Origin of the sequence: Salegentibacter echinorum, from assembly GCF_900129445.1 — a bacterium.
Taxonomy (GTDB): domain Bacteria; phylum Bacteroidota; class Bacteroidia; order Flavobacteriales; family Flavobacteriaceae; genus Salegentibacter; species Salegentibacter echinorum.
The window spans coordinates 115,344-173,014 of record NZ_FQVT01000004.1 but is presented as its reverse complement, the minus strand read 5'-3'; the positions used below and the strand labels follow the sequence as shown (position 1 = coordinate 173,014).

Annotated in this window: 38 protein-coding genes, 1 tRNA gene and 1 pseudogene (2 of these 40 cut by a window edge); 8 read left to right on the top strand and 32 right to left on the bottom strand. The window is 37.6% G+C overall.

Annotated features, from left to right (window positions below; translation table 11 throughout):
- The 17 genes from fucP to BUA71_RS08520 form a co-directional block, all read right to left on the bottom strand.
- Positions 1–834, bottom strand: the 5' portion of a protein-coding gene (gene fucP, locus BUA71_RS08600) for an L-fucose:H+ symporter permease (protein WP_072878692.1). The gene continues 501 nt to the left of window position 1, outside the view; only the first 834 of its 1,335 coding nucleotides appear in the window; its start codon is at positions 832–834; its stop codon lies beyond the left edge, outside the window.
- 65 nt (positions 835–899) lie between these two features.
- Positions 900–1,691, bottom strand: coding sequence for an SDR family oxidoreductase (locus BUA71_RS08595; RefSeq protein WP_072878677.1), 792 nt, complete (start codon positions 1,689–1,691; stop codon positions 900–902).
- 778 nt (positions 1,692–2,469) lie between these two features.
- Positions 2,470–3,282, bottom strand: a complete 813-nt coding sequence (locus BUA71_RS08590) for a 3-keto-disaccharide hydrolase (protein WP_072878675.1) — start codon at positions 3,280–3,282, stop codon at positions 2,470–2,472.
- Between the two features lie 118 nt (positions 3,283–3,400).
- Positions 3,401–4,045, bottom strand: a complete 645-nt coding sequence (locus BUA71_RS08585; RefSeq protein WP_072878673.1) for a gluconate 2-dehydrogenase subunit 3 family protein — start codon at positions 4,043–4,045, stop codon at positions 3,401–3,403.
- Positions 4,046–4,055: 10 nt separating this feature from the next.
- Positions 4,056–5,759, bottom strand: coding sequence for a GMC oxidoreductase (locus BUA71_RS08580; RefSeq protein WP_072878671.1), 1,704 nt, complete (start codon positions 5,757–5,759; stop codon positions 4,056–4,058).
- 35 nt (positions 5,760–5,794) lie between these two features.
- Positions 5,795–6,850, bottom strand: coding sequence for a sugar phosphate isomerase/epimerase family protein (locus BUA71_RS08575; RefSeq protein ID WP_072878669.1), 1,056 nt, complete (start codon positions 6,848–6,850; stop codon positions 5,795–5,797).
- A gap of 28 nt (positions 6,851–6,878) precedes the next feature.
- Positions 6,879–8,018: a Gfo/Idh/MocA family protein gene (locus tag BUA71_RS08570; protein WP_072879091.1), complete on the bottom strand. Its 1,140-nt coding sequence runs from the start codon at positions 8,016–8,018 to the stop codon at positions 6,879–6,881.
- 24 nt (positions 8,019–8,042) lie between these two features.
- Positions 8,043–9,278: a nucleoside permease gene (locus BUA71_RS08565; RefSeq protein ID WP_072878667.1), complete on the bottom strand. Its 1,236-nt coding sequence runs from the start codon at positions 9,276–9,278 to the stop codon at positions 8,043–8,045.
- A 12-nt stretch (positions 9,279–9,290) separates the two neighbouring features.
- Entirely contained in the window at positions 9,291–10,283 is a 993-nt protein-coding gene (locus tag BUA71_RS08560; RefSeq protein ID WP_072878665.1) for a sugar phosphate isomerase/epimerase family protein, read from the bottom strand.
- Between the two features lie 112 nt (positions 10,284–10,395).
- The gene (locus BUA71_RS08555; RefSeq protein WP_072878663.1) at positions 10,396–11,739 is read right to left on the bottom strand and encodes a Gfo/Idh/MocA family protein; all 1,344 of its coding nucleotides are present in this window, start codon (positions 11,737–11,739) and stop codon (positions 10,396–10,398) included.
- A gap of 16 nt (positions 11,740–11,755) precedes the next feature.
- Positions 11,756–12,739 (bottom strand): formylglycine-generating enzyme family protein, encoded by a 984-nt coding sequence (locus BUA71_RS08550; protein ID WP_072878661.1) that lies wholly within the window; start codon positions 12,737–12,739, stop codon positions 11,756–11,758.
- Between the two features lie 30 nt (positions 12,740–12,769).
- Positions 12,770–13,453, bottom strand: a complete 684-nt coding sequence (locus BUA71_RS08545; RefSeq protein WP_072878659.1) for a 3-keto-disaccharide hydrolase — start codon at positions 13,451–13,453, stop codon at positions 12,770–12,772.
- 143 nt (positions 13,454–13,596) lie between these two features.
- Complete coding sequence (locus BUA71_RS08540) at positions 13,597–15,120, bottom strand: RagB/SusD family nutrient uptake outer membrane protein (RefSeq protein WP_072878657.1); 1,524 nt, start codon at positions 15,118–15,120, stop codon at positions 13,597–13,599.
- 26 nt (positions 15,121–15,146) lie between these two features.
- Complete coding sequence (locus tag BUA71_RS08535) at positions 15,147–18,533, bottom strand: TonB-dependent receptor (protein WP_083572062.1); 3,387 nt, start codon at positions 18,531–18,533, stop codon at positions 15,147–15,149.
- A gap of 150 nt (positions 18,534–18,683) precedes the next feature.
- Positions 18,684–19,904, bottom strand: coding sequence for a FecR family protein (locus BUA71_RS08530; RefSeq protein WP_072878655.1), 1,221 nt, complete (start codon positions 19,902–19,904; stop codon positions 18,684–18,686).
- 104 nt (positions 19,905–20,008) lie between these two features.
- Positions 20,009–20,593: an RNA polymerase sigma factor gene (locus BUA71_RS08525; protein ID WP_072878653.1), complete on the bottom strand. Its 585-nt coding sequence runs from the start codon at positions 20,591–20,593 to the stop codon at positions 20,009–20,011.
- A gap of 532 nt (positions 20,594–21,125) precedes the next feature.
- Complete coding sequence (locus BUA71_RS08520) at positions 21,126–23,492, bottom strand: glycoside hydrolase family 95 protein (RefSeq protein WP_072878652.1); 2,367 nt, start codon at positions 23,490–23,492, stop codon at positions 21,126–21,128.
- A gap of 987 nt (positions 23,493–24,479) precedes the next feature.
- On the opposite strand from BUA71_RS08520, the pseudogene BUA71_RS17995 reads away from it, so the two are divergent.
- Both BUA71_RS17995 and BUA71_RS17990 read left to right on the top strand, forming a co-directional pair.
- Positions 24,480–25,525, top strand: a pseudogene (locus tag BUA71_RS17995) (alpha-L-fucosidase); the annotation flags it as partial.
- Between the two features lie 9 nt (positions 25,526–25,534).
- Complete coding sequence (locus BUA71_RS17990; RefSeq protein ID WP_394333530.1) at positions 25,535–25,969, top strand: alpha-L-fucosidase C-terminal domain-containing protein; 435 nt, start codon at positions 25,535–25,537, stop codon at positions 25,967–25,969.
- A gap of 349 nt (positions 25,970–26,318) precedes the next feature.
- Here BUA71_RS17990 and BUA71_RS08505 read toward each other — a convergent pair.
- Both BUA71_RS08505 and BUA71_RS08500 read right to left on the bottom strand, forming a co-directional pair.
- Positions 26,319–26,392: transfer RNA gene (locus BUA71_RS08505), tRNA-Arg, on the bottom strand.
- 62 nt (positions 26,393–26,454) lie between these two features.
- Positions 26,455–26,904 (bottom strand): GatB/YqeY domain-containing protein, encoded by a 450-nt coding sequence (locus tag BUA71_RS08500; protein ID WP_072878648.1) that lies wholly within the window; start codon positions 26,902–26,904, stop codon positions 26,455–26,457.
- A 131-nt stretch (positions 26,905–27,035) separates the two neighbouring features.
- Between BUA71_RS08500 and BUA71_RS08495 the strand changes: the two genes are divergently transcribed.
- Positions 27,036–27,935, top strand: coding sequence for an alpha/beta hydrolase (locus BUA71_RS08495; RefSeq protein WP_072878646.1), 900 nt, complete (start codon positions 27,036–27,038; stop codon positions 27,933–27,935).
- A gap of 387 nt (positions 27,936–28,322) precedes the next feature.
- On the opposite strand, the gene bglX is transcribed toward BUA71_RS08495, so the two are convergent.
- The 9 genes from bglX to BUA71_RS08450 form a co-directional block, all read right to left on the bottom strand.
- Positions 28,323–30,596, bottom strand: coding sequence for a beta-glucosidase BglX (gene bglX / locus BUA71_RS08490; RefSeq protein ID WP_072878644.1), 2,274 nt, complete (start codon positions 30,594–30,596; stop codon positions 28,323–28,325).
- A 30-nt stretch (positions 30,597–30,626) separates the two neighbouring features.
- The gene (locus tag BUA71_RS08485) at positions 30,627–32,441 is read right to left on the bottom strand and encodes a family 43 glycosylhydrolase (protein WP_072878642.1); all 1,815 of its coding nucleotides are present in this window, start codon (positions 32,439–32,441) and stop codon (positions 30,627–30,629) included.
- A gap of 41 nt (positions 32,442–32,482) precedes the next feature.
- On the bottom strand, positions 32,483–33,259 hold the full coding sequence (locus BUA71_RS08480; protein ID WP_083572069.1) for a carboxylesterase family protein: 777 nt from the start codon (positions 33,257–33,259) through the stop codon (positions 32,483–32,485).
- An 80-nt stretch (positions 33,260–33,339) separates the two neighbouring features.
- On the bottom strand, positions 33,340–34,713 hold the full coding sequence (locus BUA71_RS08475; RefSeq protein ID WP_072878640.1) for a glucoamylase family protein: 1,374 nt from the start codon (positions 34,711–34,713) through the stop codon (positions 33,340–33,342).
- Between the two features lie 84 nt (positions 34,714–34,797).
- Positions 34,798–36,276, bottom strand: coding sequence for a RagB/SusD family nutrient uptake outer membrane protein (locus tag BUA71_RS08470; RefSeq protein ID WP_072878637.1), 1,479 nt, complete (start codon positions 36,274–36,276; stop codon positions 34,798–34,800).
- Positions 36,277–36,288: 12 nt separating this feature from the next.
- Positions 36,289–39,297 carry a SusC/RagA family TonB-linked outer membrane protein gene (locus tag BUA71_RS08465; protein WP_083572061.1) on the bottom strand — a complete coding sequence of 1,003 codons (3,009 nt, stop codon included), beginning with the start codon at positions 39,295–39,297 and terminating at the stop codon, positions 36,289–36,291.
- Between the two features lie 841 nt (positions 39,298–40,138).
- On the bottom strand, positions 40,139–41,602 hold the full coding sequence (locus BUA71_RS08460; RefSeq protein ID WP_072878635.1) for a RagB/SusD family nutrient uptake outer membrane protein: 1,464 nt from the start codon (positions 41,600–41,602) through the stop codon (positions 40,139–40,141).
- 10 nt (positions 41,603–41,612) lie between these two features.
- Positions 41,613–44,732, bottom strand: coding sequence for a SusC/RagA family TonB-linked outer membrane protein (locus BUA71_RS08455; protein WP_072878633.1), 3,120 nt, complete (start codon positions 44,730–44,732; stop codon positions 41,613–41,615).
- Between the two features lie 223 nt (positions 44,733–44,955).
- Entirely contained in the window at positions 44,956–47,694 is a 2,739-nt protein-coding gene (locus BUA71_RS08450) for a helix-turn-helix and ligand-binding sensor domain-containing protein (RefSeq protein WP_072878631.1), read from the bottom strand.
- A gap of 137 nt (positions 47,695–47,831) precedes the next feature.
- On the opposite strand from BUA71_RS08450, the gene BUA71_RS08445 reads away from it, so the two are divergent.
- From BUA71_RS08445 to BUA71_RS08425, 5 genes are all read left to right on the top strand, one after another.
- Positions 47,832–49,499, top strand: a complete 1,668-nt coding sequence (locus BUA71_RS08445) for a sulfatase family protein (RefSeq protein ID WP_245812558.1) — start codon at positions 47,832–47,834, stop codon at positions 49,497–49,499.
- Positions 49,500–49,967: 468 nt separating this feature from the next.
- Positions 49,968–51,227 (top strand): putative DNA modification/repair radical SAM protein, encoded by a 1,260-nt coding sequence (locus BUA71_RS08440; protein WP_072879071.1) that lies wholly within the window; start codon positions 49,968–49,970, stop codon positions 51,225–51,227.
- A complete protein-coding gene (locus BUA71_RS08435) occupies positions 51,228–52,007 on the top strand; it encodes a TIGR03915 family putative DNA repair protein (RefSeq protein WP_072878627.1) in 780 nt (259 codons plus the stop codon). It begins immediately after the preceding gene.
- A 45-nt stretch (positions 52,008–52,052) separates the two neighbouring features.
- Positions 52,053–52,256 (top strand): hypothetical protein, encoded by a 204-nt coding sequence (locus tag BUA71_RS08430; protein ID WP_072878625.1) that lies wholly within the window; start codon positions 52,053–52,055, stop codon positions 52,254–52,256.
- A gap of 69 nt (positions 52,257–52,325) precedes the next feature.
- On the top strand, positions 52,326–52,568 hold the full coding sequence (locus tag BUA71_RS08425) for a hypothetical protein (protein WP_072878623.1): 243 nt from the start codon (positions 52,326–52,328) through the stop codon (positions 52,566–52,568).
- Between the two features lie 127 nt (positions 52,569–52,695).
- On the opposite strand, the gene BUA71_RS08420 is transcribed toward BUA71_RS08425, so the two are convergent.
- The 4 genes from BUA71_RS08420 to aroA form a co-directional block, all read right to left on the bottom strand.
- Positions 52,696–53,673 (bottom strand): polyprenyl synthetase family protein, encoded by a 978-nt coding sequence (locus tag BUA71_RS08420; RefSeq protein WP_072878621.1) that lies wholly within the window; start codon positions 53,671–53,673, stop codon positions 52,696–52,698.
- 100 nt (positions 53,674–53,773) lie between these two features.
- Positions 53,774–54,817: a dual-specificity RNA methyltransferase RlmN gene (gene rlmN, locus BUA71_RS08415; protein ID WP_072878619.1), complete on the bottom strand. Its 1,044-nt coding sequence runs from the start codon at positions 54,815–54,817 to the stop codon at positions 53,774–53,776.
- 469 nt (positions 54,818–55,286) lie between these two features.
- A complete protein-coding gene (queA, locus tag BUA71_RS08410; RefSeq protein WP_072879069.1) occupies positions 55,287–56,336 on the bottom strand; it encodes a tRNA preQ1(34) S-adenosylmethionine ribosyltransferase-isomerase QueA in 1,050 nt (349 codons plus the stop codon).
- Between the two features lie 383 nt (positions 56,337–56,719).
- Positions 56,720–57,671, bottom strand: the 3' portion of a protein-coding gene (gene aroA, locus BUA71_RS08405) for a 3-phosphoshikimate 1-carboxyvinyltransferase (RefSeq protein ID WP_072878617.1). It continues 278 nt past the right edge of the window; 952 of the gene's 1,230 nt are visible here — the last part of the coding sequence; its start codon lies off the right edge, out of view — the gene reads right to left on this strand; it ends in the stop codon at positions 56,720–56,722.

Genomic DNA, 57,671 nt, shown 5'->3' with positions numbered 1-57,671 from the left:
CAGATTTAAATTATCTACATACTGAAATATAAACGTCCAGCACATAATTTGTGCTCCTACATAAAAAACCTGGGTTAAAACACCTTTTAAATAAATTTTATTTCGAAGCAATTTCAATAGGGCTTCTTTTGAGGATATTTTCACCTCTCTATTAAATACCGGGAATTTCGTAAGGACAATAATTAGTAATATCACCAATACCAAAACCCCCAAAGCAATATAAGGGTAACTAATTATGTCCAGATCATTTTCCCGTATCATCGTTTTTTGGGAAGCATTTAAAGCTTCATAAGCATCTACTGTATATTTATCGGACTTAAGTGATTGAATCACAAAAACCTGTGCCACTAACATGCCTAATAAAGAACCTACGGGATTAAAAGACTGGGCCAAATTAAGACGTTGTGTGGCCGTTTTTTTGTCACCTAAAGCTAATACATAGGGATTTGAAGTTGTTTCCAGAAACGCCAACCCGAATGTGAGAATATAAAGAGAAACTAAAAAATAAGCAAACTCCTGATAAGCGGCCGCAGGATAAAATAGGAATGCTCCTATCGCATAAAGCACTAGTCCAAGCATAATTCCCTTTTTATAGCTAAACTTTCGAATAAATAAAGCAGCAGGAATAGCCATAGTAGCATACCCGCCGTAAAAAGCCAGTTGCACAAGGGCAGCTTCAAAATTAGAAAGTTCTGGCATTACCTTCTTAAAAGCGGAGACCATAGGATTGGTCAAATCGTTAGCAACGCCCCATAGAAAAAACAAGGAAGTAATGATTATAAATGGGAAAAGCATTTTTTTTGGAACAACTGGTGTTCTATTGGCTTGTTTCATACATTTATTTTTAGGTATAGCAATCTTTGAGGAATAAAATTATAATTAGGACGATTTTCCGGAAATTATTCAGTCAATAATGAACGGTCTAAGTGCACATACCCTCCATCAACGAAAATAAACTGACCGGTGGTATGGGAAGATTTTTCTGAGATAGTGAACAGGCAAGTGTCTGCAATTTCTTTAGGTTTAGTCATTCTTTTTCCCAGGGGGATTTTGCTTTCTATGGCTTTCTTTTTCTCATCCCCGTCTTTTAATGTATCCAACCAATTTTGATAGGCCGGGGTCCAACTTTCAGCAACAACAATCGCATTGCAACGTATTTCATTTTTGATTAAATCGACCGCCCATTCCCGGGTAAGTCCTAAAACGCCACCTTTGGAAGCCGCATAACCGGAAGTACCACCCTGCCCGGTTAAGGCCACTTTCGAACCAATATTTAAAATATTTCCTTTAGTTTTCTTAAGAAGCGGCAAAGCATACTTGGTCATGGCAAAACAGCTAATTAGATTTAGTTTTAAGGAAGAAATAAAATCTTCTATAGAACTATCTAAGCCCGCTCCATCATTCACACCAACGTTATTAATAAGCACATCTATACGACCGTATTTTCTTTCTATGGTTTCCACAGCCTTTTTTATCTGTTCGTGATTTGCCAAATCGGTTTTAATAAATATACTGTCGATACCTCTTTCTTTTAACTGATTGGCATAACCTATACCACGATCGTTCCGATCTACAAGTACCGGAACGGCACCTTCATTAGCCAGGGATTCTACAATGGTTTCACCTATACTTCCTTTTATTCCGGCTGCCCCGGTTACCACCACTATTTTATCTTTTAATCTTAAATTCATTCTTGTTTTTTATAATACTTTTCCATTATTTTTATTCAGAAATCTTTTGAAGCTATAAGATAACGAAGTGCTCTATTTTAATTTTGTAAAAGTTACCACTACTACAACGATTTCTTATTCTCGGGTAATGAACTCGTTTAAACCATCGTCATTGGCTAAAAAATTGCTAATTTTCACTTCAAAGCGAAAAGTTTAAATGAGTTCAATTTATAAACTAAATAGTTGTAAAGGAAAATCTTTATAAATCTATGAAAGTTTATACGGCCAAACTATATCTATTTTCTTCCAAAAGAAACTTTAATTTTAACCAATAGTGATACTTTTTTTGCATCTGTGGTACATTTAAAGCAATAGCACCTATATTGTTCATTAAGGTTAGTTTTCTAATGCTAAAGACTATCCAAAACATAAAATAGCATAGGAATTTAGCACCCCATCTCTGTAAGACTTAAAATCTAAAGAATCTTATATCAAGCGATTTTTAAAAATGTTGTGAAGTAGTAAAAATTTGTGGTTTTGACAACTTATATCACCTTAACAATGTAACTACATCAACAGATAAGGTAGCACTCTTTAAACAATTAAATCCCCCTACAAAACTACATCGTAGATGGGGATTTAACTATTACGCTTTCTTATTTAATATAGTGTAGTGCTATAAATTGTAATCAACAACCTCGACCCAGGGGGCTATGAGGTATGCTACCGAAAAAAAATCTTTTATTTCCAGGCAAGCCACCGGGGGAATTAAACCTTTGGTTATCGCCCCGCGATTAAATCAATTTTTCTCATTAAGCAACTTATCCACTTGAGCTTGTAATGCTTTGGGATCATCTGCATATTTTTCAAGATCAACTATTTCTACTTTTCTAAAATCTGTAGGATGACTTTCACTTTGTAAGGAAATAGTTCCCCCCGTTAACAATGTCTCATCATCCTTTTGTGGTTTATTATAACGAAGCACTTCCTCTCCGTTTACATAATGTACAATTAGCGAATCCCGCACTGCCAATACGTCCACACGTACCCATTGATCCCCGGGAAAAGTTTTAGAATTTGAATTTGTGCAATGAGTAGTTATAAGTTTCCCATCCTTAACGAACTGGGTGCCGGGAGTACATACATTGGCATTTGATCGTTCCTCTTTTCCATTTCCCCCCAACAATTGCACTTCGATGGAATTGGGAAAGTCCTGGTCTTTCTCCATAGTTTCAGGTTTCTGGCCGTGAATCATAATTCCATTATTACGGTAGGCCCACCCCGGACCATTTTTCACCTGATCTCCTACAAATCGATATTCTACCCCTAATAAATAGGTAGAAAAAGGTTTTTTATAGAATAGATGTCCATACTTTTCTTCAAATCCGTTTTCGTATTGATCATATCTTATTTGTAAAAGACCATCATTTACCCTAAAAGTATTTCCAAAATTATCTCCGAGTTCATGTTTTCTTATTTTTATTTGCCAATCATCCAGATTTTCACCGTTAAACAATGGTTCCCATTGGTTGGAAGATTTAGAAGAACAGCCTAAAAAAATAAAAGAAGTAAAAATTATTAGGATAACAGAAAATGGTATTCTTTTTTTCATAATAGTAACATAAGGTTTAAGTCATAAAGATTTCATAGTATAAAAAACTTCATAAAACAGCTTTAAATAATCGAATTGAAAAGATTCAACTAATGATTATGTGATGTTTTAGTTAGTCTTACAGGGACATCGCTTTCCCACCGCCAAGATCATCAATTGAACCACAAGGGATATACTCTCCCGGAATGGGATCATACCACATTACGTTTTCGCCAATTTCTTCACTTGTTTTATATGCCCATATCGCCAAACCGCGTACTTCTTGCAGGTAGGCCAGTGAACCGGCATCGGGATCTATTTCTATTCCGGGGTCTTTGTCCTGTGGATCCTGGGTTTCGGTGTTTCGCTTCACAATCTTTTCTTTTTCTGCCGGCGTTGCTTTTAAGTATTTACCAACAATTTGCTCATATTCTTCAGCAGTTCCCTCTGCCTCTTCTTTGTTGAATTCATTTTTAAAAGCCCGGGAAAAAGCATTGGCAGATTCATTGAAATTCTGCTTTCTATCTTCAGAAACAATTTCATTCATATAAGAATCAATAAATTCGGCTATATTCAAATCTTCAGCCCCCGGGGTATCGGTTTTTGGAAGGATAACTTCCAGGATTTGTTTTAAAGCAAAACCATTGGAAGCACTTAAAAAAACCGGCTTCCATGTATGTTGCGCATCACTCTTACAGCTTTGTAATAAATTTAAAGTTGTGGGGCCTATAATTATAGCGCCTGCCCCAAGTCCTAAATTCCTTAATGCCTGTCTTCTATTCATTATCTGATTTTTAAGCGTTAGATTTTTTAAAGTTTTTTGCCGCATGATCTGCTGCCCTGGCCGTCATAGCCATATAGGTTAAAGATGGGTTTTGACATCCTGCAGAGGTCATAAAAGAACCGTCGGTTACATAAACATTTGGCACTGTATGTACCTGGTTATTCCCGTTTAAAACTGAGGTTTTTGGGTCTCTACCCATTCTTGCAGTTCCCATTTCATGAATTCCAAGCCCCGGTGCGCCTATATTATCGTAGCCTTGCACATCTCTAAATCCTCCTTTTTCTAACATATCAACAGCCTGTTCGATCATATCTTTTCGCATCTTAAGTTCGTTCTCTTTAAACTCGGCATTAAAGGTAACCGTGGGTAATCCCCATTCATCTTTTTTATCCTGATCCAGGTACATTTTATTTTCATGGTAAGGTAAGGTCTCTCCAAAGCCCATTAAGCCCATAGTCCAACCGCCAGGTTTCACTATGGCTTCTTTGAGTTCTTTTCCATAAGAAGCCTCAGCAATTGCTTCGGTCCAATTTCCTCTTCCGGCACCTCCCTGGTAACCATAACCTCTTATAAAATCCCGGTTCTCATTGTTCTTTAAATTTCTAAAGCGTGGTAAATAAATTCCATTGGGCCTTCTTCCTTTATAATATTTATCTTCAAAACCGTCATATTTGGCTGATGCTCCTGCCCTAAAATGATGATCCATAAGGTTATGTCCCAATTCCCCACTATCATTTCCTAAACCATTCTCAAACCTGTCAGATTTAGATTGCATCAAAATACTGGTAGAGGCCACAGTTGAAGCACATAGGAAAATCACATTCGCTTTATAAACTATCTCTTCTTTGGTTTCTGCATCGATTACCTTAACCCCGGTAGCACGTTTTTTATCAGCATCATATACAACTTCACTAACTATTGAGTTGGGTCTCAAGGTCATATTTCCCGTTTTTTCTGCTGCCGGCAAAGTAGAAGAGTTACTGCTAAAATAACCTCCGTAGGGACATCCTCTAATACAACGATTTCGATACTGGCAATTAGAACGACCTTCGAATTCTTTATTTCCGGTAATATGGGCTACACGGCCTATAGTTAATAACCGGCCATCATCAAAATTCTCTGCTATTTTACTCTTAAGATGATCTTCTACACAGTTAAGTTGCATTTGTGGAAGAAACTTTCCATCTGGTAACTGGCTTAATCCTAGTTTTTCCCCGCTTACGCCAATAAAAGATTCTACATAATCATACCAGGGAGCAATATCTTTATAGCGAATGGGCCAATCTACCCCATAGCCGTCCTTTTTGTTTGCAGTAAAATCCAGGTCACTTAGCCGGTAAGTTTGTCTTCCCCACATAAGCGATCTACCACCCACGTGATAGCCACGCATCCAATCGAATCTCTTTTCCTCATTATAAGGATGTTTTATATCATCTACAAACCAGTGAGCACTAGCTTTATTAATAGTATAACCTGTTCGAGATTGCTTTTTTTGTCTTGCTCTCTCTTCTGGAGTAAGTTGTCCCTTAAATTTATAATCCCAGGGATCATCATTCATCGTAGGATAGTCTTCAATATGTTTTACCATACGACCTCTTTCTAATACCAGGGTTTTAAATCCTTTCTCTGTTAACTCTTTTGCAGCCCAACCGCCGCTAATTCCCGTACCTACAACTATGGCATCATAGATCTCACTTTCATAAAAATTACTCACGTTCTTATATTTTTTTTAATAAACTCGATTTCTATTTAATTAATTCCTAAAATTCGTTTTAATTTTTGTTCGTCAATTTCACTTCCGGCAAAATCATCAAATTTTTTCTCGGTGGCTTCAATAATATGGTTTTGAATAAACGATGCACCTTCCCGTGCTCCTTGTTCAGGAGATTTTATACAACATTCCCATTCTAATACTGCCCACACATCACAGCCATATTCTGTTAATTTAGAAAAGATCGTTTTAAAATCTACCTGGCCATCTCCTGGATGCCTATAACGGCCTGCCCTATCTATCCAATCGCCATAGCCGCCAAAAGATCCTTTTTTCCCGGTGGGGTTAAATTCGGCATCTTTTACGTGAAACATTTTTATAAACTCGTGGTAATGATCTATGTAAGAGATATAATCCAGCTGTTGCAATACAAAGTGGCTGGGATCATACAAAAGATTTACGCGTTTATGGTTATTGGTCGCGGCAAGAAAACGCTCAAAAGTAACGCCGTCGTGTAAATCTTCCCCGGGATGTACTTCATAACAAACATCTACCCCCTGTTCATCAAATTCATTTAAAATAGGTAGCCAGCGCTTGGCCAACTCTTGAAACCCCATTTCTACTAAGCCTTCCGGTCTCTGGGGCCAGGGATGCGCAGTATGCCAAAGTAGGGAACCGCTAAAAGTACCATGAACATCCAGGTCAAAATGCCGACTGGCTTTTGCCGCACTTTTAAGTTGCTCTACCGCCCATTTTGTTCGGGCTTTGGGATTACCTTTCACTTCATCTGGCGCAAAATTATCAAACATAGTGTCGTATGCAGAATGCACAGCAACCAATTGTCCCTGCAAATGAGTACAAAGCTCGGTAACTTCTAAACCATAAGAGGCTACTTTTCCTTTTATTTCATCGCAATAATCTTTGCTTTCTCCGGCCTTTGTTAAATCGATTAAAGCCGATTCCCAGGTTGGGATTTGTATTCCTTTATACCCCAAATCTGCCGTCCATTTGCACAAACCGTCCAGGCTATTGAACGGGGCTTTGTTATCCATAAATTGAGCTAAATAAACCGCGGGTCCTTTTATCGTTTTCATTTTATATATATTTTTTACTCGCCAATCTTTACTTATCCATTGCTACCCAAACATTTCCTTTGGCGTGAGAATCTACCACTTTTTCAATAAAGTTCATGCCGCGAACGCCATCTTTTATACCGGGAAATTCCCCGGGATGGTATTGCTCTCCTTTTATAGCTTTAGCTACGCCTTTGTAAATATTCCCCATAGCATCGAAGATGCCTTCAGGGTGGCCGGGAGGTAATTTTGTTCCGTCTAAAGAAAATGCCGAATTATATGGATGCCCGGGTTTTAAAACTTTCATAGGCTGCCCATCTTCCAGCTTATACAGGTAATTTGGGTTTTCCTGTTCCCACTTCAATCCTGCTTTCTTTCCGTAGATCTTTACCGTAAAATTGTTTTCCTCTCCTGTAGCGATTTGACTTGTCCTTATCACACCTTTAACATATTCTGAAAAACGGAGTAAAACGGTACCGTCCACATCCATTTTATTATCGGAATATACATAATTGAGATCGGCCAGCAGTTTTTCCACCTGAAGTCCCGATACATACTCAACCATATCTAAAGCGTGGGTACCAATATCGCCCATACAACAACTAATACCCCCTTTTTCGGGATCTAACCGCCATATACTATTTCTTTGCTCCTCATCGTGAATTATAGGATTGATCCATCCCTGGTAATATTGTACATCTATCTTTTGAATTTCCCCAAGCTCGCCTGCCGCAATCATCTCTTTCATCTGCCGAATCATGGGATAACCCGTGTAAGTGTAGGTGACAGCAAAAATAGTCTTTGCTTTGTTTAGCGTGTCTTCCAAAATCTTCGCCTCCTTGTATGAAGTGGTCATTGGTTTTTCACAAATCACATGGAAACCATTTTCCAGAAGCTTTTTTGCCATGGGAAAATGCAGAAAATTTGGCGTAAGAATAGAAACGACCTCAATGCGATCTTCAGCAGGAAGTTTTGTTTCTTCTTCAATGAGGTGATCCAGGTCTTTATAGATTTTATCCCTGTTGATCCCTATTTCTTCGGAAAATTTTTCACTTTCTTCCAATGCAGGATTAAAAACACCGCCCACTACTTCAAATTTATCGAACATGGAAGAAGCTACGCGATGCAGGATGCCTATAAGGGAGTCCCCACCGCCGCCAAGAATTCCTAACTTTATTTTTTTACTCATAATTTTTTCAATCTTTTTATTCAATTATATTTCTATATCCTTTTTTGCTATTTTTTCATTTTTGAAGAAGATAGCAAATAGGATCATCACTACAAAAGCAAAACCTGCGGGAACGATCCATATTTGTTCCCAATCGTGAGTCCCATCGGCATTTAAATACATATCGCTCACCTGGCCGGCTACCCAAAACCCAATAAGCATTCCCAGACCGTAAGTAGCCAGGGTAATTAATCCCTGGGCTGCACTTTTAATTTTTGGACCGGCCTTGGAATCGGTATAGATTTGCCCGGAAACAAAGAAAAAGTCATAACAAATACCGTGTAATGCAATTCCTATAATTAGCATAAAAGCAAGTTCCCCGGTATCGCCATAAGCAAAAAGCAGGTACCGCACGGTCCATGCCAACATCCCCGCAAGAATAGTAATTTTAAATCCGAATTTCTTAAAAAAATAAGGAATAAGCAATAAAAACAATGCTTCGGAAACCTGGCCTATAGACATTTTTGCCGTAGGATCTTCCATCCCAATTTCCGATAAAAACGGATTGGCGTTTTGGTAATAAAATGCCAGCGGAATGGAAATTAGGATGGAAGAAATAAAAAATATCAGGAAATTTTTTCCTTTTAGTAAACCAATAGCTTCCAGACCTAGAATATCAGAAATGGAAACTTTTTCCCCTTTACTGCTCGGCGGGGTTTTAGGCAAGGTAAAACTAAAAATTCCTAATAATGCGGAACCAGTTGCGGCCATTAAGAAAGTATATTTAAGCATCCCATCTGCCCTTCCTTCCGCCGAATCCCAGGAAAACACATAACTTATCACTAAACCTGAAACGATCCAGCCTATAGTTCCAAATACCCTTATGCTGGAGAATTGTTTAGAAGGTTCTGTCATTTGGTAAAATGAAATGGAATTCACTAAAGCCAGGGTTGGCATATATAAAATCATATAGCCTAAAACGAAGGGGTAGAAATTGGTAAAATCTGGAGATTGGTACATCATATACAGTAAACCTGCGCCAAGTAAATGAAGTACCCCAAGAATACGCTCGGCATTAAAAAAACGATCGGCAATGAGGCCAATAATAAAGGGGGCTATAATTGCACCCCAGGATTGGGTGGAAAATGCCATTCCTGTTTCTGCACCAGTGGCATTTAGGTTCTGTCCTAAAAAAGTCCCTAAGGTAACGAACCATCCGCCCCAAATAAAGAATTCGAGAAACATCATGGCCGAAAGTTGAAATCTGGTTAGACCTTTCATGTGCTGTAGGTGTTATTTTTGGTTTAGTTCGCTACCAACCTCCTGTAAAAGTTTTTTAGTAGCCATAATACCTTCTTTTGGCGAAAGCTTTTGGCCTTCATATTCTACACCTACAAAGCCGGTGTAACCCGCATCTTTTACAATTTGCATAATGCGTTTATAATCTAAGTCGGTTTCCTGCCCCTTAGCATCAAAATCGTAGGATTTTGCACTAACCGCCTTGGCATAAGGCATCATTTCTTCAATTCCCTGGTATGTTGGGTATTCTTCTGCACATCCATCTTTTGTTCTTTCTATACAGAAATTACCAAAATCGGGTAGCGTACCGCAATTGTCCATATTTACTTCTTTAATTACTTCCACCAAAAGTTTGGCATTTGAGGAGAAGTGACCGTGATTTTCTACCAGGACATTGATATTCTTTTCTTTAGCATACTCACTTAGCATTTTAAGTCCCGAAACTGCAGATTTTTTCCATGCTTCCGGTTCTTTAGCACCAAATAGATTTACCCGAATGGTATGAGCTCCTAAAAATTGAGCTGCATCTACCCATTTCTTATGGTTTTCTACCGCTTGTTTACGTGTTTCTTTATCGGTGGAAGCCAATTCACCTTCACCATCTACCATAATCAAAACATTTTCAACCCCAAATTCTTCACTTTTAGCTTTTAAGGTATCTAATGTTTTTTGCATAGCTTTTTCAGGGTCTTCAGCATTTTTTATTTTTTCCGCATAAAAACCGCTAACATATTCGATCCCTTCAAACCCCATCTCGTTTGCTTTTTCAGCAAAATCCATAGGATCTATTTCGCCGGCGAAAATAGGTTTGTGCAAAGACCATTGTGCTAATGAGATTTTAAAAAAAGGTTCGGCTTGTTCTTCGGTTTTAGCGGTGAGGTTTTTATCATTCTTGTTTTTGTCCTCTTGATTTTTGCAAGAAAACACGCCCAGACTTAGAGTAGATAAAAATAAAAAGACTAGGAATCGAACTGGTTTACGTCTCATAAAATATTGAATTAGGTTGATTTAACTGTTGTTTTTAGAATTGTACAATATACATTATTGTACTAAGACTTGTTTATTAAGTACATTAAAAATACACTCGAGGTTTTTATGCTTAAAAAACCTTTGTTTTACCCGGTGTTGGAATAGGATATAACCCATCTTTTCCCGGTATCGTAGGCGGAGTGGAATCCCAGGTCACCTCTTTAGACATTAAGACTTTTTCTGACTTCAATGCTTCATCCCAATTAATTACCTGGCCGGAGTACGTTGCCATTCTTCCCATAATTGCAGTCATTGTACTTTTAGCTCCATTTTCGGCATCACTAATAACCTCTTTATTTCTTATAGATGCAAAAAGTTTATCGTGTTCTACCTGATAAGGATTGGGATCCCGTTGGCTTCTATATTTAAAAATATTATTCCCTTCAAGATCTGTAATACTTGCTGCTCCTGCATCATTCATATCTATAGTGCCTTTGCTTCCCTGGAAAGCTTCTCCTACTTTAGACCAAGTTCCTGGTTGGTGGCGACATTGACTGGAGATCACAGCGCCCCCGGGATATTTAAATTCTACAGCATGGTGGTCAAATATCTCGCCGTGCTCCGGCCCTGTTCTTACCAGGCGTCCGCCCATACCTTGGGCAGAAACCGGATATTCCCCAATAAACCAGTTGGCCACATCTATATTATGTATATGCTGTTCCAGGATATGATCGCCACAAAGCCAATTGAAGTAATACCAGTTTCGCATTTGGTACTCCATTTCACTCTGTCCTGCTTCCCTGGGGTTCACCCAAACCCCGCCACTATTCCAGTAAACCTGTCCCGAGAGGATTCTGCCGGCTTCATTTTGTTTTACCTTCTCTGCAATTGCCCGGTAATTATTTTGATAACGACGTTGAAGACCAACTACCACGTTTAGCTTGTTCTCTTTGGCAACTTTAGCCATTTCCAATACTTTCCTTATTCCCGGCACATCGGTAGCAACGGGTTTTTCCATAAATACATGCTTCCCGGCATTTACGGCATATTCAAAATGATAAGGACGAAAGCCCGGCGGTGTGGTAAGAATAACCACATCTGCCTGATCGATTGCTTTTTTATAAGCATCAAAACCTACATATCGGTGTTTTTCCTGAACGTTTACCTTTTTGCTTCCTTCAAATTCCTTTTGAAGATTTTGAAGGCTGCTGTTTAACCGATCTTCAAATGCATCGGCCATAGCGACTAATTGAACATTTTCATCGGCTTTTAATGCCTGGTTCGCTGCTCCCGAACCTCTACCACCACAGCCTACCACCGCAAGCTTTAAAGTTTTATCATTAAAAACATTGGTCATAGCGCTCATCTCCATCCCCGGTAACATCATCCCCGCAGCAACAAGACTGGTGTTCTTAACAAAATTTCTTCTTGAAGATTGTAAAATAGGTTTTTGGTCCTTTTTAGAATTATTCATCATTTATTTTTTCAGGTTATGGGGCTTTCGAACCCCAGTATTTTTTATAATCAGATTCTTTCGGCGGAGTTATTACTCTTACGATTCTAAAGCCCACAAAAGGAGCATCGGTATTCCACCATTTACTCTTAGGGAATTGTGGGTCCCGCATTTTCCAGTTTTCCGTAGAACCTAAACGAGCGGCACTCCTAAGATACCGGGCATCATCATAATAGGAGCCACCCCTTACAGATCGTGGGTATTCCTTTACCGGAAATACCACTGGATTGTTGCTTATTGCTTTTCTAGTTTTATAGGTTTGCGGCAGGTATTGGTCCAGGGTCCATTCCGCTACATTTCCATACATATCATAAAGTCCCCAGGGATTCGGTTTTTTTTGCCCTACCTTATGGTAAGTGTCCTCACTGTTCTCGTAATACCAGGCATATTCCCCCAGCATCTCCTCATCGTCCCCAAAATGAAAAGCGGCAGTAGTGCCCGCCCGTGCGGCATATTCCCATTCGGCTTCTGTAGGCAATCGATAAAAATGTCCTGTCTTAGCTGATAACCATTCACAGAATTTAGAAGCGGCATGATGGGTGACATTGGCAACCGGCAAACCTTCACCGGTCCCCATACCTAAACTCATATCTACATAAGGAATGGTGGCCCCGGAAACTGCATCTATCTCAACCTCAACCTGGGAAGATTTAGTGGTATTCTCTACAGTATCTATAGCTCGATTCAGGAACAAATTATACAAATCCCAGGTGATTTCATATTTTGACATTAAGAAAGCATCAATTGTCACTTTATGTGAAGGTGCTTCATCTTTATTGTGATATGTTTCATCGTTCGGACTTCCCATTGTAAAAGTGCCTTTGGGAATGGATACCATTTCAATGATTAAATCTGATCCTGCTATTTCCTGGGTGTAATCCTCAATTCCCACCTCCTGTGTAAAAGCTACCGGCGCCTGCAAAAGAAACAGCAAAATAAATAAGTTTGATGTAATTCTCATTATTTGAATATTAAAACTTTAGAATTTGGATTATAAGGGAGTAATTTCTATTTTTTTAAATTCCACTTCTGCACCTTCCGCCTGAAGGGCAATATGACCTTTTTTGGCGGTAGCATTAAAACCTTTATTTACCAATTCCCCATTCACCCACACTTTAATAGTGTCCGCCAGACATTCAATTACCATAGTGTTCCACTGCCCAAGTGGGTTTTCAGAGTCATCGGTAAGATTCTTTATTCTTCGTTCTTTACCTTCGGTTGCGCCCCAATCTTTCCTGGGACCACGTCGTTCTTCCATATTAGGAACTTCAATATCTTCTACGATGCACCAAAAGTCTCCTGCATTGTTATGTTCCATTTGTACCTCAATAGATTTTGGAAACATATTGTACAAGGCTCTTGGAGTGGATGCATGTACCAGAACGCCACAATTGCCCGGCGCCCCAGAGAACCGGTATTCAACCTCTAGCTTATAATCCTGGTAAATACTGTCGGTAATTAGATGACCCCTGGGATCGCCCAGGCTTACCAGCATTTGATCGCGAACTATAAAAGGATTTTTTGTTTGTGGGTTGCTATCCATTTCAGGAACATCAACATGCCATCCCGTAAGATCCTTTCCGTTGAACAGGCTGTAAGGGGTCTTCTTTATATCCTGGGCTTTGCAAGATGAAAGGGTAATGAGGAAAATAAAAAGAGCAATAAATGTTTTCATTTAGATTTAATTGTTGTTTCGCTACCTATATCAGCACCATAATAATTAAAATACACTTTCAAAATCAAATTAATCAGACTTTAGTAAACTTTGTACAAGTAACGATAGCTATGTAGCACTCTAATTCTTTTTTAATTAAAATACTACCAGTTAGGGTTTTGTTCAATATTTGGATTAGTGTTTAATTCATTTTGTGGTATTGGAAAATACTCGTGTTTAGATAGGTTAAAGTATTCTCGTCCAACTTTATCGCTATCTTGTATCTCTTCTTCTAAAAGTCCCCAACGTTTTAGATCATAAAATCTTAGACCTTCCCTGAAAAATTCAATCATTCTTTGATGTCTTACTTCTTCCATAAGAGACTCTTGATTTAAGCCAGTTTTTAGATCAGTTAAATTGGCCCTATTTCTGATTCTATTAATTAATGGATAAGCTTCCAGCGTTTTTCCTTGCATAATTAGGGATTCGGCATACATTAAAAGTATATCTGCATAACGTAAAGCTTTTTCATTAATCTCAGATATCCAAATACCTTCATTATCATCATTATAATTTTGGTATTTTTTTATGAGGGAATTAAATCCAAATTGTAATTCAAATTCAGAGAATGGTTTATTGTAAAAAGTGGCACCTGGATAATCCCAAATTAAGGTTGCATACATTCTAGGGTCATAATCACCATCAATTGTTTTTTCTTTCTTGAATTCATTAAAAATTTTATTGGTTGGAAAAGCCTCAAACCATCCGCCAACTTCTGGAGGCGCAAATTCTTGAGCTGTAGTAACCCCTTGTGATTCATCAGCATTCTCACCCGCCCAAGGATCGCTTCCTCCAACATCCTGATTCTGAATCTCAAATAAAGACTCCTTATTGTTATCCATTTCTGCAATAAAATTATCTCCATATTTATCCAAAAGGTTATAATCAAATGGTGCTTTGGAATTTCCATTAGGTTCAGAAAGTAAAGAGAATTCAGCCTCCGCTTCACTCCATTTTTCTTGGTACAAATAAGCTTTACCTAAATATCCTATTGCTGCTCCTTTAGTAGCTCTACCTTTCCATTCTTCTGGATAAGATTCTGGCAAATTTTCCTTTGCAACCTTCAAATCTTTTTCTACTTGACCCCACACTTCGATTTCAGAAGATTTTTCAACGAAATAATCTTCTCGCATTTCCGGGACTGTTGTTATAATCGGTACGCTTTTAAAATTAATAGTTAAATGAAAATAATTTAATGCTCTTAAAAAATTGGCTTCTGCTATAAGTTCTTTCTTTTTACCTTCCGATATCGATGCAATTTCGGTCGTGTTTTCTATAATTTGATTTGCTCTAAAAATCCCAGTATAAAAACCAGTAAACATTGCTGCAGGTGTTCCAGTTGTAGCATCATTAGTAAATGTAGATAGCTGATACAAGGCTCTTACATCATTTCTAAGATAGAAATCATCTCCACGACCATTCGCCAATTCAACTCCTCTCACACCCCAGTAACCATTATTTACATCACGAAGAACTTTATATGTTGCAGCTAACCCAGAAAGAACATCATCTTCAGTTTCCCAAAAATTCTCTTCAGTAACTACATTTGGATTAGACTGTTCAAGGTCATCAGTACAGGCGCTGAATAATAAAATAAACAATATATATATGTGCACGAATCTTTTCATAGTTGTAAAGTTTTAAAAATTAAGTTTTAAAAGGTAATATCCATACCAATCATTAAAGTTCTAGATAAAGGATAGGCTATATGTCCAAAATCTACTCCTCTATCCAGTACAGAACCACCACGTCCAATGTCTGGGTTATACCCTGAATAATTAGTTAAAGTAAATATGTTATCTGCACTTGCATAAATTCTTGCATTTTGCACTTCGATTGACTCTAGAAATGAACTCGAAATATTATACCCGATTTGTAAGGTCTTCAATCTTAAATAAGATCCGTCTTCTAAAAATCTATCTGAAGTTCTAGCATTTTGATTAGGATCGTCTATAACAGCTCGAGGAATACTAGTTTCCGTGTTTTCCGGTGTCCAGGCGTTGAGAGTGGATTTAGCATAGTTATATTCTAAATTCATTCCTTCCAAATCCTGTCTTAATCCATTATAAATTTTATTTCCACTGGTTCCTTGAAAAAATAGATTTAAATCAAAATTCTTCCAACGAAAATTCCCGCCTAATCCAAAAGAAAAATCAGGATTTGGACTACCAACATATTTACGGTCATTTTGATCAATTTGACCATCATTATTCATATCCTTAAACCTAATATCTCCAGGCTTGGCATTTGGTTGGATTGGATCTCCATTGACACTATGAGCATCTATTTCACTCTGTGAATTAAATATACCATCAGTTTCTATTAGATAAAAGGCTCCTACAGGAAGCCCTGCCTGGGTTACCGTAGCAGAAGCTCCATGATGCGTAGGTTGACCTCCAAAAATCTGTTGGGAACCAGTACCTAATTGATTTACCTCATTATCAACCGAAGAAAAAGTTCCGGTAACTTGATATTCAAAATCTTTCACAACGTTCCCGTACGATAAAACGGCCTCAAATCCTTTATTAGTAATCTCTCCAGCATTGATAAAAGGACTATCTCCACTAGCTCCAGTGGATAAAGGAATAGGCACCTGAAGTAATACATCAGTATTTTTTTTAATAAAATAATCTGCAGTAAAATCAAGTTTATGATCCAGCATACTTAAATCCAAACCGAAATTAAGTGTTTTTGAAGTTTCCCATTTAATGTCTGGTGTTGCAAACGCTGTTTGAATAGCTCCAGGCCATAATTGCTGTCCGGATCCCATCACGTAATTAGTATTTAAATCAATTGCAGGATTAAATCGATAATCTGCAAATTCCTGATTTCCTAAGACACCGTAGCTTGTCCTGAACTTAGCCAAATTAATAACTTCCGAATTAAAAAAATCTTCATTTGAAAAATTCCATCCCAAAGCAATAGAAGGAAAATTACCATATTTGTTACCACTACCAAAACGAGAAGAGCCATCTCTTCGAATTATTCCTGTCACCATATACTTATCATCAAAAGAGTAAACGACCCTTCCAAAGTAAGATATAAGTGCGCTTTCCCAAGCGTTACTTCCCGAAGCTATATTTGTGGTTCCTCCATCAAGTACCATTACTCCAGGTGGCATACCACTCTTACTTCCAGTAAGCCCTCTATATTCATTATTTTGATAAGAATAACCAAGCAAACCTTCAATTTTATGATCTCCGAATTTTTGATTATAAGATAAAGTATGCTCCATTAACTTATTAACTGTTTCACCTCTACTTTCATATAAATCGGAGTCTAAATTTCTAAAATGACTTCCCACCTCATAAGGATAGGTGTAAATATAATCGTGACGGGAAACACTGGTGTATCCCGTATTAAGCTTATAAGTTAGTTCGTCGAGAATAGAAAACTCCGCAAAAGCATTAATAATCACTTTTTTAGCTTGTGACTCATTATTTTCCAAATTTAGGTGAGCTACTGGACTAGCGACATCTACAACTGGACCATATGCCCCGCCATAACCACCAACAGCATTTTCATTATAAACACTAAAAGCAGGTATCATTTTAGGAGCTGAACCTACGGGATTTCCACCTTGACCACCAAAACCATCAGAAATATTTTGCCAATTCTCTTTAGAGAGAATAACGGTCTCTCCAATTTTCAATCTTCCCTTGCTAAATGTAGATTTGAGTCTTAAGTTCCAACGGTCATAACCAGTTTCTTCCACAATACCTTCCTGGTCCAAATAACTACCTGATATACTATAAGTTAAATTCTCTCCTCCTCCACTAGCTGATAAATTATAATTTTGCATAGGAGCTACTCTATATATTTCATCCTGCCAATCTGTTCCTTTACCATTATTTAAAGCTTCTTCAGCAATTTCTAATCTAGCTAAATTTGCATTATCGTGCGCAGCATTGCTAACTATTGCCCATTCTTTCGCGTTTAACACGTCTAGCTTATCACTAATTTTCTGCACGCCATAATAAGCACTTAAATTTAATCGATTTTCTCCTTTTTCACCAGTTTTTGTTGTAATCAGAACGACACCATTAGCAGCGCGAGATCCATAAATGGCAGCAGCTGATGCATCTTTCAATATATCCATGGAAGCAATATCACCTGGTGCAAGGTTGTTAATATTCTCTACCTGAACCCCATCAACAATGTATAATGGAGCATTATTCCCAAAAGATCCTGTTCCTCTTATAAGAATGCGTACTCCCGAACCAGGATTACCACCTGCTGATTCCACCTGCACACCCGGAATACGACCTTGTAGTGACTTTTCCACTGTACCAGCACCTTCTGTTACAATATCTTCAGCTTTTACAGAAGATAAAGCTCCTGTTATATTTGCTCTACTTTGGGTCCCATACCCAACAACAACAACCTCATCTAAAGCTGCGGCATCCTGCTCTAATGCGATATCGATTTCGTTACTACCATTTACTTCAACTTCCTGAGTAGCGTAACCAATATAGCTCACTTTTAAGGTGGCGCCTTCAGATACTTCAATGGAATAATTACCATCAAAATCACTCATCACTCCATTAGTAGTACCTACTTCCAAAATGTTGGCAGCTGGGACGGGCATTCCTGAACCAGCTTCGGTAACTGTGCCGGTAACTGTGATCGTTTCCTGAATTACATTAGTAGTGGCCGGCATGATTTTTTCTTTAGGCTTTCCCTTTTTAAGGATAATTTGCTTCTTCTTTACTTTAAAATAAATATCTGTACTTGAAAATAAAGAATCTAGAATATCAGAAATAGTTTTTTTGTGCACATTCAAGGACACTTTTCGATTAATATCAATTTTACTTTGATTGTACAAAAAACTGAATTCCGAGCGTTCCTCTATACTTTGAAACACTTCCTCTATTGTAGCATTTTTGAGGTCTAACGTGATTTTTTTATTCTGTGAATAGGTATTGGCATGGATCTTAAATAATGAAATTATTAATAAAAGCGTAGTAAGTTTCATTTTTAGACTAAGGTTAGGTAGCTTTTCAGATTTAAAAAGCCTGCACCGATGGTGTTTTTTTTTCATACTTTTGTAGTGGTTAGGTGATTTAACGTTTTTTACTTAAATCACTTTTTTGAGCCGGGAAATGGGCCAACATTTTCCGGTTTTTTATAATAGTGATTTACTTCTCTTACATTTTAAATGGTTTATCTCATTCCTTTTATTTTTTTGAAATTAATTACTTGTGATGACTATCTTATTTTTACTTACTTCATATTTAAAGGGCGTATCTTCCCTAAAAGCATTTAGTATTTCTTCGAGGCTTTCTTCTTTAAAAGTAGCTGTGTAAACCTGGTTCTCTAAAAATTGGTTCTTATTCTCTATTTCTACATTGAAATGACGCTCCAGCTTTTTTCTTATTTCATGAAAAGATATATTGTTGAATTCCATGACTCCCTGCTTCCAAGCGATATATGCCGAAACATCTACTTTTTCTACGGTCATTTTCTTCTTCTCATTGTCCCATGCAGCCATATGCCCAGGAGTAAGCAGCCTTGAAGAAGTTTCATCTTCCTTATTGTTTTCTTCATATATTTTCACAGAACCTTCTACCAGAACGGTATTGATATGTGTGTCTTCAGGATAGTGGGACACATTAAATTGAGTACCCAGTACCTCAACATCAATCACGCCGGTGTTTACTATAAATGGTCGAACTTTGTCTTCTACCACATCAAAATATGCCTCTCCTTTTAAATACACTTTTCTATTTCCAGCTTTAGCAAACCGAGTAGGATATTTAATAGAACTTCCAGCATTCAGTGTTACTTGAGTTCCATCTGCCAAAACCAAATCAAATCGTTTTCCATAAGGAACCGACAACTCATTGTAAACAAGATCTTTAGAATCATTCTTATTAGCATAATTTAACTGTCTTCCATTTTGAGAAGCTACCAGACTACCTTTTTCACCTATAATGTCTTTTTTTCCACTTTGAGAAATAACTCTCACCTCTCCATTTGCTAATTTAAGCGTGATGTTTTCTACATCATTAGTAGTGTTTACTACGGCTGGCTTTTGAGATGGAATAAAGTCATTTTTAAAAAAATAAAACACTCCTACCAATAAGATTAAAACCGCAGCTACTCTATAATATTTGTGTGTAGTGTTTTTTTCTAACCCTAAATTCCACTTTTTAGATTGTAAAACATTCTTTTCATCCTCTATGCCATCTATAACCCTACTGAATAGTTTCTCTACATCATCATCATTTCTTTCTGAAGTAATATTTTTAAGAACCTGTTCACTTTTAAGATACTTCTCTAGGAACTGCTTTATTTCTTCTTCGTGATCAGCTCTTTCTATAATATTGATGAGTTTATTGTACTCTTCTTCCGTAAGCTGATTATTAACCAGCTTATTGAAAAGATTATCGATATATTTTTTATCAGTCATTTGGCGGTTTTACTCTCCCCTTTATTAATAGTACACTTGGAAAAGTAAAAAGTCCCAACCAAAATCGATTTATTTTTAAATATTTGATTTTGTGGTTCTGGAATTCAAATAAAAAAGTAGAAAAAAGCAGGAAAAAGAAGTCCGAGATGTGGTTGTAGTTGCGTTTTAATAAGCTTTAGCGTTTGCCAAAGGTGATTTTTTACAGTTTTTTGTGATATCCCAAGCAAATCTGCAATTTCCTGATTACTTTTTCCCTCCTGTCTGGATAATATGAATACACTACGTTTTTTTTGGGGAAGATTCGCTAAGATATCTTCAAGGATATCTTCATACTCAGAAAATATTAATTGATCTTCAACATCATTAATACAGGAAATATTCTTCCACAATTCTTGTTTTAAGTTCTCCTGATTAGCTATTTTCCTTAAATGATTATAGGTAAGATTTCGTGCTATAGTATAAATAAAAGCGTTAAACGATTTAGATGTGTCTATTTTTTTTCTCTGCCGCCATAGTTTTATGAATATTTCTTGCAAAAGCTCTTCCGTGGAATAATGTGATTTAGTAATGGAAAAAACAAAAGCATAAAGTCTTTTTTCGTAAAGATTAAAAATAGCTCTAAAGGCATAACGATCGCCTCCTTTTAATAAACCAGCCAGTTCCTTATCCGCTAAATTTGAATTATCCATAAAATTCCGGTAGAATTATCTTTATAACTTAAAATTTATTTTTTCCAAAGAATACATTCCAGTTTACTTATCCAATATGATACTTTAGGGGGCTATGTAAATAAAATTTCCGTTGCGATTTAAAAAACTACTGATTTCTCATACTGTTAATTTATTTTATTCAAAAGTGGTAGCGAAGTAGCAACCTTTTAACAATTATTTATTTTAATAATTTTATAACTACTAACTTATGTTTATTTTTTGCTAAAAACAAACCTAACTTTAATAAAATATTAAGGTTTACTGAACTTGTAAGATTTTTTTTATTATTGAACTAAAGTTATAACGCTGTAACCTCAAGTCGGTCTAGACTTTAAAGATTAAATTTTTCAATAGCATAAAAGTTTTCGTTGCTTAATAAGTAGTTCAGTATCTCTTTAAAGATTATTCAAAACAATTACCAAAATACTGAAGTCATCTTAAACATTTGAAGCTAATAGATTCATTTTCAATATATAACACCCCATTTAACAACCGGAAACCCGGTAAAGGTTTATTTAACTTCTTTTAAACCGCCATCAAACCAAACTTTTTTGCCAGCGGGTAGTTCAACTTCTATTTTCTTATTTTGATATTTTAGTTTAATAGATTTCGTTTCTGGTGATTGCAGACCTAATTTCACTAATTCTCCATCTTTCCATTCCATAGCTACTTCCACATTTCCTCGCGCCTTCAATCCGGTGATTTTTCCATCTTTCCAGGTACTCGGCAAAGCCGGAAGCAATCGCAAAAAAGCTTCATGAGACTGTAGTAATAATTCTGCAACTCCAGCTGTAAAACCGAAATTACCATCAATTTGAAAGGGTGGATGCTCATCGAAAAGATTATCTGCTATTGAGATTTCCAGAAATTTCCTAATATTTTTAGTAGCAGCAACCGAATCTAACAATCGCGCATTGAAATTGATCATCCAGGCACGACTCCATCCTGTTCCTGCTCCACCGTGTTCAAGTCGAAAATCGATGGTCTTTTGTGCCGCCTCAAAAACCTCGGGGTCGGCTGCCGTAATCGCGTCTCCGGGATGCAGTGCATATAAATGTGACATATGCCGATGACCTTTCTCTGGCTCCTCATATGGTTCGTTCCATTCCAGGATACGCCCATCGTCTCCTACAGCAACCCCAGGATGCAAATCTTTACGCTTCTTCAAAACTTCCTGGGTAAAGTTGTCCTTAATATTCAAAATTCTAGCTGCTTCCAGGGTATTGTCAAAGACCTCGGCAATAATTTGATGCCCCATTGCGCTGCCAAAAGAAACTGCGGCCGGTTTTCCATCTTCTGCGAAATAAGAATTTTCCGGAGAGGTTTCCGGAGTAGAAACCCAGGATTTACTTTTTTCGTCCCATACCAACCAGTCCAGATAAAATTGAGATAGGGCTTTTAAGGTTGGGTATGCCCTGTTTTTCAGAAATTCCTCATCCTTTGTAAACCGGTAATGCTCCCAATAATGTTGGCCCGCCCAGCCACCCCCGTGTATCCAGGAACCCCAATAGGCCTGTTCGGCCCTCATAAAAGCTGTTGCCCATAAATCTGTGGTCTGGTGCGCCATGGTTCCTCTATCTATACCATATTGTTTCTTTGCAGTTATTCTTCCACGTTCAAAAACCCTGTCCATCAAACCGAAAAAAGGCTGGTTCAATTCACTTAAGTTGGTAACATCTGCAGGCCAATAATTCATTTGCAGGTTGATATTCAAGTGATAGTCGGCGTTCCAGGGGGCTTCTATATGTTCATTCCAAATTCCCTGTAGGTTCGCGGGATTGGTTCCAGGCCTGGAGGAGGAAATCAATAAGTATCTTCCGTATTGAAATAATTTGGCGGCAAGATCAGGATCCTCTTTACCGCTCCGAAACCTTTCCAACCTGGCATCTATTGGAAGACTATCCATTGCTTTTCCGCCTAAACTGAAATCTACCCGTTTATATAATTTCTGATAATCTTTTTTATGCCTTTCCAATAGTTCTTGAAAAGAGGTATTAACTATTTTAGAAAGTGTTTTGTTATTCTCTGTTACATAATTCTTATCGTGATAAAACGAGGTGCTTCCCACAAGATATATAGTAGCCTTCTTTACGTCGTTTAGGATTAGTTTGCCATCTTTGGCCGTCATTGTTCCCGCTTCGTGTTTAACCTTAATCCGGGTCTCGAACTTTACACCATGATCTATTGGAAAAGGTTTTGAAAACTTCTTCCCGCCGAATTGGGTGACTGTGCCCTGCATACTTATTTCGGTATTGGAAGGATTGGAAAGCTTCACCGTCTTTCGCCCGGTATCGTCGGGCCGATCTAACCGCAGTGTAAAATCCATTCCTTTGGGCGACTCGGTATTCAGCTCAATAACCAAAACATCATCGGGTTTGGACGCAAATACTTTTTGAGAATAAGCATAACCATTAGACGTATAATTCACGCTCGCCAGGGCATCATCCAGACTTAAAGACCGCGTATAGTTTTCCACCTGTTTTTCCCTATCGAAATCTATATAAAGGTCTCCCAAGGTCTGGTGCGAACGTACAGTACCTTTATAGGAGAATTGCTCGACGATTAGGCTATCTACTAAATGGTTTTTACCTTGCTTCAATAGTTTTCTTATTTGCGCAAGGTCTTCGGGACTACCTTTGGCATCGTCCCAATGCGGTGCTCCAGCCCACATGGAATCCTCGTTAAGCTGAATACGCTCATGGTTTGGATCGCCAAATACCATAGCTCCCAGGCGACCGTTTCCAACGGGTAAAGCCTGCATCCATTCTGTTGCCGGTTGTGCATACCAAAGTTCATTGTCGGTTTTCTTCTTTTCCTGGGAAAAAGTAATTAACGGTAAGAAAATTAACAGTAGAAGTGCTTTGTAATTCAATTTCATTTTAATGTTTTATTTTTTCTTAAATATTTCAACCATAACTTATAGTTTTTTGGTTTTAGATACCTCCATCACGAATATAGATTAAAACTGTTCACTCAACCCTTTATCGGAAAAGCATAAGCTTGTTGAGCTCTAGCAGTATTAAGTACCTGGACAAACACTATGATTCTTTTCATATCTAAGATTTAATTTAACGCTCTACTCTAAATTACATTGAGCGAACCCCATTCCTCTAGTTGGTTTTATAGCTATTAGAAATAACTTTGTCAAAATAACAAAGTTAATCTCCCAATAATATTGTTGATTTTAAACTTTGTATCTTTCTCAGCTCTACAAGACTTACTATTACAATTTCATTTATTATTACGCCACTCGCCTACCTAATAGCAAACCACTCCTCTTTTAACGAATTAATCCTTAAAATTTAGACTACGACTATTTCCTGATGAATACGAGATAACAGGAAAATAGATTAATGGTTTATCTTTCTAAATCCTGTAAAGAATTCTTACTGAAATGAAAGCGTTCTTTCTATTTTTTAGAATCGACCTGCCAAATTATGTTAATATTTAGATAATATATACCTTAATATTAACTAACAATGATACTTTTTTTGCTATGCTTTTTGTTTTGTTCAAGTATTCTTCTCCTGCTTTATAGGTTACGGTACAGTATGCTTTTTTCATTAAACCTTTTGGGTTGTAAGGAAATAGATGACTAATAACACATACCGCAAACCGTATATAAGTTAAAAAAGTATTAGTCTTTGCAAAATATAAACTGGAATCCCACCTGTTTTTCAACTAATTTTAAGCTGTTTTCCGATCCTTTTAATTTCTAATTGCAAGTACTGAGACACAAAAGGTCGGCCGATATGCCAACTATAAATTAAAAGGGTTTAGCATCGGTGTTTTAATAAATTCTACATAAACCAGTTTAATTCAGATTACCTCACTCTCTAAAATGTAGGTCGTAAAAAAGTTAAGGATGATAGAAATTAAGAAAAGAAAGGTATTAGTATATTTATTAGCCTGTTTGAGCGTCTGTATGATTTCTGTACAGGCGCAAGAGCATTATAAACCAACCTGGAAATCCTTAGATTCCAGACCAGTTGCCGACTGGTTTCAAGATGCGAAATTCGGTATTTTTATTCACTGGGGACCATACTCAGTACCGGCCTGGTCACCTAAGGGCACCTATTCGGAATGGTACCAATACTGGCTGCAAGAAAAAACACTTTTTGGTAACGGAAGTTTCACAGGGAAAGAAGTGTACAATTATCATAATAAAACATATGGGGAAGATTTTAGCTATTATGATTTTGGAAAAAAGTTTAAAGCCGATCTATTTGATGCTGATGAGTGGACCTCCTTATTCAAAAAAGCTGGAGCCCGGTATGTCGTTCTAACTTCCAAACATCACGACGGCTTTACCTTATGGCCTAGCAAAGAGGCCAACGATAGAGGGTTTCCCTGGAATAGTATGGAAGTAGGTGCAAAAAAAGACTTGGTGGGAGAATTATCACAATCCGAAAATCGGCTGGTTTAAAAATGGGGGTTTATTATTCTTTATATGAGTGGTATCATCCCTGGTGGCAAAACGATAAAGAACGTTTTGTTGAGGAACATTTCTTGCCTCAGGTTAAAGATTTAGTGCAAACCTATGAGCCGGACTTGCTATGGGGCGATGGAGAGTGGGATCTAACTGCAGCGCAATGGAAGTCGAAAAAACTTCTGGCCTGGCTTTTCAATGAATCTAAGGTAAAAGAATCGATCGTAGTTAACGATAGGTGGGGCAAAAACGTTAGGAAAAATCACGGTGGTTACTTTACTACCGAATATGAAGCTGAAGCTCCAGAATTTGACCGACCCTGGGAAGAAACTCGTGGCATGGGTTTTTCCTTTGGATATAACCAAAATGAAGATAGTCAGGATTATAACTCGCCACAGGCTTTAGTACTTATGCTGGTTAACATTGTATCTACTGGCGGGAACCTATTACTTAATATTGGTCCCGATGCCCGGGGAAAAATACCTCCTATTATGCAGGAAAGATTGTTGCAAATGGGTAAATGGTTAGACGTAAACGGAGAAGCTATTTTCAAAACGAGGCCCTGGAAAGGATCTTTCCAATGGTCTAATGGCAGCAAAGAGTTTAAATCTAACGAACACTACCTTGGAGGAGATTATATTATTCGACAAACTCTAAAACCAAAAAAAGGTCAGGCAGTAAAAGAAATATTCTTTACTCAAAATAAGGAAGCATATTTCGCTATAACCCCTAAATGGCCGGGAAAGAAACTTCGTATTAAAAGTTTTAAACCCAAACCAAATGCTAAAGTAAACTTTCTGCATACTGGAGAAAGTTTAAAATGGTCTCAAGATGGCGAGGATATAGTTATTGAATTACCAGAATTCCCCAGTGATGGATTAAAACCAGAAGCTACCTATGGCTATGCATTTAAGATTTCTAAATAAATTCTATAATTCTATTATAGAATTTAAAAAGTTTTAATCTTTCCAGAATGTTCATAAAATAGTAGAGAAGTAGTTATGAAATCTAGCTGGCGATTATTTAAAACCCATCAATTCAATTGATTTTTCAAAAGAAGATTCAAACTAGTATTACATTCAATTTTGCTTACATATAATTCCTTTTACGAGTAAAAACAGCTATCACTTTGAACCTCAGAAAACAAGACATTTATTTTATAGATCTATACAAAAAACTGGTATTAAGTATAAAAATGTGGACTACACAAGAACTAACCTCTTAAAACACAAAAACGCAACCCACTATTTTAAAGCAAATTGCGTTTTTTTTAAGTGACCCCGGCAGGATTCAAACCTGCAACCCTCAGAGCCGAAATCTGATGCGCTATTCAGTTGCGCCACGGGGCCGGTATTCAGTTGTCAAAAATTACGAATAATTCGTGACCGCGATGACTTTTTATAATTCACTGCTAACTTAACTTCTTTTTAACTATTGCCGAAATTGTTTTTCCGTCAGCTTTGCCGGTTAGTTCAGAGGAAGCGATTCCCATCACTTTTCCCATATCTTTCATTCCGCTAGCACCGGTTTTAGCAATTATCTCATCAACTTTTGCTTCAATCTCAGCTTCACTTAATTGTTCGGGGAGAAAAGTTTCAATTACCTTAGCTTGTTTTTCTTCGGGTTCTGCCAGGTCTTCCCTGCCCTGTTCCCTATAGATAACCGCGCTTTCTTTACGCTGTTTTACAAGTTTTTGTAAAAGCTTTAATTCCTCTTCTTCGGTAAGCCCGTCTTTTGCAGAACTCTCGGTATTTGCCAACAAAATAGCACTTTTTACAGATCTTAAAGCTTCCAGCTTTTCGCGATCTTTAGCTTTCATCGCCACCTTCATCTCTGTCATTACCTTATCTTGTAGACTCATACTCTTTTCCTATTTATTTCTGATTGTACAGAAAATCAATTTCAGCAGCGAAGATAAAATTTTAAAATTAATTTTAGCACTAATTCCTGCTTCAAAATTAAGTAACTTGAAAATTATTAAAACCATTATTTATGAAAAAGCTTCTCTTTATCCTATTGTTATTTATAAGTGTTTCAGGGTCAGCACAGAGTCGATTTACGCAAGATATTTTTCAGCTACAAAACATCGAAACCCAAACCTATGCAACAAAAGATGGCGTAGATTTAAAACTCGATATCTATCAACCGGCAAAAGACACCATGCAAAACCGTCCGATAATCATTTTTATGCACGGCGGGGGCTTTGCAGGTGGTACGCGCACCAATCCCAACGAAGTTAATTTTGCCAAAGCAGCAGCCAGAAAAGGCTATGTTGCCGTGCAAATTTCCTATCGTCTTACCCGAAAAGGCAAATCTTTTGGTTGCGATTATAAAGCTGAAGGAAAAATGGAAACTTTTCAACTGGCTGCAGAAGATTTTATGGATGCTGTAAATTATATGGTTCAGCAAAAAGACACGTATCGTATAGACCCATCTAAAGTTATCGTTGGCGGAAGTAGTGCTGGTGCAGAAGCTGTGCTAAATGCAGTTTACAACGAACGTTTAATGTTTAGCGATGTCTCACGATACCAAAATTTTGATTTCGCTGGGGTTTTCTCCCTGGCCGGCGCATTGGTGGATGCAAGGTATATTAACGAAGAAAATGCCATTCCAGGGGTCTTTTTCCACGGAACCGAAGATAATCTGGTACCTTATGGAACCGCTCCTCATCACTGGTGCAACCGCAAACAACCAGGCTATATTATGTTGGATGGTGCCAAAACAATTACTGAAAAATTAAAAGAATTGAATACCTCTTATATGCTTTATAGTTTTGAAGGCGGAAAACACGAACATTCCGGGATGCCTTTTGACTATTTATCTGAAGTATTCGATTTCTTTAATTCGGTTTTTCTTAATGAAGAAAAATTACAGGTAGAAGTTTGGAAATAATTTCTAGACATTAATTTTATTTGCATATACCAAAGTTTAAAAATAGGGCGTATGTTCAATTTAGCGCAGGTCGAAACTTAATATTGACTCAAAAAGTTTTCGATTTCAAGGATGGGAGCAGCGCTTAGTGTTGTAAAGAAAAACAGATAAATTTAATCGGCGTGGATCATTTTTTTAAAGCTAAAAGCCTTTAAAACACTAAATATTTGTGTATTCGTGGCAACTTTTCTTACTCTTTAAACTTCAATGCATTAATTCAATATCGCCCATTTTTGTAGCTGTCTAAAAGAAACAAAGACATTTCACAAAAAAAACCGCTGAGCTAATAAATAACTCAACGGTTTTAAAAAATCAATAAAAGAAATTTCTATACTCTATTATGCGGTTTTATTCGGTTACCGAAAACGTATTGGTAAACTCGTGATCTGAACTTCCGGCTACAAATACTTCAAATTCCCCGGGTTCTAATACATATTCCAAATCTGCGTTATAAAATTTAAGTTCTTCGGCCGTTAGCTGGAAAGTCACTTCTTTAGACTCGCCTTTTTTCAGCATTATTTTCTTAAACGCTTTCAATTCCTTCATGGGCGGAGTGATACTTCGCACTTTGTCGTGAATGTACAATTGTACCACTTCTTCTCCATCATAATCGCCGGTATTGCTAATAGTAGTAGTCACGGTTATACTTCCGTTTTCATTCATACTATCGGCGCTTAGCGTGGTTTCTCCATATTCAAATTCGGTGTAGCTCAAACCATATCCAAATGGCAACAAAGGGCTATTTCCCACATCTAAATAATTCGATTTAAATTTCTGAAATTCATCTGGAGAAGCAGACGGTCTTCCGGTTGTCTTCATCCTGTAATAAATAGGAATTTGTCCTACATTGCGAGGCCAGGTAGCGGTGAGTTTTCCGCTGGGATTGTAGTCTCCAAAAAGTACATCGGCCACAGCATTACCGGCTTCAATACCGGGATGCCAAACCTGAAGAATACTTACCGGCAAATCCATTTCTTCAGAAATAACTAAAGGTCTTCCGCTCATTAACACTAACACCACAGGTTTTCCTGTTTTTACCAATTCACGGATCATCTTCTTCTGACTGTCTGGAATACTAAGATTGGTACGGTTGGCAGACTCTCCACTCATTTCAGAAGCTTCTCCAACCACTGCTACAATCACATCGGCATCTCTTGTAGTCTCCATGGCTTCTTTTAGTAATTCTTCGGGAGATTCATCTGAAATTTCAATACGAGGGCCAAACACATTAATTTTTTTAGCGAATGCCGTATCGTTGCTAATGTTAGCCCCTTTTGCATACGTAATTTTAGCATTTGGCGCCACATTTTTCATTCCTTCTAAAATAGGCGTGGAAAGTTGTGGATTTCCGGTTGGCGCCCAGGTTCCCAGCATATTATTCTTATTGTTGCCTAAAGCTCCCACTAAAGCAATTTTAGCATCTTTGGCCAGGGGTAGGGTGTTCTCATGTTTTTTAAGTAAAACAAAAGAACGTCTTGCCGCTTTTCTGGCTACTGCTTTATTTTCTTCGGAAAGAATATCTTTCTGGGGCCTGCTGTCGTCTGAATATAAATAAGGATCGTCTAAAAGCCCCAATTTATGTTTTGCTTCAAGGATTCTTCGCGCTGCTCTGGTAATCTGTTCTTCAGAAACCTTTCCTTCATCTACAGATTTTTTCAATGTAGTTAGAAAACCTTCCCCAACCATATCCATATCCAGCCCCGCATTAATCGCTAAAGCTGAAACATCCTGTAAATCTCCCAGGCCGTGGGCAATCATTTCATTTACCGAAGTATAATCTGAAACTACAAAACCTTCAAACCCCCAACGCTCACGCAATAGATCGGTTAATAACCATTTATTACCGGAGGCGGGCACGCCGTGAATATCGTTAAAAGAGGTCATCGCACTGGCAACACCGGCATCTACCGCGGCTTTATAAGGTGGCAAATATTCGTTAAACATTTTTAGCTTACTCATATCTACCGAGTTGTAATCACGCCCAGACTCCGATGCTCCATAGAGAGCCAGGTGTTTCACAGTAGCCAGCATAGTTGCGGGTTTTGTAAAATCGTTGCCCTGGTAACCTTCTACCATGGCCCTGGCTACTTGCGAACCAAGATATGGATCTTCTCCTGCTCCTTCCGCTATTCTACCCCAACGAGGATCCCGTGCTATATCAACCATTGGTGAAAAGTTCCAGTTAATCCCATCGGCAGTTGCTTCTTTTGCGGCAATTTGTGCCGTTTCTTTAATGAGGTCCATATCCCAGCTGGACGAAAGTCCCAGGGGAATAGGAAAGGTAGTTTTGTACCCGTGAATCACATCAGATCCAATTAATAAAGGAATTCCCAAACGGGATTCTTTTACGGCCAATTCCTGCGCCTGGCGCACTTTTTCAGGGCTGGAAACGCCAAAAACACCGCCAACATTACCTTCTTTAATTTTGGTTTCCACACCTTCACTCACTACCGAGCCGGTAGCCACACCGCCCCCGGGAGTAACCAGGTTTAACTGACCTATCTTTTCCTCTAAGGTCATTTTTTTGAGTATTTCTTCTACTTCCGGAATTTTTGTTTGTGCCTGTAGCACGAATGTTCCTGCCAGAAGAAATAGGCTAATTGACATTACAATATTTCTCATATTTATAGGTTTAATTAATCAACAAAATTTTTATTCTACGTGTATTATTTTAGAGCGTTCTGAAATTCCATTTTCATTAAAAGCTTCAATACTGAAGTAATATTCGGTATCCCGATCCAGGTTGCGCATGAAGTGTTCGTTTTCATCATAAATTAACCACGACTGGTATAATTTATCTGGCGCAATACCCCAGCGAATATTATAGCCCTGGGCTCCCTTTACCGCATTCCAGGAAAAAGAAGCATCTCTACGGTCTTCTTGCCGGGAGATTTTAAAGCCTCTAACCTTTCCTGGCTTCCTGCCCAGACCTTTTCCAAAAACCCTAATTTCTGATAATGCAAAGTTATTTCCCGGCACCTCAATATTATTATAGCGCACATATTTTGCTTCTACAGGCTGGTTTAAGGTGATGTAAGCATTTGGCGTATCTTTAAAACTATTACTTCTATCTACAACAGTTTCCCAGTCATTACCGTTTTTTGAAACTTCTATGGTAAACCGGTGGCGCAGACCTTCAGTACGGGTATAAATACCCGACTCCTGATCGTGAAAATTCAACTGAAAAGCATAAATATTACCGGGGGAAAGCATTTCAATCTCAACCCATTGTTTATCGTCATTGGCTTCAGCTACCCAAAAAGATTTCGGACTTTCATCGGTTAATACTTTCGAAATAATTTCACCTTTACCGTTTTTTTCCAGTGGCATTTCAGTAATATCATAATCACCGTCGGTGGCGGTACTCTTTCTCACCTGCATTTGTGAAGAGGAAACCGTGGCTTTCCCTTTATAAGAAAGCAACATCCAACCATTGTGTAGCCCCGCTTTCGTGGGATGATTTGGACCGTACAAAGGATAATCCCCATAAGCGGTAATCGTGTACATTAAACCTTCTTCATCAAAATAGGTAGGAAACATAGCTAACCTACGCTCCCAATGGGAATTGGAGGCCAGGGCCATGGTGGCAAAATGCCAATACTGCCCATTAGTTTGCTGCATAGTGATCCCGTGTCCGGCACCATTGGTAAAGCCGCCGGGCTTAAAACTCATAGGATTGTTTTTCATATATTTAAATGGTCCTAACGGCGATTCTCCTACATAAGCGGCATCGGCATACACATTAAATTGCGTCCCGGGGGCTGCGTATTGCAAATAATATTTACCATCGTGTTTTGTCATGGAAGCACCTTCCATATAACCTTCTTTTAAAGTGGGATGGTAATTATTCTGTCCAAAACGCTCCCAGCCGTGTTCTTCTTCTACCAGATTAATAAGCTCTTTTTCCACGCCGGTTTCAATAAAACGATCGTCTTTATTCAGCATTTTTACCTTTATGGGATGAACATTAGACGAGCCCCAATACAAATAGGTCTTCCCATCATCATCTATAAATAATTCTGAATCCTGGATATTGTTTGATATAGATGCAGTTGGTGTCCATTCTCCTTTTTTAGGATCATCGGTATAGAGAATACTTCCATAACCTGCAGGATCACCGGCAAAATAAACCAGGGAATCTTTATAATTGAAAGCGGTTGGGGCATTGGAGCCCTCAAAAAACCATTGTTTTGGTTTTATAAATTCCCAATTTATTAAATCGGTAGAATGCCAATAACCAAAAGACCGGGTAACGAACATATAGTATTCTCCACGAAATTCTATTACCGCAGGATCGGCACCCGAACGATAGGAAAGGTTACGGTGGGAGTTATAAACCATATAAGTATAGTCCAGGTCTAAAGGGTTGATATAAGTTTCTGGCACTATTTCCTCTGATTCCTGCGCTTGAACAAGGAAACTAAATAATAAAGCCGCCGTAATAAATATGTAATTGAAACTTTTCATTTTTTATATCTTAAGCAGATTAATAATTGCTAACTGTTTTTCTATGGCGTGCGCTTTTGTGAAAACAGCCACGGTAACAAATTAGGCTCGGCAAAAGCTGAATCCCAGCTGTTATGATTATCGTTTGGATAAAGCGATAATTTCGCATTCCCGCCATGGTGATTAATAGCCCTGGCCATAGCTTCAGAATACTTTGGCTGTACTACATCGTCTTTCTTTCCATGGAAAATCCAAATATTGAAATCTTTTGGATAAGCTTTGGCTATTTCGGGATTTGCGCCGCCACAAATGGCAAATGCCGCAGCAAACATATTAAGTCTTTTATACAAAATCTCATAAGTCCCCATACCTCCCATAGATAGACCGCCAACATAAATCCTGTTAGTATCTACAAAGTCCTTGCTACTCATAGTATCCATTAAACCCATTACCAATTGCAGGGATTTTGTCGCTGTTTTTTTATTCTGAAAATCGAATTGCAGCGGCATGGTTTCTCTATTTACATCTACTCTCGCCCAGTAATCCTCTTTTGGAGCCTGCGGAAATATTACAATAGCTTCAAACTTATTTCGATTTTTCAGAAACATTTCACTACCGTGGGTTAATTGTGATTCATTATCATTTCCTCGCTCTCCCGCTCCATGAAGAAACAAGATTAATGGATATTCTTTTTCTTCAGAAAAACCTTCTGGAAACATCACCCGATAATTCAGGGTGTCGCCGTTTTTGGTAAATTGTTCTTTCTTAAATTGTTCATGGTTCTGAGAAAAAACCAGTACCGGAAAACATAAAAACAATAAAATTAATTTTCTTTTCATCTTCATCAGTTTTAGTATGCTAATTAAGCTAAAAACCTCACTGGTTTCAAAAACCTGTGAGGTTTCTGTTAAAATCAATTTTAATATTTAAATCCTAATTTATCCAGTCCCTCTTTTACTTCAGGTGCTCCCATAAACAGGTCCCAAATAAGCCCTGAACGGTAATTTTCTATCATCACTACTTGTGGCCCCTGGTCTATTGCCAGATATTTTTGCGCCACCCAGTCTTCATCTTCTAAGCTATAGGCATCATAAAAACCTGCAGGACCCCATAAAAGATCGTGCTTATCTTCATAAAAATAGCGCATAGCCCGCAGGGATAATTCTGGCGTATAAGGAATAGAACTAATTGCTGCGGTAGGCGCTACTACTCCTCTATCATTATCTGGCGCGTGGGCCGTGTAGCCAATACTATTATCTTCTCTCCTGGTGTAACTAGCCGTTATGCCCCAGGAATTTTCATTGTAGGTTTCAAAGTTTTTAGGGTTCTCCTGGGCATATTCATAATTAATCTTGGTATTATTTACATTCAAATCCCAGTAATTGGCATATTTATCTGAAAGACCGGTGGGATTAAGCCCCGTATAAGAATAATGTGCCCAAAACAAAGGCCCTGTTTTATCCCCAACAACATTGTATTTTAGAATTAACGGAATACCATAGGCTTCTTTATTGGAAACAATATTTCCGCTTCGCGCCCAGCCATTGTGATATACCTCTGGATTTGTTGCGTGCGTTGGCGAAGCTGCTGCCAATACATAAGTTACCAGGCATTCATTATAGCCTTCAATAAAGAAATCCTTTTCAAAATCATACTCTTTAGACCAGTGCCAAATTAGACCCTCCCGGTTATTAGTGTACCAATTCCAGTCTATTCCTTTCCAGAGTTGATCATATTTCTTAGCAACGCTCTTTTCTTCTTCATTACCGTCTTTTAAGTATTCTCTAACCACTATAAAACCCTGGGCTAAAAAAGAGGTTTCTACAATATCCCCTCCATTATCTTTATTTCCAAAAGTTTCAGTCTCACCGGTTTCACCATTTATCCAATGCGGAAATGCCCCATGGTATTTTTCTGTTTTTTCAAGAAAATCGGCAATTTTATTTAATCTTTTCACGGCTTCGTCCCTGGGAATAAAACCCCGTTCAATCCCGGCAACGATCGCCATTAACCCAAACCCAGAACCTCCGGTAGTGACAACGTGGGCGTCATCTTTTGGGTAAACTCCATCTGGATGATAGCGTTCCCGTGCCATTCCGGAATTTGGCTCGGCATAGTCCCAAAAATATTTTAAGGTTTGTCTTTGTACAATATCCAACAACTCTTCATCACTTAATGTTGTAGTTTCTTCTTCAGTATTATTTGAAGAATCGGTGTTTTTTGTCTTCTTATTATTACAGGCTACCAGAAGTAAGCCTAAGAGAATGATATTAAAAAGCCTGGATATTTTCATTGTTCTGTGTTTATAAAGGAAAAAATATGCTGCACTGTATGGTGAGAATGCAGCATATTTTAAAGCTAACTCATAATTTTAAAATTAGTAACCCGGGTTTTGCTCCAGTAAACCGCCAGACAGGTTAATCTGTTCCTGCGGAATTGGGAAAACCTCGTGTTTGTTTGCCTGGAACCCAAGCGGACCAAATACTTCTGGTCCCCTGCCCTGGCGCACAACATCGAAATAACGATCAAACTCCATCCCAAATTCCAGACGGCGTTCTTGCCAAATAATCTTTCTAAGTTCTGCCTGTCCCGAAGTGGTCACTGCAGGAAGTTCTACCCTGCTTCTCACCTGGTTAAGCTTGTTTAAAGCCTCTCCAGAATTACCCAGTTCATTATTTGCCTCAGCATTCATTAATAAAACATCGGCATAACGTAAAACGATCATATTTTGCTCTGCTCTATTCACGTTTAACGGGCTGGAATACATTTTCTCGCTATAACGAGGATTAGGTGCATCTTCACTTACGATTGCGCTTACGTTTTCATCGTTTTTGTAAAGCTCATTATCATACATCACTTCACCCCTGTAAATAATAGTAGCTTCCCTTCTTATGTCATCATTTTGAGCCCTATAAGCATTATCAAGGTCTTCAGAAGGAGTATTAAAGCCCCATCCCCATTGACCGCGAACACTTTGACTTGCAGAAAAATTATTTATCGCCAGGTTTTCTGAAGCGCTACCCTGTACTTCAAAAATTGATTCTACAGTGTTTTCATTCTGAATTCTCCAAAGTTCTTCATAATTAGGATGAAGTGCATACTGTCCAGAAGCAATTACCTCATTAGTAAGCTCAAGTACCTCCTGCCAGTTACCGCGGTACATTTGCACTTTGGCTAAAAGTGTTTTGGCTGTACCAGAACTAACCCGGCCTGTTTCCGGTGGGGTTAAGGGTAAGCCTTCCGCAGCATTCTGTAAATCGGCCACAATAAACTCATAAACTTCTTCCTTGCTTCTACGAGTTAACAAGGTTTTTTCATCATTAGGGTCTGTATCTTCAGTTACAATTGGCACTCCACCAAAAATGCGCACCAGGCTCCAGTAATGGTAAGCTCTAAAGAAGCGAAACTCTGAAACTAAAGCGTCTTTCTCTGCTTCTTCTGCTCCATTTACGGGATCGGTTACAATGTTTATTCCGGTATTGGCATAAGCCACACCTTTATAATTTGCACCCCATAAACCTTCAAAAGAAGGATCTGTAGCATCAAAAGTGAAGTTTTCTAACTTATCCTTATCTGCTCCCGTATCTCCCGGTGCGCTTCCTTTGTTTGCATCATCTGTAGTAATACTGGTCACTCCTATGTAAGAAAAAGAATGCTGACTGTAATCTAATAAATGATTGTATGATGAGTATAAAGGCTTGATAATATTGTCTCCCTGAAAATAGCCACTATCTACCGTAGGCTTTCCTTCGGTTGGCACTTCCAGATAATCGTCTGAACAGGAAACCATCCCCACGGCTACAAAAGCAGCCATGGTTTTGATTAAGTTCGTTTTATTTATTTTAAAATTCTTCATTTCTTATTTTTTTTAAAAGTCAAGATTAATACCTAACAAATATTTAGCGGTAGTTGGGTAAGCATTCAATTCTAAACCAGAATCGAGCACACCTCTTGGCAACTCTGGGTTGTAACCACTGTAATTAGTAAAGGTTAACGCATTTTGTGCGGTTGCATAAATACGTAATCGTGATATTTTAATAAGGTCTAAAAAGTCCTGATTAAATGTGTATCCCAGCGTAATGTTATTTACCCTTAGGAAATCACCATCTTCTAAGTAATAATCTGATGGTTCTGGCACCGCATTAAAAGCAGCCGGACCTCCCTGGAAGCCATTGCCGGGTACATAACGTTCGTTAAATAGCGCCTTGTCAATGTTTTCTCCATTAAAACGGTTCGCTCTAAGTCCGTTATACACCTTATTTCCTACGTTTCCGAATAAATCTGTAGAGAAATCCAGTTGTTTGTAATTAAGCGACACGTTTATACCATAGTAAAAATCTGGCTGGTAAGAGCCCATAAACTGGCGGTCATCTTGTGAAATTTGACCATCGCCATTTACGTCAACATAACGGAAATCCCCAATTTTAGCGTTTGGTTGGTTACTGTTATCCAGTTCTTCTTGAGTTTCAAAAACACCATCGGTTTTATATAACCAAAAAGTTCCCAGCTCTCTTCCTTCAACGGTTCTTGTAACTGTTTTACCGTTGTTCAAACTACCACTGGTAATAAAAGGCGATGCATTTTCAATTACAGGGTTAATTTTAGAAAGCTCGTTGTCATTGGCAGTGATATTAAAGCCAATATTATACCCAAAGCCATCATCTTCAGCTTGTTCCCCCCAGTTAATAGAAAACTCTACTCCTTCGTTTTTAATATTTCCGGCGTTAGTGATAAACTCATTATCACCAGAAGTTTGCGGCAGGGCAAGTGGGAAAAGAATATCTTCTGTCTCTTTATTGTAATAAGTAAACTGACCGGTTAAGCGGTTTTGAAAGAATCCGAACTCAAGACCAAGGTCCAGTTCTTTGGTAGTTTCCCATTTGAGATTGTCGTCATAACGCTCAATAGATGTTCCACCGGTAACCACACCACCAGGGAATGGATATTGGCTAAAATCTACCAATTGCAAGAATTGACCGGAGTCTATCCTATCATTTCCTATAAGACCATAACTGGCACGTAATTTTAAATTACTTAGCGTAGTTTGATTATCAAAGAAGCTTTCGTTGCTAATATTCCAGGCAAGACCAAAAGAAGGATAATATTTAATACGTTGATTCTTATTAAATTTAGAAGAACCTTCCCTACGAATCGTAGCGTTAAAAACATAGCGGGAATCATAGTTATATAGTAACCTGGAAAAATAAGCTACCCTGGTAGATTTATCCCCTCCGTTCTCTACATTCTGTCCTTCTTTCTCTCCAAGGTTTAAATATAAAAGGTTGTCACTAGGTGGCACGCCTCGTCTTGAACCAGATAGGTATTCTGAAGTAAAACGTTCGGAAGTTAAGCCCAGGGTTAAGTTGAAGCTGTGCTTCTCGAACCTCTTATCTATAGTAAAGAAGTTATCCCAGTTAAAGCGTTCAGCATCATTATCCTGAATCCTTAAAGTTTGATTTTGGTTATTAAATTGCGTACTACTTTCGTTAGCAATTTGATAACGCGCTGCATAAGCCCTAATTTTTTGTCTCAATACGTTTACCCCTAAACTTGAGCGGAAAGTCAACCAGTCGAAAATATCGGCTTCTCCCCATACATTTCCAGAGATACGCACCTTTTCATTTACACTACTGTTGTTTTGTCCTTCTGCTACCGGGTTCCCAACGTTGTTCAGGTTGGTATTTCTAAACGTTCCATCTTCGTTCCTTACAGGAATAGTTGGTGATTGTTTATAGGCAGTAGTAAATACATTTAATGGAGGCACATCACCATCAAAAGCGGCGGTAGAGGGATTGAAACCCCTTGACCTTATTAAGTTGATGTTGTGCCCCACCCTAATATTATCATTTAACCTATAAGTATTATTTAAACGAACAGATAGACGCTCGTAGGAATTTCCTTTAAGTGTACCTTCTTCGTCTAAATAACCGGCAGAAAGATAGTAATCGGCTTCGTCGGTTTCTCCTGAAACCGATACTGAATATTTCTGAAAGATCCCATCCCTGGTAATATTGTCCATCCAGTTGGTAGAGGACAAATTAGCAATTTCACTTTCTGTAAACGCAGGATCCTTATCAATTCTGGCCAGCGCTTCATTGGTATATTGCGCATACTCCCTGGCATTTGCCAGATCTACCTGATTGGATAGTACGTTTACACCGGTAGTGGAACTAAGGGAAACTTTCAATTTTCCTTTACCAGATTTAGTAGTAATCAATACTACCCCATTAGCACCCCTGGCACCATAGATTGCGGTAGATGAAGCATCTTTAAGTACATCCATACTTTGAATGTCGTTATTATTAATACCACTAATATCATCGGTAATCACACCATCTACTACATACAAAGGATCTGCTCCCCCCAGAACTGAGATAGAACCACGAATTCTTACCTGGCCTACACTTCCCGGTGCACCATCGTTAATTACCTGCACCCCGGGCAGCTTTCCCTGGGCAGCCTGCAATACTGAGTTGGTTGGCGAATCGTTAATTTCGTCTGCTTTTAGGTTGCTTATAGTTCCTGCCAAATCCCGCGATTTTGCTTTACCATAACCAACTACTACAACCTCATCTAATTGAGCTGCATCTTCTTGTAGCGTAATGTTGTACTCATTTTTTTGCTGAATAGTAAATTCCTGGGCAACAAAACCTAAGTAAGTTACCCTTACTCCATCTCCTACTTCGACATTTTCCAGGGTGTAATTCCCATCGAAATCGGTTACAGAATAAATTTCCTTGTCAATCACCTTTACCTCTGCTCCCGGTAAAGGGATTTCATTTTCGTCCATAATAACCCCTGTCACTGTTTTGGAATTCTGAGCAAATCCAAAACCTGAAATCAGGATCATAAAAATGGAAAATAGCTTTAGTTTCATACGGTTAAATTTTACTGAATTTTAACTTAAAGATAAGCCCGAATGAACTGAAATCGCAAACGATGTAGTACACAACTGATACATCATAATATAAAAACACATACAATTTTGATCGACAAACACTTAGCAACTAGGTGATGTAAATAAAAACGCCGTAAAAAACTATTTGTAGTAGTATTGTTGTGGTAAAATTTCATAAAAATCACTACTCAAAACTAAAAATATCATAATTTTATGACTGATTTATTTGTTAAATATAATTTTGAAAATTCCTAGTTATGATGTTTTATTGAACCGTTATTTTAAATAATTTCACTCCTAAATGGTAACAAAAAGCGCTTAATTAGTCCTTTAATTTTTGTTAGTAAAACTCTAAGTGATATTATTACTTATTTTTTTTGATTAAGAGTTTCTAAACTTGAATACTATCACATCTTAAACAAAAACAACCTTATCATAATTCTGAAAAATGTCATCTTTTTTAGCTAAATCAAAAATTTTGTTTCTATAGAAATAAGCAAATTTACTAACTCATTATTTCTGACTCCAATTTTTAACAGTCGTTGACAATATCTTAATCTTAATTTATTCATTCAGAACCTTTCGGCTATAGCCTATCTTGACGGGCAGTAGAAAGGTTCAAGATTAGCAGTTATCGGAGTAAAAATTTTCATTCCTTCCACAAGAGAAAAAGTTCCTCCTAGTTGGAAAGACACCTCATCTCACAAGTAATAGTTAGATTACACTACAGTGATTATTTTCTACTACTATATTTAAAAAAAAGCTGCTCTAATCATTCTAAGAACAGCTTTCATAATTCAACAACAAGAATATATTCAAACTACCATCCTGGATTTTGAGGCATATCTGGTGTTTGAATTAATTGATCCTCAGGAATAGGAAACAAGTTATGTTTTTCCTTAAAGTCTTTACCGTCTGCTGCCATGGCAGCCTCAGCCTGACCAGTTCTAATAAGGTCGAACCAACGATCATGTTCAAAAGCTAATTCAAGTCTTCGTTCTTCCCAAATTTGTTTTCTCAACTCTGCCTGACCTAATCCAGTTACATTATTTAAATCCACTCTATTTCGTACCTTATTCAAAGCGGTCTCAGCGACATCGGTCTGTCCTAATTCATTTGCAGCTTCTGCCTTAATAAGGTAAACTTCGGCAAGTCTAATCACCCTTATATTTTTATCTCCATCCCCGGCACCTGCATTAGCACTAGAATATGCTTTCTCATTGTAGCGCGGATTTTCTACAGAAGAGCTCACTTCTCTCCCATCCCACAGTATTTCACCTGCAAAAATTATAGTTGCGTTCTTCCTAATCTCATCACCCTGGGCATCAAATGCATCGACAAGGCTTTGAGAGGGATTATTAAATCCCCAGCCCCAGCCACTGGTGCCACGAGCTCCCTGGGTGGTAGAATACTGTTGCACTCCATGGGCGATAGGTTCGCCACGTGCTTGAATTTCAAAAATAGATTCAGACCCATTTTCCGAATATTCACGCCAAATATCCTCGTAATTTGGCTCTAAACTGTACTCGCCAGATGAAATTACATCATCTGCATATTTCAGTGCATCAGCCCAATTTTCCTGATATAAATGTACCTTAGACAATAAAGCTGTCGCAGCACCATTTGTGGCACGACCAAGATTTGCTGTTGAATATTCGCTTTTAGCGGGCAGGGCATCCATAGCATATAAAAGATCTTGCTTTATATAGTTATATACTTCTTCTTTAGAGTTTCGTACAGAAAGATCTGCCTCGGGGTCAATTACCGGTTCTCCGTTTTCAAATGTTATTTCTCCCTGAATATGGACAGCCCCAAAGGATCGCACTAAAAAGAAATAGGTATAAGCCCTCAAAAACCTCGCTTCACCTATTATTCGCTTCTGCATTTCAGCATCGGTAGATTCCAGCTCGGAATACGCAATAGCGTAATTAGCTCTACCAATAGTTTTGTACCAGTGCGTGTACATAGCTTCCACCGATGGTACTGTACTTGTAAAATTCAGATCATCCAAAAAATGTTTATCTGCACCAGTTCCACCGGGATTGGCTCCTTTATCACCATTATCTGATATAATTTCAGTAATTCCCAAATAAGAAAATGCATAAGGCCATTCTGTAAACATTCCATAAATACCGTTTACAAAATCTTCTGGCACAAAATTTTCATCTCTATCTTCAGCTGCGATATTTTCTTTCGATTCTACATCCAGGAAATCTTCGCTGCACCCAATTAGAAATAAAGCAAAAATTCCGAAGACTGCCGTTTTAATATATTTATCTTTCATAATTGATTTTTTATAATTTAATATTTACCCCAACCAAAAAAGTACTTGAAAGAGGATAAGCGTCAAGCTCCAATCCAGATCGACCATAAGGTCCTTGCGCATTCGAATTATCTGGATTATAACCGCTTATTTCTGGGGTGAATCCAGAGTATTCAGTTATCAATATAGGATTTTGAGCAGAGACATATACCCTTACATTATCTATAAAATTTGAAAAGGACGGCAGGGTATAGCCTAAAGTAATGTTGTTGATTCTAAAAAAATCACCATTTTCCAAATAGTAGCTTGAAGCTTGAATATCACGATCTGCGCCAGGATTACTATTTGTACTACCCTCACCTGTCCAACGATTATTAAATGTATCTGCCGTGATATTTTCACCGCCAATTCGGGCATTTTTTAATCCGTTAAACACTTTATTTCCACCTACACCATATCCATCAACACTAAAATCGAAATTATCATAACTAAGGGAAATATTTATTCCATAGTTATAGCTTGGAATGTAGGTTCCCAGAAATACTTTATCCCTTTCGTCTATAGCACCATCATCATTTTGGTCAATATACCTTAGATGACCGGGTCTCGCACCACCAAGTGATGCATTGTTATCAATTTGCTCCTGGCTTTGCCAAACCCCCTCAACATCATACATCCACCAAGATCCTAATGGCTGACCTTCTTCCAACCTTTTTGTAGAAACTCCGCCTAAACCAGTACTTCCACCTAACTGACCATCATAATTCCTTTGAACATTGGAAACTTCATTATGATTATAAGAAAAATTAGCTCCCACATTATATGAAAATTTATCTCCTATTTGGTCACTCCAATTTACTGCAAATTCAACTCCTTCATTAATCACTTCTGCACCGTGATCAAAAAATCTATTTGCAAATGTAGAATTTAAGAGTGGCTGTACTTCAAGAATTGTATTCTCTGTATTTCTTCGATAATAGTCCAGACTACCAGAAAGTCTATTATCTATTAGTTCATAATCAAGTCCTACACTCAATTCTTCTACTACTTCCCAACTAAGGTTACGAGCTAAAGAACCAATATATGCCCCGAAAACCAAATCCTGGTCAGGCCCCAAAACATAATTCTGTGAGCCACTGTCTGGATCAGTGAGGATTTGTGTAGTATTTAATGGTACGTTAGCATTGCCCAGTTTTCCCCAGGAGCCTCTTAATTTTAGGAAATTTACTACCTCATTACCTTCTAAAAAATTCTCTCTTGAAAGGGTCCATCCTACACCAACCGCGGGAAATGTCCCCCAGTAATCAGAATTATTTTGAAAGGTACTTGAGCCGTCCCTGCGAATAGTGCCTGTCAAATAATATTTTCTAGCATAATTATACTGCAACCTTCCAAAATAGGACAAGAAATTTGTAGGAGTATAACTAAATTGGTTCACTTGCTTATCATATTGGTCTGTAGCGTGCTTTATACTCCAATACTGACTTGCTTCTGGAACATCATAGGCAGTATAACTATCGGTCATTCCAATTCCTATTTGTTCTTTCGAGCCACCCAGGGTAACATCTAAACTATGATCTTCAAAAGATTTTTTATAATTTATAAAATTATCCCAGTTGTACTTAAAACTTTCTCTGGAATTGAATCTTAGCGAGTTATTAGCATATTGGGTGTTTTCAGGATTATCCTTCTTTAATCCTTCAAATTGCTCCTCAGTTCTCGTTGGATCATTGGCCAAATACCTAGCCTTATTAGGATTAAAACTTCTACTGCGAACAAATATTTTCCTTGCACCAAAACGTGATGTGAAAATAAAGTCTTCAGTAATTTCTAATTCCGCAGTAACACTACCCTGAATATTGAAAGACTTATTTTTTTCATTTGAGAAGTTGAGGGCTGCAACTGGATTCCCATGACTGGTTAAATTACCTATACTTTCATCTGAGCCAGCAATATAAGTAGCTTCGCCGGTAGTCCTATTATAATAAGCTCCTCCATAACGGCCATTTTCATAAAAAACCGGCACTAAAGGTGATTGCCTAAATGCGGTATTAAAAATTCCAAATGGTTTAGGCGTTTCATCCCTAAAAGCAAGGTTTAAATTTTGTGTGATTTTAAGTCTGTTATCAAATAATTTATAAGTATTATTATTCGTAATAGTAGATCTTCTAAATTTTTGACCAATTAACAGTCCTTCCTCTTCATAGTAATCATAACTAAAGAAATAATCTATATTTTCAGAACCACCAGAAACATCAAAAGACGTATTGTTAACACTACCAATGTGTGTAACTTCATCATACCAGTCTGTATCATAGCGTTGATCCTGACTTAAACGATCACCGCCTATCGCATCATTTTCCTCATTGAAGTAGGTCACATACTGTTCAGCATTCGCCATTTTCACAGGATTCAAAGTAGGCTTAGCTCCATAATAACTTCTAATTCCAAACTTGGCTTTACCTGATTTTCCTTTTTTCGTTGTAACTATTATTACACCGTTTGCAGCCCTTACACCATAGATCGCAGCAGAGGAAGCGTCTTTAAGAAAGTCTATGGACTCAATATTACCTGGGCTAATATTTTGAATATCACTTACGGGAACACCATCTACTACATATAATGGATTTCTACCACCTAAGGCAGTACCCAATCCTCTTATAGTTACAGTGGGAGTAGCCCCAGGTGCGGCACTATTCACAATATTTACACCAGAAACTTTACCCTGCAAAGCCTGGGTAGCCGTGGATGAAGGCTGTTTAATAATTTCTTCAGATTTAACACTGCTTATACTTCCTGTTACGTCCTGCTTGCTTTGAGTACCATAACCCACTACAACCACTTCGTCTAGCTGGCCGGCATCTTCCACCATATTTATTTGGTAAGAATCCTGCTGGGTAACTTCTACGTTTTGTGCTTTAAAGCCCAGGAAAGTAACTTGAAAAACATCACCAACTTCAACATTTTCCAGGGAAAAATTTCCATCGAAATCGGCGACAGAAAATATTTCCTTATCTATTACCTTTACCTGAGCCCCAGATAAAGGAACATCGTTTTGATCTATAACAGTTCCTGTTACCGTTTTAGTTTCCTGAGCGAAACCAAAACCTGAAAAGAAAACCAATAGAATGAGAGATAGTTTTAACTTCATAAGTTGAATTTTTGCTTAATTTTAACATAAAGATACGTCCTTTTGCAAAATCTACGCAAACGTTATAGTACACTACCGCTACTTCAAATCACACATGCGTGTAAATGTCTATTTATCAGAAAGTTAAAATTGTAAAAATCAATAAACCCCATAAAGTCATTGATTTTGATGTAGTAATGATGTAATATTTTTTATTCAAAATAGTAGTTAAAACCGTACTTTTCTAAAACTCTTTTATTAAAAAATTTGATAAATTTTCCTTTTTATCGAGTTTCATTTTCTTTCTTAACCGATAGCGGTGCACCTCCACCCCACGTACCGAAATCCCCATTAAAGGAGCGATTTCCTTTGAAGTTAGGTTCATTTTTAAATAAGAACAGAGCTTAAGATCCTTGCTGCTCAACTTAGGGTATCTTTCCAGGATATCTTTGAAAAAATCGGCATGCAATTCATTAAAATTCGTTTCAAAAACCTTCCATTCATCTTTATTTTTAACGGCTTTATTAATTTTATTCATGATATGCTTTACCTTAAACTGGTTGGAAAAATTGTTTTTATCTTTCCCCAATTCATCTTGAATTTCCATTAGCACTTCATTCTTCTTAGCAGCCACCATGGTCGTATTTGCCAGTTCTTTTCTTTTTAAGGTAATTTCATTTAACAAACGCTCCTTCTCTAAAGCACTTAAACGTTCTTTATGCTCCTTTTCAAATTTTTGCTCCAGCAATAATTGTTGCTTTCTAAGCTTTAACTTATTGAACCAGTAGATGCAAAAAACAAGACCTAAAAATAAAATCACATAACCAAATTTCATCCAGGAAGACAAATACCAGGGCGGACTAATCACAAAATCAAAGCTACTGGATTCACTGAGCTTCCCTTGTGGCCCCAGGGCTGTGAACATTACTGTATATTCACCGTGATCTAAATTATGGAGATTTAAACTTCCGTTTTTAATCACGCCGCTTCTGGAATCCTCACCTTTTAATTCATAACTTAAGCCTACAGCATCAGATACAGGTAGGGAAGTCATAACGCTTATATTCCGTGAATTTTTGAAAGGTATCTCCGGAAGCTCATTTAAATTATAACGCTTTTCTATATCCTGAAATCCTTTAACCACAGGTTTACTTATAGAAATAAGCTCCATATCCTTAAAAAGCTTTTTAAGATTAACGCTTGCAAAACCATCATTTAAAGCTACGTAATAAACAGAGTCTTCTTTTCTAACGATTTTCTCATAATTTTTAACCAGCCTGGTATTTAACTTTTCAGAAGCAATTATAGTGCTATTATCAAAATTAGTTAACTCCAGAACGTTTTTACGGGTGTCGTTAAACCAATAGAACTCCCGATCCTTTAGCAGCAATTTATGCCCATTGAATTTGGCCAGCTCTTCAAACCCCTCTATACTATCGTTAAAGGAATTGTAGGTTAACCACTGTTTTCCATTATACAGAGCCAGATGATTATTCACTCTGTAGATATTGGTATTTATAGTATTTCCTCCTCTTGGTAGTTCTATTCTCTTTAGGGCTTTTACGCTTTTCAAATCAGAATTAAGTTGAATGCGATACATACCCTCATAGGGATGGGCAGCCCAAATGATATTATCATCTTCAAAAGCAATATTTTTCACGGGAAAATCTACACGATCCAATCGGGTTAGCGAATTATTGGTAAAATTGAAATTAATGATACCAGTATAGGTGCTAATAAAATAAGAATCGCCAGAAATAGGCGTCATATTAAAACTTCCGGTGGTATTTTCTATAGGAATAAAAGAATCATCTACTACTCTAAAAGTGCCGGTATTATGATTGGCAAAAAGAGTGTTATTAAAAACAGACAGATTCCAGGTATGCCCTTTAGCTCCCTCAATAAGCCTTAATTTGTTATTTTTAAATGTATAAACCCCGGTGTTACTACCAAGATACATCCTCCCATCTTGGAATGCCAAATCATAAACCGCTCCCAATTCTCCGGTATCGTCGGTATAATAATGTATAGGAGAATCAAGTTCTATCCTATCAATACCATTATCAAGGCTCAACCATAAATTACCATGTTTCTGTACAAAACCAAGCACAGTATTATTTTGCAGTCCGTTATTTCTATTCAAAACCAGCTGTGTTCTGTCTTCTTTATCGTAATCTACAAGTCCGTTTTTTACAGTACCAATGATTAAAGATTGATCTGTAGTCATAATATGGTTCAATTCTGAATCCCGTATTATGTTCAATAACTTTTTATCTGGGTACAAGCGTGCCCCTTTTTTGGTGTAAGTGTATAACGCCTCCCGGGTTCCAATAAGCAGTGCTTCATTATCCACAGCCATATCTACGATTAATTGATCCTGAAGTAGTTTTTGATTAGCCATTGGTTTCAGCTTATCTTCATCGTTTAAATAAAACAAGCCTTTATTTCGCACCGCAACTATTAAGCTATCCCGGTAAACGATCATTTTATTGCTTACTACATTATCAATTTCTTTTATTTTATCATCTTCATATTTATAAATCCCGCCGAAAGACCTAAAGTAAATCCTTCCCTTATAAGAAAGAATTCCCCATATTTCTTCGCTCTTCATACTATTTTTTTCTACACTGGGAATTAGGGAAGTATAATAAAGGGCCCCGGTAGCATCTTCTGTCCAATAACCAAATTCTTTATAGGATCCCGTGTAAATTCTATTCTCATTCACAAATACAGATCGAACAATACCTCCATTAGGTAAAGGATGCAACTCCCAGGTCTGTCCATCAAAACTTAGTAAACCCTGATTGTTCGCTACATAGATAATCCCATTTGAAGAAACATCAATTCCCCAATTTTGGCTAGCTGCCTTATAATTTGTAGATGTATAATTATGTATAGGTGGCGTAAGCTCTTGTGAAAAGCCATAAAAACTTAGTAACAAAAGATTTATAAATAAAACAATATGGGCGTTGAGATACTTCATTTATGGCTTTGTGCAGTTTTTGTATAGGTGAATTCTCTAACAAAATTACACAGTTTTTGTATTTTAGCTCTCCTATTTGAAACAAATATTTAAATATGCGCTGTAAAAAATCCCCACTCAACTTAGTTTTCTTTTTGATGTTTTCTCTTTTACTTTTCAATTCCTGTAAGAATTCTTCTGAAGGAAATAAAGAAGACCAAAAAGAAAAACAGAAGAAACCCAATATCGTTTTCATCATGACCGATGATCACGCCGCCCAGGCAATTAGTGCTTATGGTCATCCCATAAGTCAACTTGCTCCAACTCCTAATATTGACAGGATTGCCGAAAATGGTGTAAAGTTCAATCATAATTTTGTGACTAATTCTATTTGTGGTCCCAGCCGTGCTGTAATATTAACGGGGAAACACAGTCACGTTAATGGTTTTAGGATGAACGGTGAAGTTTTTGACGGCTCCCAACCTACCCTTCCAAAATATTTGGAAGAAGCAGGTTATCAAACTGCCCTTATTGGAAAATGGCATTTACACGGCCTGCCACAAGGATTCGATTATTGGAATATATTGGTAGATCAGGGGAATTATTACAACCCAGATTTTATTGATGGAAAAGATACTACTCGCATTAAAGGTTATGCTACAGATATTATTACCGATAAAGGTCTGGATTGGATAAAAAACAAAAGAGAAAAAGATAAGCCATTTATGCTTATGGTGCAGCATAAAGCGCCGCATAGAAACTGGATGCCACCTTTAAGACATATAAACAAATATGACTCGGTAGAATTTCCACTTCCCGATAGCTATTTTGCCGATCACGAAGGACAGGTTGCAGCACAACAGCAACTACAAACAATCTACAGGGATATGTATGAAGGTCACGACCTAAAAATGACGGTTGCGAAAGGAAGTGATTCCCTTAAACACAATCCTTGGAAAACAGATTTTAGAAGAATGACCGATGAACAACGTGCCACCTGGAATGAAGGCTACCGACCTAAAAATGACGCTTTTCACGAGGCCAATTTAAGCGGAAAAGAACTTGCTAGATGGAAAGGACAACGCTATATAAGAGATTATATGGCTACAGTTGCTGCGGTTGATGATGGTGTGGGAAAAATTTTAGATTATCTTGAAGAGTCTGGATTAGCTGAAAATACACTGGTTGTTTACACCACAGATCAAGGTTTCTATTTAGGGGAAAAAGGGTTTTTTGACAAACGTTTTATGTATGAGGAATCCCTCGCCATGCCAATGCTTATGCAACTACCCGGCGTGATAGAACCCGGAAGTGAAATAGATGCCCTAACCCAAAACTTAGACTTTGCACCAACATTTCTAGACCTGGCGCAAGCCGAAATTCCAGAGGATATGCAGGGTAAATCACTTAAACCGTTATTGACTGATGCTATTGCCGATAAAGATTTTCGCGACGCCGTTTATTACCATTACTATGACTTCCCGGCGTTTCATATGGTGAAAAGACATTATGGAGTAAGGACCCATAGGTATAAATTAATACATTTCTACGATGATATTGACGAATGGGAAATGTATGACCTAAAGAATGACCCCAATGAAATGAACAATATTTACGGCAATAAAGATTATGCCGATGTACAAAAGCGACTACATAATAAACTGGAGTCTTTACAGGAAAAATATAACGTAACTGAAGAAGAATTTGCCACATCTTCGGAAGAAAAAATCGATAGAGTTTATCGAAATTTTGCCAGACTGGCCGGTAAAGATCCAGATAAATATCCAGCTTTTAGGAATGAGAAGAAAAAAGAAGAAAAGAAGTAATCTTCTTAAGTAAGATACTTCGGAACGTATAGATACCGATTATCGAATAATATTTTTAATAAGCGCAGCTTCGGTTGCGCTTTTTTTTATCTCTGGAAGCTCTAAAAATTTTAAATAAGAATAAAACTGTTTCAGATCGAATTTGACAATTTTTTGACCTGAAACATTTACATTTCACCTGAATATTTTATTCAACAATCCCTAAGATTCAACCGGTTTTACTCTTCTTATTACTATCATTTCCAAAACCAACGCTAGAAAATTAAAAGCGACCACAAATACTCTAGTGGCTCATAAGCGGAGACTTTTACTAAAATTACTGAATTACGTAAAAGTTCTAAAAAAAATTCGTGCATTCGTGGCAATTTTTTTCACTTAAGCCCTTTTTCGCTATAGTAAAAATATTCAATATTGTATTTTATCCAACTAATGGGATTTTTTCCTATTTTTGAGGAAACTTTTAAAGTTATGATGTTTGATCGAATTAAGGAGAAACTCAACATTCTCGCCGATGCCGCCAAGTATGATGTTTCCTGTTCCAGTAGTGGCAGTAATAGAAAAAACACAAAAAACGGACTTGGAAATTCAGATGGTATGGGTATTTGCCATTCCTACACCGAAGATGGGCGTTGTGTTTCCCTGTTAAAGATCCTTCTTACCAATCACTGTATTTTCGATTGTGCTTACTGCGTTACCCGGCGTAGTAATGATATTAAACGCGCTGCGTTTAAAGTACAGGAAGTAGTAGACCTCACCATTAATTTTTATCGAAGAAATTATATTGAAGGTCTGTTTTTAAGTTCCGGGATCTTCAAAAGTCCAGACTTTACGATGGAGCGGTTAATAAGGGTAGCTAAAAAGCTTAGGCTGGAAGAAAACTTTAATGGTTATATTCATTTAAAATCCATTCCCGGCGCGAGTGACGAGCTCATGCGGGAAGCAGGCCTTTATGCAGATCGACTAAGCGTAAATATTGAAATCCCCACAATTTCCGGGCTAAAAAAGTTAGCGCCAGAGAAAGAGCATAGCGACTTTACCAAACCAATGACCAAAGTTAAAAATGAAATTATACTTTATAAATCTGAGAAAAAATTGATAAAAAGCACGCCCAAATATGCACCGGCAGGACAAAGCACCCAAATGATTGTTGGCGCATCGGGAGAGAGCGATCGGGAAATTATGTTATCTGCCAATCATTATTATAAAAATTATAATATGAAACGGGTTTATTACTCGGGCTATGTCCCCATAAGCATGGATCCCAGGTTACCATCGCTGGGTGCGCAAGTACCAATGCTTAGAGAAAACAGGTTATATCAAACCGATTGGCTCATGCGCTTCTATGGCTTTAACGTAAATGAACTTCTCAATACACAATTTCCAAATTTAGATGTAGAGGTAGATCCAAAATTGAGTTGGGCATTAAGAAATATGGATCAGTTTCCGCTAGATATTAATCGCGCAGGAAAAGAAATGCTTTTAAGAGTTCCCGGCATTGGCTTGAAATCAGTTTCAAAAATCATAAAAGCAAGACGATTCAGAAAACTAAATTTTCAACATTTAAAAAGTATTGGTGTTGCCTTAAACCGGGCCAGGTATTTTATTATTTGTGATTCCCGAGGCTGGGAAACCAGGGATCTTACTTCAGCAAAAATCAAAAGCTTGATTTTAAGAAATTCTGAAGGAAAATTTAGAAAGGATTATAGCAGTCAATTAAGTTTATTTTAGATGAAAACCAGCTCCCTTATTTATGACGGCAGTTTTAATGGTTTGCTCACCTGTGTTTTTGCGAGCTTTGAGCAGAAGCTGAAGGTTACCAGTATTCAACCACCCGGAAGTTCACAAAATGATATGTTTGCTGAAGTTACCGAAATCCAGACGAATCCAGAACAAGCTAAACGGGTTTGGAAAGCTTTTAAAAGAATAGCTACAACGACGGGACAGCAGAATATTTATTACGCATACCTTACTGAAACTTCGGGTATGGAAATAGATATTCTAAAATATTTGGAACATACTTTTTATCTAAAAGCGAGTATCGATGGGGATTATACGAATATGCACGTTTTAAAGATTGCCAAAGCAGCCAAACAGTTAGGAAGGGAAAAACATAGAATGGAGGCTTTTGTAAGATTTAAATTGACTAAAGATGATATCTATTTTGCTACTATAAATCCAGATTTTAATGTATTACCCGTTATAAAAAGTCATTTTACTACGCGTTACAGCGATCAACAATGGTTAATCTATGATATCAAACGAAAATTCGGACTTTACTACGATCTAAAAAAGACTGAAGTTATCAGTTTAGATTTTTCTGCAGAATGGAGCTCAACCTCAAAAAATGAAGGTTTTTTTGATGCTTCAGAAATAGAATTTCAGCATTTATGGAAGGAGTATTTTCAATCTACAACTATTAAATCCCGCATTAACAAGAAGCTACACCACCAACACGTTCCCAAAAGATACTGGCAATACTTGATTGAAAAGAATCCCTTGCATATTTAAAAAATAGTTTAAATTTGTCGCTTCAACTAATTAAACAAATTCAAAATGAAAAAGGTATTTTTATTATTTGCTGTAGCGACCATGTCGCTTTCCATCTATTCTTGTAGAGAAACAACAGAAGAGAAAACTGAAGATGCAATGGAATCTGCAGGAGAAGATATTGAAGAGGCTGCCGATGAAACAGGTGATGCTATCGACAATGCTGCTGACGAAGTTGAGCAGGAAGTACAGGAAGACGATAATATGTAATCGTTTTTTAAAATGATGATTTAAAGCCACTTTTGTTACAATTGTGGCTTTTTTTGTAAAATTTAAATTATGAAAAAAACAGTTTTAGCACTAATGTGCGTGGCTATTACAACTCTTTATTCCTGCCGTGAGAATACCCAGGAAAAAACTGAGGAAGCCGTTGAAGCATTTGGTAAAGACATTGAAAACAATGTAAATAAAGCCACCGATAAAGTTAAAGAAGGTGCCGAAAAAGTGGAAGATGGTGCCAGGAAAGTTGGAAAAGAAATCGATGAAGAAATTGAAAAAATAGATGATAAAAGTGATCACTAGGTTCACTTTGTACGATAAATGCACCCAGCAGGCTAAAGTCTGATTTTACGAATCCAATAAAATAGGAACAACTCTGCTGATTTGGAATACCAAGCCATAAACTACAAATTCTGTTGCTTTATGGCTTTTATTTTTTTCTATCGATTACATAATTAACCATAAGCTCCAGGGAATCTTTAAACGGAGATTCTGGGTAGCTCTCCAGGATAACCAAAGCTTCCTGTTGAAACTCTTTCATTCTCTTCACTGCATATTTGAGTCCGTCTTTATCTTTTACAAATTGAATGACTTCTTTTACGCGTTTTCTATCTTTATTATGATTTTTCACTGAGTTAATTACCCAATCTTTCTCTTTCTTCGAGGAATTATTTAGCGCATATATTAAAGGCAGGGTCATTTTTTGTTCCTTGATATCGATTCCGGTAGGCTTTCCAATCTTTTCATTACCATAATCAAAAAGATCGTCTTTTATTTGAAATGCCATTCCAATTAACTCTCCAAAACGTCGCATTTTGGCGATCTCATCAGATTCGGGTTTTACTGAAGCAGCTCCCAGTGCGCAACACGCGGCAATAAGCGTAGCTGTTTTTTGTCTAATAATATCGTAATAAACGGTTTCGGTAATATCCAGGCGCCGTGCTTTTTCAATTTGTAACAACTCTCCTTCGCTCATTTCCCGCACCGCAACCGAAATAATCTTTAGCAGATCAAAATCATTATTATCTATAGAAAGTAATAGTCCCTTAGACAGTAAATAATCCCCGACTAAAACAGCAATTTTATTTTTCCACAGTGCGTTTATGCTAAAAAAACCACGTCTGCGATTGGAATCGTCCACTACATCATCGTGCACCAAAGTTGCGGTATGAATTAACTCGATAACCGCGGCGCCCCGATAGGTGCGCTCGTTCACGCTACCATCAGAAACCATTTTTGCAACCAGGAAAACAAACATAGGTCGCATTTGCTTTCCTTTGCGATTAACAATATAATGTGTGATCCTGTTTAAAAGCGCTACTTTGGAAGACATCGATTCCAGGAACTTTTTTTCAAAAAGGTCCATCTCTTTCTCTACCGGTAGCTTTATTTGGGAAATTACTTTCATTAAGCCTGCAAAGATAGTTAATTATCCCAATATTCCCTGATACACTTTTTTGAAAGAAAATTCAGAAATTTTTCTATAAAATAAGCAACCGTATTATAAATTAAGCCGACTTGTTAGCTAATTGGCCACAGGCGGCGTCTATGTCTTTCCCGCGAGAACGCCTCACGGTTACGGTAATTCCATTGCGCTCCAACATATTCTGGTACATATCTGTAGCTTTTCCAGATGCCTGCTGAAAGTTTCCATCGTCTATGGGGTTATACTCAATGAGGTTTACTTTACAAGGCACATAATTACAAAAGCGAACCAAAGCTTCAGCATCTTTGCGGGTATCGTTAATATCTTTCCATACAATATACTCGTAGGTAATTCGGCTTTTGGTTTTTGAATACCAATATTCTAACGACTCCCTAAGGTCTTCTAAAGGAAAGGTCGCATTAAAAGGCATGATTTGCGTTCTTACCTCGTTAATTGCAGAATGTAAGGAAACAGCCAATTTAATTTTAGCCTCGTCATCGGCGAGTTTCTTAATAATCTTTGGTACTCCAGAGGTGGAAATGGTAATTCTTTTGGGAGACATGCCCAAACCTTCCGGGGAGGTGATTTTCTCTACCGCTTTCATCACGTTTTTATAGTTCATAAGCGGTTCGCCCATGCCCATAAAAACAATATTGCTAAGTGGCCTGTCAAAATATAACCGACTTTCATTATCTATCGCCACTACCTGATCGTAAATTTCATCGGGGTTTAAGTTACGCATACGTTTAAGCCTTGCCGTGGCACAAAACTGACAATCTAAACTGCAACCTACCTGGGAAGAAACACAAGCTGTGGTTCGGGTAGCTGTGGGAATTAAAACCGATTCTACGGTTAATTGGTCATGCAATTTTACCGCATTTTTTATAGTGCCGTCGCTACTGCGCTGCATGCGATCTACACGAATATGATTAATGACAAAGTTCTCATCCAGCATTCCCCGGGTAGCTTTAGAGATATTGGTCATTGCTTCAAAACTATGCGCACCTTTATTCCATAGCCATTCATAAACCTGGCTTCCGCGAAAGGATTTATCACCGTTTTCAACAAAAAACTCCTGAAGCTGTGCTTTAGTTAGCGCCCGTATGTCTTTCTTCTTATTTTTCACGCTGCAAAAGTATAAAGAAATAAAGGATTTTAGGTAAGAACGATGCTAAGTTATTAATTGTCAAGTGGTATTATTTGGTTAATTGAAAAAGTTATACCGCTCCGCTGGAGCTCTTAGAAATTTTATTTACGTTACTACAAACATATCGCCTCGACGAGGCTGGGAGATTCTAAAGATTTCTACCTCCTATATTTTTTGAGATTCACTTAAACCTACATAATTCAATAATATCATCAAACCTAATGAAAAAGATGAAATTCTGGGAGCTTCAGCGAAGCGAGATATTTCTAGAAAGATACTTTAGTATGAGATAAAAGCTCCAGAGGAGCGGAATATTTTAAAAAGTGTGAATCCATGCAGATACAAATTTTTAGAATTTGAACTCTGATTTTATTTTTTAACTAAAAATAAAAAGAGCCACAACCATATTAAAAGGTTGAGGCTCTTAGCATTTAAAAACTTCGTAAAGCTAGATAATCAACATCGCATCACCATAGGTGTAGAATTTGTATTTCTCTTTTACCGCTTCTTCGTAAGCCCGCTTCATAAAATCATGCCCGGCAAATGCCGAAATCATCATAAGAAGCGTTGATTTTGGCGTATGAAAATTAGTGATCATACAATTAGCAATACTAAAATCGTAAGGCGGGAAGATGAATTTATTGGTCCAGCCACTAAATTCATTTAAAGTATGGTTAGAAGAAACTGCACTTTCCATCACACGCATTACAGTAGTACCTACCGCGCAAATTTTTCTGTTTTCTTTTTGAGCTTTATTGATGGTTTCAGTAGCTCTCTTTTCAATAAAAGCTTCTTCACTATCCATTTTATGCTTAGAAAGGTCTTCTACCTCAACTGGACTAAAAGTTCCCAGTCCCACATGTAGGGTAACTTCAGCAAAATCAATACCTTTAATCTCCAAACGTTTTAGAAGATGCTTGGAAAAATGTAGCCCCGCAGTTGGTGCTGCTACCGCCCCTTCGTTCTTTGCATAAATTGTTTGGTAACGCTCCTGGTCTTCGGGCTGTACATCCCTCTTTATATATTTTGGTAGCGGTGTTTCTCCCAGTTCTTTTAGTTTTATTCTGAAATCTTCATAAGAACCGTCATACAGAAAACGCAAAGTTCGCCCACGGGAAGTAGTGTTATCTATAACTTCGGCCACTAAACTCTCATCTTCTCCAAAATAAAGCTTATTCCCAATTCTTATCTTACGGGCGGGATCTACAAGAACATCCCATAGCTTGGTTTCGGGATTTAATTCCCTCAACAGAAAAACCTCAATCCTGGCCCCTGTCTTTTCTTTATTCCCATACAAGCGAGCTGGAAAAACTTTAGTATTGTTCAATACCATCACATCTTCCGGCTCAAAATAATCAAGGATATCTTTAAATTGTTTATGTTCAATTGTTTGTTCTTTCCTATTGAGAACCATTAGCCTGGCTTCATCCCTGTTTTCTGAAGGATACTCCGCAAGAAGTTCTGGTGGAAGTTCAAAATTGAAGTTTGAAAGTTTCATTCCCATAATTTCATTTTTAGAAGCGGCAAATATACAATCTCAAGATAGGCGTTGTCAAGTATTTAACGGTTTATTTAATGCGCATAATTTAGATTAGTATTGAGAAGTGATTTCTTAGGTCGGTTAATCCCAAATTATCCTAAACATTTGGAATGATCTTAAGTATCACTCCCCAAATTAGATTATAGTTGAACTTCTTTAGTTCTATTTAAGGGGCATATAACTCCCACGGAGCGAGACGAGATATTATTGAGGAAGGTTATTTTGATTTCCAAGCATCAGATTACTATCGGAACGCAGTATTTACACTTCGATTCTCGATTAAAACTCGCTACAAGAATTCATCTCGATTCCCACCTTAATAATCTACATTAGATGAAGCATTATTCATGAGATTTTATGATCTTAAAGCTTAGCTTCTTAAAATCTTCCCAAAAGCCGGGATAGGATTTAGAAACTACTTCAGCATCATTAATTTTAAAAGGAACTTTCAATCCCAATGGAGCAAATGCCATAGCCATACGATGGTCGTTATAAGTCGCAACCTCAACTTCTCTGGCAAAATCTTTTGAAGGTAAAAGCTCCAAACTATTTTGAGTGACTTTTACTTTACTGCCAAATTTCTCAATTTCGGTCTTTAAAGCCACTAACCTATCGGTTTCTTTAATTTTAAGCGTGTGTAAACCTGTAAGGAAACAAGGAGTGTTTAAAGCTAAACAGGTAACAGCCAGGGTTTGGGCGATATCTGGAGAGTTTTGCAGATTTTCTTCTAAGCGTATAGGCCTTTTTCCCGGGCGTTTTTCCAAAAGAATACTATCGGAATTAAAAGTAGTATGAACTCCAAATTGCTTATATATTTGTGCCAGGCAGGAATCTCCCTGCAGGCTATCTTCTTTATAAGTGGTTAATTTAAAACTCGCCGAATCACTTATCGCAGCCAAACTGTAAAAGTAGGAAGCCGAACTCCAGTCTGACTCTACAGCCAGTTCTTTCTCTGGTAATTCCTGCGTAGGCTCAATAATAATGGTATCGCCATTAAAAAATCCTTTTACGCCGGCTCGTTTAAGAATTTGCAGCGTCATTTTAATATAAGGCGTTGAAGTTACATCACCTTTTAATTTTATTTCCAGGCCGTTCTCTAAAGCAGGCGCTATAAGCATTAAAGCCGAAATATACTGGCTGCTAATATTGGCGCGCAAACAAACTTTCGCCACGTCCAGTTTTTTACCCTTTATTCTTATGGGAGGATAACCTTCATTCTCTTCATAAGCAATTTCGGCTCCCATACTTTTTAAAGCATCAACAAGTAACTTTACAGGACGCTCTGTCATCCTC

What these genes read in the sequence shown, in the direction of transcription:
- BUA71_RS08595 (WP_072878677.1), bottom strand. Translation starts at nt 1,691, where the DNA reads ATGAATTTAAGATTAAAAGATAAAATAGTGGTGGTAACCGGGGCAGCC.
- BUA71_RS08590 (WP_072878675.1), bottom strand. Translation starts at nt 3,282, where the DNA reads ATGAAAAAAAGAATACCATTTTCTGTTATCCTAATAATTTTTACTTCT.
- BUA71_RS08585 (WP_072878673.1), bottom strand. Translation starts at nt 4,045, where the DNA reads ATGAATAGAAGACAGGCATTAAGGAATTTAGGACTTGGGGCAGGCGCT.
- BUA71_RS08575 (WP_072878669.1), bottom strand. Translation starts at nt 6,850, where the DNA reads ATGAAAACGATAAAAGGACCCGCGGTTTATTTAGCTCAATTTATGGAT.
- BUA71_RS08570 (WP_072879091.1), bottom strand. Translation starts at nt 8,018, where the DNA reads ATGAGTAAAAAAATAAAGTTAGGAATTCTTGGCGGCGGTGGGGACTCC.
- BUA71_RS08565 (WP_072878667.1), bottom strand. Translation starts at nt 9,278, where the DNA reads ATGAAAGGTCTAACCAGATTTCAACTTTCGGCCATGATGTTTCTCGAA.
- BUA71_RS08560 (WP_072878665.1), bottom strand. Translation starts at nt 10,283, where the DNA reads ATGAGACGTAAACCAGTTCGATTCCTAGTCTTTTTATTTTTATCTACT.
- BUA71_RS08555 (WP_072878663.1), bottom strand. Translation starts at nt 11,739, where the DNA reads ATGAATAATTCTAAAAAGGACCAAAAACCTATTTTACAATCTTCAAGA.
- BUA71_RS08550 (WP_072878661.1), bottom strand. Translation starts at nt 12,739, where the DNA reads ATGAGAATTACATCAAACTTATTTATTTTGCTGTTTCTTTTGCAGGCG.
- BUA71_RS08545 (WP_072878659.1), bottom strand. Translation starts at nt 13,453, where the DNA reads ATGAAAACATTTATTGCTCTTTTTATTTTCCTCATTACCCTTTCATCT.
- BUA71_RS08540 (WP_072878657.1), bottom strand. Translation starts at nt 15,120, where the DNA reads ATGAAAAGATTCGTGCACATATATATATTGTTTATTTTATTATTCAGC.
- BUA71_RS08535 (WP_083572062.1), bottom strand. Translation starts at nt 18,533, where the DNA reads ATGAAAAAAAAACACCATCGGTGCAGGCTTTTTAAATCTGAAAAGCTA.
- BUA71_RS08530 (WP_072878655.1), bottom strand. Translation starts at nt 19,904, where the DNA reads ATGACTGATAAAAAATATATCGATAATCTTTTCAATAAGCTGGTTAAT.
- BUA71_RS08525 (WP_072878653.1), bottom strand. Translation starts at nt 20,593, where the DNA reads ATGGATAATTCAAATTTAGCGGATAAGGAACTGGCTGGTTTATTAAAA.
- BUA71_RS08520 (WP_072878652.1), bottom strand. Translation starts at nt 23,492, where the DNA reads ATGAAATTGAATTACAAAGCACTTCTACTGTTAATTTTCTTACCGTTA.
- BUA71_RS17990 (WP_394333530.1), top strand. Translation starts at nt 25,535, where the DNA reads ATGCAGGAAAGATTGTTGCAAATGGGTAAATGGTTAGACGTAAACGGA.
- BUA71_RS08500 (WP_072878648.1), bottom strand. Translation starts at nt 26,904, where the DNA reads ATGAGTCTACAAGATAAGGTAATGACAGAGATGAAGGTGGCGATGAAA.
- BUA71_RS08495 (WP_072878646.1), top strand. Translation starts at nt 27,036, where the DNA reads ATGAAAAAGCTTCTCTTTATCCTATTGTTATTTATAAGTGTTTCAGGG.
- bglX (WP_072878644.1), bottom strand. Translation starts at nt 30,596, where the DNA reads ATGAGAAATATTGTAATGTCAATTAGCCTATTTCTTCTGGCAGGAACA.
- BUA71_RS08485 (WP_072878642.1), bottom strand. Translation starts at nt 32,441, where the DNA reads ATGAAAAGTTTCAATTACATATTTATTACGGCGGCTTTATTATTTAGT.
- BUA71_RS08480 (WP_083572069.1), bottom strand. Translation starts at nt 33,259, where the DNA reads ATGAAAAGAAAATTAATTTTATTGTTTTTATGTTTTCCGGTACTGGTT.
- BUA71_RS08475 (WP_072878640.1), bottom strand. Translation starts at nt 34,713, where the DNA reads ATGAAAATATCCAGGCTTTTTAATATCATTCTCTTAGGCTTACTTCTG.
- BUA71_RS08470 (WP_072878637.1), bottom strand. Translation starts at nt 36,276, where the DNA reads ATGAAGAATTTTAAAATAAATAAAACGAACTTAATCAAAACCATGGCT.
- BUA71_RS08465 (WP_083572061.1), bottom strand. Translation starts at nt 39,297, where the DNA reads ATGAAACTAAAGCTATTTTCCATTTTTATGATCCTGATTTCAGGTTTT.
- BUA71_RS08460 (WP_072878635.1), bottom strand. Translation starts at nt 41,602, where the DNA reads ATGAAAGATAAATATATTAAAACGGCAGTCTTCGGAATTTTTGCTTTA.
- BUA71_RS08455 (WP_072878633.1), bottom strand. Translation starts at nt 44,732, where the DNA reads ATGAAGTTAAAACTATCTCTCATTCTATTGGTTTTCTTTTCAGGTTTT.
- BUA71_RS08450 (WP_072878631.1), bottom strand. Translation starts at nt 47,694, where the DNA reads ATGAAGTATCTCAACGCCCATATTGTTTTATTTATAAATCTTTTGTTA.
- BUA71_RS08445 (WP_245812558.1), top strand. Translation starts at nt 47,832, where the DNA reads ATGTTTTCTCTTTTACTTTTCAATTCCTGTAAGAATTCTTCTGAAGGA.
- BUA71_RS08440 (WP_072879071.1), top strand. Translation starts at nt 49,968, where the DNA reads ATGATGTTTGATCGAATTAAGGAGAAACTCAACATTCTCGCCGATGCC.
- BUA71_RS08435 (WP_072878627.1), top strand. Translation starts at nt 51,228, where the DNA reads ATGAAAACCAGCTCCCTTATTTATGACGGCAGTTTTAATGGTTTGCTC.
- BUA71_RS08430 (WP_072878625.1), top strand. Translation starts at nt 52,053, where the DNA reads ATGAAAAAGGTATTTTTATTATTTGCTGTAGCGACCATGTCGCTTTCC.
- BUA71_RS08425 (WP_072878623.1), top strand. Translation starts at nt 52,326, where the DNA reads ATGAAAAAAACAGTTTTAGCACTAATGTGCGTGGCTATTACAACTCTT.
- BUA71_RS08420 (WP_072878621.1), bottom strand. Translation starts at nt 53,673, where the DNA reads ATGAAAGTAATTTCCCAAATAAAGCTACCGGTAGAGAAAGAGATGGAC.
- queA (WP_072879069.1), bottom strand. Translation starts at nt 56,336, where the DNA reads ATGAAACTTTCAAACTTCAATTTTGAACTTCCACCAGAACTTCTTGCG.